General features: G+C 68.4%; 55 protein-coding genes (2 of these 55 cut by a window edge). 39 read left to right on the top strand and 16 right to left on the bottom strand.

Translation table 11 applies throughout. From position 1 onward, the window contains the following. The 6 genes from WS64_RS31940 to WS64_RS31915 form a co-directional block, all read left to right on the top strand. On the top strand, positions 1-313 hold the end of the coding sequence (locus tag WS64_RS31940; RefSeq protein ID WP_060968930.1) for a branched-chain amino acid ABC transporter substrate-binding protein. The gene continues 809 nt to the left of window position 1, outside the view; the window shows 313 of its 1,122 coding nt (coding positions 810-1,122); its start codon lies beyond the left edge, outside the window; it ends in the stop codon at positions 311-313. Between the two features lie 58 nt (positions 314-371). Then, a complete protein-coding gene (gene lhpH / locus WS64_RS31935; protein WP_059639453.1) occupies positions 372-1,379 on the top strand; it encodes a trans-3-hydroxy-L-proline dehydratase in 1,008 nt (335 codons plus the stop codon). 197 nt (positions 1,380-1,576) lie between these two features. After that, the gene (locus WS64_RS31930) at positions 1,577-4,168 is read left to right on the top strand and encodes a penicillin-binding protein 1A (RefSeq protein ID WP_060968929.1); all 2,592 of its coding nucleotides are present in this window, start codon (positions 1,577-1,579) and stop codon (positions 4,166-4,168) included. A 79-nt stretch (positions 4,169-4,247) separates the two neighbouring features. Then, entirely contained in the window at positions 4,248-5,126 is an 879-nt protein-coding gene (locus tag WS64_RS31925; protein ID WP_060968928.1) for a PilZ domain-containing protein, read from the top strand. A 213-nt stretch (positions 5,127-5,339) separates the two neighbouring features. Further along, on the top strand, positions 5,340-5,669 hold the full coding sequence (locus tag WS64_RS31920; RefSeq protein WP_027783001.1) for a DUF4148 domain-containing protein: 330 nt from the start codon (positions 5,340-5,342) through the stop codon (positions 5,667-5,669). A 363-nt stretch (positions 5,670-6,032) separates the two neighbouring features. After that, positions 6,033-6,437, top strand: coding sequence for a lysozyme inhibitor LprI family protein (locus tag WS64_RS31915; RefSeq protein ID WP_059639457.1), 405 nt, complete (start codon positions 6,033-6,035; stop codon positions 6,435-6,437). 53 nt (positions 6,438-6,490) lie between these two features. Here WS64_RS31915 and WS64_RS31910 read toward each other — a convergent pair whose 3' ends face one another. Continuing rightward, positions 6,491-7,138: a response regulator gene (locus tag WS64_RS31910; protein ID WP_006483707.1), complete on the bottom strand. Its 648-nt coding sequence runs from the start codon at positions 7,136-7,138 to the stop codon at positions 6,491-6,493. Then, positions 7,135-9,237 carry a PAS domain S-box protein gene (locus tag WS64_RS31905; RefSeq protein ID WP_060968927.1) on the bottom strand — a complete coding sequence of 701 codons (2,103 nt, stop codon included), beginning with the start codon at positions 9,235-9,237 and terminating at the stop codon, positions 7,135-7,137. Before WS64_RS31905 ends, WS64_RS31910 begins: the two co-directional genes overlap by 4 nt. A 318-nt stretch (positions 9,238-9,555) precedes the next feature. Here WS64_RS31905 and WS64_RS31900 point away from each other — a divergent pair, with 318 nt between their 5' ends. The 5 genes from WS64_RS31900 to WS64_RS31880 all read left to right on the top strand — a co-directional run bounded on the left by WS64_RS31900 (position 9,556) and on the right by WS64_RS31880 (position 15,031). Continuing rightward, positions 9,556-10,026, top strand: a complete 471-nt coding sequence (locus WS64_RS31900) for a universal stress protein (RefSeq protein WP_060968926.1) — start codon at positions 9,556-9,558, stop codon at positions 10,024-10,026. Between the two features lie 306 nt (positions 10,027-10,332). After that, the gene (locus WS64_RS31895) at positions 10,333-10,839 is read left to right on the top strand and encodes a cupin domain-containing protein (RefSeq protein ID WP_060968925.1); all 507 of its coding nucleotides are present in this window, start codon (positions 10,333-10,335) and stop codon (positions 10,837-10,839) included. A gap of 185 nt (positions 10,840-11,024) precedes the next feature. Continuing rightward, entirely contained in the window at positions 11,025-12,050 is a 1,026-nt protein-coding gene (locus WS64_RS31890) for a DedA family protein/thiosulfate sulfurtransferase GlpE (RefSeq protein ID WP_060968924.1), read from the top strand. Between the two features lie 439 nt (positions 12,051-12,489). Continuing rightward, the gene (locus WS64_RS31885; protein ID WP_060968923.1) at positions 12,490-13,872 is read left to right on the top strand and encodes an amino acid permease; all 1,383 of its coding nucleotides are present in this window, start codon (positions 12,490-12,492) and stop codon (positions 13,870-13,872) included. Positions 13,873-14,095: 223 nt separating this feature from the next. Beyond that, a complete protein-coding gene (locus WS64_RS31880; RefSeq protein WP_060310965.1) occupies positions 14,096-15,031 on the top strand; it encodes a universal stress protein in 936 nt (311 codons plus the stop codon). Between the two features lie 510 nt (positions 15,032-15,541). Here the strand turns inward: WS64_RS31880 and WS64_RS31875 are convergent. After that, a complete protein-coding gene (locus tag WS64_RS31875; protein WP_060968922.1) occupies positions 15,542-15,976 on the bottom strand; it encodes a hypothetical protein in 435 nt (144 codons plus the stop codon). Positions 15,977-16,518: 542 nt separating this feature from the next. Here WS64_RS31875 and WS64_RS31870 point away from each other — a divergent pair. Beyond that, on the top strand, positions 16,519-16,773 hold the full coding sequence (locus tag WS64_RS31870; RefSeq protein ID WP_059574414.1) for a DUF3562 domain-containing protein: 255 nt from the start codon (positions 16,519-16,521) through the stop codon (positions 16,771-16,773). Positions 16,774-16,956: 183 nt separating this feature from the next. Further along, positions 16,957-18,756, top strand: coding sequence for a methyl-accepting chemotaxis protein (locus WS64_RS31865; protein WP_059639466.1), 1,800 nt, complete (start codon positions 16,957-16,959; stop codon positions 18,754-18,756). 51 nt (positions 18,757-18,807) lie between these two features. On the opposite strand, the gene WS64_RS31860 is transcribed toward WS64_RS31865, so the two are convergent. Together WS64_RS31860 and WS64_RS34795 are read right to left on the bottom strand one after the other, a co-directional pair. After that, positions 18,808-19,785, bottom strand: coding sequence for a sigma-54 interaction domain-containing protein (locus WS64_RS31860; RefSeq protein WP_060968921.1), 978 nt, complete (start codon positions 19,783-19,785; stop codon positions 18,808-18,810). A 6-nt stretch (positions 19,786-19,791) separates the two neighbouring features. Beyond that, the gene (locus tag WS64_RS34795; RefSeq protein ID WP_155720524.1) at positions 19,792-20,091 is read right to left on the bottom strand and encodes a hypothetical protein; all 300 of its coding nucleotides are present in this window, start codon (positions 20,089-20,091) and stop codon (positions 19,792-19,794) included. Between the two features lie 149 nt (positions 20,092-20,240). Between WS64_RS34795 and WS64_RS31855 the strand changes: the two genes are divergently transcribed. From WS64_RS31855 to WS64_RS31840, 4 genes are all read left to right on the top strand, one after another. Beyond that, the gene (locus WS64_RS31855) at positions 20,241-22,223 is read left to right on the top strand and encodes a hybrid sensor histidine kinase/response regulator (RefSeq protein WP_060968920.1); all 1,983 of its coding nucleotides are present in this window, start codon (positions 20,241-20,243) and stop codon (positions 22,221-22,223) included. A gap of 68 nt (positions 22,224-22,291) precedes the next feature. Continuing rightward, positions 22,292-22,702 (top strand): BON domain-containing protein, encoded by a 411-nt coding sequence (locus WS64_RS31850; RefSeq protein ID WP_059639469.1) that lies wholly within the window; start codon positions 22,292-22,294, stop codon positions 22,700-22,702. An 80-nt stretch (positions 22,703-22,782) separates the two neighbouring features. Continuing rightward, positions 22,783-23,328: a hypothetical protein gene (locus WS64_RS31845; protein WP_060968919.1), complete on the top strand. Its 546-nt coding sequence runs from the start codon at positions 22,783-22,785 to the stop codon at positions 23,326-23,328. Positions 23,329-23,379: 51 nt separating this feature from the next. Then, the gene (locus WS64_RS31840; RefSeq protein ID WP_060968918.1) at positions 23,380-24,006 is read left to right on the top strand and encodes a DUF4142 domain-containing protein; all 627 of its coding nucleotides are present in this window, start codon (positions 23,380-23,382) and stop codon (positions 24,004-24,006) included. 22 nt (positions 24,007-24,028) lie between these two features. Here the strand turns inward: WS64_RS31840 and WS64_RS31835 are convergent, their stop codons facing one another. From WS64_RS31835 to WS64_RS31825, 3 genes are all read right to left on the bottom strand, one after another. Further along, complete coding sequence (locus WS64_RS31835) at positions 24,029-24,532, bottom strand: PRC-barrel domain-containing protein (protein WP_060968917.1); 504 nt, start codon at positions 24,530-24,532, stop codon at positions 24,029-24,031. Positions 24,533-24,632: 100 nt separating this feature from the next. After that, complete coding sequence (locus WS64_RS31830; RefSeq protein WP_059574406.1) at positions 24,633-25,064, bottom strand: CBS domain-containing protein; 432 nt, start codon at positions 25,062-25,064, stop codon at positions 24,633-24,635. A 346-nt stretch (positions 25,065-25,410) separates the two neighbouring features. After that, positions 25,411-25,659, bottom strand: a complete 249-nt coding sequence (locus WS64_RS31825) for a hypothetical protein (RefSeq protein ID WP_059574405.1) — start codon at positions 25,657-25,659, stop codon at positions 25,411-25,413. Between the two features lie 121 nt (positions 25,660-25,780). On the opposite strand from WS64_RS31825, the gene WS64_RS31820 reads away from it, so the two are divergent. The 6 genes from WS64_RS31820 to WS64_RS31795 all read left to right on the top strand — a co-directional run bounded on the left by WS64_RS31820 (position 25,781) and on the right by WS64_RS31795 (position 31,856). Beyond that, a complete protein-coding gene (locus WS64_RS31820; RefSeq protein WP_060968916.1) occupies positions 25,781-26,080 on the top strand; it encodes a hypothetical protein in 300 nt (99 codons plus the stop codon). Positions 26,081-26,161: 81 nt separating this feature from the next. Then, a complete protein-coding gene (locus tag WS64_RS31815) occupies positions 26,162-26,359 on the top strand; it encodes a hypothetical protein (protein WP_059639473.1) in 198 nt (65 codons plus the stop codon). Positions 26,360-26,373: 14 nt separating this feature from the next. Beyond that, a complete protein-coding gene (locus tag WS64_RS31810) occupies positions 26,374-26,685 on the top strand; it encodes an ATP-binding protein (RefSeq protein ID WP_060011367.1) in 312 nt (103 codons plus the stop codon). A 182-nt stretch (positions 26,686-26,867) separates the two neighbouring features. After that, positions 26,868-27,770 carry a MipA/OmpV family protein gene (locus WS64_RS31805; RefSeq protein ID WP_208606885.1) on the top strand — a complete coding sequence of 301 codons (903 nt, stop codon included), beginning with the start codon at positions 26,868-26,870 and terminating at the stop codon, positions 27,768-27,770. 97 nt (positions 27,771-27,867) lie between these two features. Further along, complete coding sequence (locus tag WS64_RS31800) at positions 27,868-29,562, top strand: VRR-NUC domain-containing protein (protein ID WP_060968915.1); 1,695 nt, start codon at positions 27,868-27,870, stop codon at positions 29,560-29,562. After that, positions 29,559-31,856, top strand: a complete 2,298-nt coding sequence (locus tag WS64_RS31795; protein WP_060968914.1) for an ATP-dependent DNA helicase — start codon at positions 29,559-29,561, stop codon at positions 31,854-31,856. The genes WS64_RS31800 and WS64_RS31795 overlap by 4 nt, the downstream gene beginning before the upstream one ends. Before the next feature lie 15 nt (positions 31,857-31,871). Here WS64_RS31795 and WS64_RS31790 read toward each other — a convergent pair whose 3' ends face one another. After that, entirely contained in the window at positions 31,872-32,645 is a 774-nt protein-coding gene (locus WS64_RS31790; protein ID WP_059574399.1) for an IclR family transcriptional regulator domain-containing protein, read from the bottom strand. A 158-nt stretch (positions 32,646-32,803) separates the two neighbouring features. Here WS64_RS31790 and WS64_RS31785 point away from each other — a divergent pair, with 158 nt between their 5' ends. Together WS64_RS31785 and WS64_RS31780 are read left to right on the top strand one after the other, a co-directional pair. After that, complete coding sequence (locus WS64_RS31785; RefSeq protein ID WP_027808267.1) at positions 32,804-33,037, top strand: AbrB/MazE/SpoVT family DNA-binding domain-containing protein; 234 nt, start codon at positions 32,804-32,806, stop codon at positions 33,035-33,037. Continuing rightward, positions 33,024-33,437, top strand: coding sequence for a PIN domain-containing protein (locus WS64_RS31780; RefSeq protein ID WP_060968913.1), 414 nt, complete (start codon positions 33,024-33,026; stop codon positions 33,435-33,437). The genes WS64_RS31785 and WS64_RS31780 overlap by 14 nt, the downstream gene beginning before the upstream one ends. A gap of 70 nt (positions 33,438-33,507) precedes the next feature. Here WS64_RS31780 and WS64_RS31775 read toward each other — a convergent pair whose 3' ends face one another. Further along, positions 33,508-34,809 (bottom strand): UDP-N-acetylglucosamine 1-carboxyvinyltransferase, encoded by a 1,302-nt coding sequence (locus tag WS64_RS31775; RefSeq protein ID WP_060310952.1) that lies wholly within the window; start codon positions 34,807-34,809, stop codon positions 33,508-33,510. Positions 34,810-35,025: 216 nt separating this feature from the next. After that, a complete protein-coding gene (shiA, locus tag WS64_RS31770) occupies positions 35,026-36,333 on the bottom strand; it encodes a shikimate transporter (protein WP_059639479.1) in 1,308 nt (435 codons plus the stop codon). Between the two features lie 356 nt (positions 36,334-36,689). On the opposite strand from shiA, the gene WS64_RS31765 reads away from it, so the two are divergent. Continuing rightward, positions 36,690-37,817 carry a 4-hydroxyphenylpyruvate dioxygenase family protein gene (locus tag WS64_RS31765; protein WP_059574395.1) on the top strand — a complete coding sequence of 376 codons (1,128 nt, stop codon included), beginning with the start codon at positions 36,690-36,692 and terminating at the stop codon, positions 37,815-37,817. A gap of 157 nt (positions 37,818-37,974) precedes the next feature. On the opposite strand, the gene WS64_RS31760 is transcribed toward WS64_RS31765, so the two are convergent. The 3 genes from WS64_RS31760 to WS64_RS31750 form a co-directional block, all read right to left on the bottom strand. Then, positions 37,975-39,315, bottom strand: coding sequence for a type II toxin-antitoxin system HipA family toxin (locus WS64_RS31760; RefSeq protein WP_060968912.1), 1,341 nt, complete (start codon positions 39,313-39,315; stop codon positions 37,975-37,977). Between the two features lie 2 nt (positions 39,316-39,317). Beyond that, positions 39,318-39,725: a helix-turn-helix transcriptional regulator gene (locus WS64_RS31755; protein ID WP_060968911.1), complete on the bottom strand. Its 408-nt coding sequence runs from the start codon at positions 39,723-39,725 to the stop codon at positions 39,318-39,320. Positions 39,726-39,902: 177 nt separating this feature from the next. Then, a complete protein-coding gene (locus WS64_RS31750; protein WP_060968910.1) occupies positions 39,903-40,568 on the bottom strand; it encodes a cation diffusion facilitator family transporter in 666 nt (221 codons plus the stop codon). A 240-nt stretch (positions 40,569-40,808) separates the two neighbouring features. Between WS64_RS31750 and WS64_RS31745 the strand changes: the two genes are divergently transcribed. From WS64_RS31745 to WS64_RS31710, 8 genes are all read left to right on the top strand, one after another. Beyond that, on the top strand, positions 40,809-41,828 hold the full coding sequence (locus WS64_RS31745; protein WP_060968909.1) for a DNA-binding protein: 1,020 nt from the start codon (positions 40,809-40,811) through the stop codon (positions 41,826-41,828). A 170-nt stretch (positions 41,829-41,998) separates the two neighbouring features. Beyond that, positions 41,999-42,619, top strand: a complete 621-nt coding sequence (locus WS64_RS31740; protein WP_059574390.1) for a TetR/AcrR family transcriptional regulator — start codon at positions 41,999-42,001, stop codon at positions 42,617-42,619. Between the two features lie 233 nt (positions 42,620-42,852). After that, positions 42,853-43,911, top strand: coding sequence for an NADP-dependent oxidoreductase (locus WS64_RS31735; RefSeq protein ID WP_060968908.1), 1,059 nt, complete (start codon positions 42,853-42,855; stop codon positions 43,909-43,911). Positions 43,912-44,001: 90 nt separating this feature from the next. After that, complete coding sequence (locus tag WS64_RS31730; protein ID WP_060310945.1) at positions 44,002-44,301, top strand: putative quinol monooxygenase; 300 nt, start codon at positions 44,002-44,004, stop codon at positions 44,299-44,301. A 149-nt stretch (positions 44,302-44,450) separates the two neighbouring features. Continuing rightward, positions 44,451-44,906 carry a (2Fe-2S)-binding protein gene (locus tag WS64_RS31725; RefSeq protein WP_059574387.1) on the top strand — a complete coding sequence of 152 codons (456 nt, stop codon included), beginning with the start codon at positions 44,451-44,453 and terminating at the stop codon, positions 44,904-44,906. 1 nt (position 44,907) lies between these two features. Next, positions 44,908-47,127, top strand: coding sequence for a xanthine dehydrogenase family protein molybdopterin-binding subunit (locus WS64_RS31720; RefSeq protein ID WP_060968907.1), 2,220 nt, complete (start codon positions 44,908-44,910; stop codon positions 47,125-47,127). 14 nt (positions 47,128-47,141) lie between these two features. After that, complete coding sequence (locus WS64_RS31715; RefSeq protein WP_060968906.1) at positions 47,142-48,446, top strand: c-type cytochrome; 1,305 nt, start codon at positions 47,142-47,144, stop codon at positions 48,444-48,446. 153 nt (positions 48,447-48,599) lie between these two features. Further along, the gene (locus WS64_RS31710; RefSeq protein WP_060968905.1) at positions 48,600-50,045 is read left to right on the top strand and encodes an NAD-dependent succinate-semialdehyde dehydrogenase; all 1,446 of its coding nucleotides are present in this window, start codon (positions 48,600-48,602) and stop codon (positions 50,043-50,045) included. A gap of 238 nt (positions 50,046-50,283) precedes the next feature. Here the strand turns inward: WS64_RS31710 and WS64_RS31705 are convergent, their stop codons facing one another. Next, positions 50,284-50,682, bottom strand: a complete 399-nt coding sequence (locus WS64_RS31705) for a RidA family protein (protein WP_059574380.1) — start codon at positions 50,680-50,682, stop codon at positions 50,284-50,286. Positions 50,683-50,792: 110 nt separating this feature from the next. On the opposite strand from WS64_RS31705, the gene WS64_RS31700 reads away from it, so the two are divergent. The 5 genes from WS64_RS31700 to WS64_RS35050 all read left to right on the top strand — a co-directional run bounded on the left by WS64_RS31700 (position 50,793) and on the right by WS64_RS35050 (position 54,516). Then, a complete protein-coding gene (locus WS64_RS31700; protein ID WP_060968904.1) occupies positions 50,793-51,752 on the top strand; it encodes a LysR substrate-binding domain-containing protein in 960 nt (319 codons plus the stop codon). Between the two features lie 351 nt (positions 51,753-52,103). Further along, positions 52,104-53,315: a porin gene (locus tag WS64_RS31695; protein WP_081103991.1), complete on the top strand. Its 1,212-nt coding sequence runs from the start codon at positions 52,104-52,106 to the stop codon at positions 53,313-53,315. Positions 53,316-53,391: 76 nt separating this feature from the next. Then, on the top strand, positions 53,392-53,736 hold the full coding sequence (locus WS64_RS34075) for a hypothetical protein (protein ID WP_244166692.1): 345 nt from the start codon (positions 53,392-53,394) through the stop codon (positions 53,734-53,736). Next, positions 53,733-54,224, top strand: coding sequence for a peptidoglycan-associated lipoprotein Pal (gene pal / locus WS64_RS31690; protein WP_059574377.1), 492 nt, complete (start codon positions 53,733-53,735; stop codon positions 54,222-54,224). Before WS64_RS34075 ends, pal begins: the two co-directional genes overlap by 4 nt. 133 nt (positions 54,225-54,357) lie before the next feature. After that, on the top strand, positions 54,358-54,516 hold the full coding sequence (locus tag WS64_RS35050; RefSeq protein ID WP_167351655.1) for a hypothetical protein: 159 nt from the start codon (positions 54,358-54,360) through the stop codon (positions 54,514-54,516). Positions 54,517-54,608: 92 nt separating this feature from the next. Here WS64_RS35050 and WS64_RS31685 read toward each other — a convergent pair whose 3' ends face one another. Next, positions 54,609-55,133, bottom strand: partial view of a cytochrome c gene (locus tag WS64_RS31685; protein WP_060968902.1) — the 3' portion only. It continues 738 nt past the right edge of the window; the window shows 525 of its 1,263 coding nt (coding positions 739-1,263); the start codon falls outside the window, past its right edge — the gene reads right to left on this strand; it ends in the stop codon at positions 54,609-54,611.

Here is a 55,133-nt window from a genome sequence, read left to right as displayed (position 1 = left end):
CTGCGCGCAGGGCGGCGTCGCGCTCGAGAAGACGCCGGCCGGGCGCGCATTCCTGAAGAAGTACCACGACACCTATCACACCGATACGCAGGTCTACGGCGTCAACTACTACGACGGCGTGAAGCTTCTTGCCGACGCGATGGTCAAGGCCGGCACGACCACCGACAAGGCGAAGCTGACCGCGCAGCTCGCGAAGTCGAACTACGCGGGCGTCGCCGGCACCTATTCGTTCGACGCGAACGGCGACCTGAAAGGCGCGCCGACCACCGTCTACGTGATCCGCAACGGCCTGCCGGAACCGTACGCGAAGTAATCCCGTCACCGGACGGCGGCCCGGCCGCCGTCCTTCGTTTCAACGCATCCAATTCGTCATGAAGATTTCCCGATCCCTTTCCACCGTCGAAGTGCATACCGGCGGCGAAGCGTTTCGCATCGTCACGAGCGGGCTGCCTAGGCTGCCCGGCGCGACGATCGTCCAGCGCCGCGCATGGCTCAAGGCGCATGCCGACGAAATCCGCCGCGCGCTGATGTTCGAACCGCGCGGCCATGCCGACATGTACGGCGGCTATCTGACCGAGCCCGTTTCGCCGAATGCCGATTTCGGCGTGATCTTCGTGCACAACGAGGGTTACAGCGACCATTGCGGACACGGCGTGATCGCACTGTCGACGGCGGCCGTCGAGCTTGGCTGGGTGCAGCGCACGGTGCCGGAGACGCGGGTCGGCATCGACGCGCCGTGCGGCTTCATCGAGGCGTTCGTCCAGTGGGACGGCGAGCATGCGGGGCCCGTGCGCTTCGTCAACGTGCCGTCGTTCATCTGGCAACGCGACGTGTCGGTTCAGACGCCGTCGTTCGGCACCGTGACCGGCGATATCGCGTATGGCGGCGCGTTTTATTTCTATGTCGACGGCGCGCCGTTCGACCTGCCGGTGCGCGAGTCGGCCGTCGAAAAGCTGATTCGCTTCGGCGCGGAAGTGAAGGCGGCCGCGAACGCGAAGTATCCGGTCGTGCATCCGGAGATCCCGGAAATCAACCATATCTACGGCACGATCATCGCGAACGCGCCGCGCCACGCGGGTTCGACGCAGGCGAACTGCTGCGTGTTCGCGGATCGTGAAGTCGACCGCTCGCCGACCGGCTCCGGCACCGGCGGGCGCGTCGCGCAGCTCTACCAGCGCGGGCTGCTCGCGGCGGGCGACACGCTCGTCAACGAATCGATCGTCGGCACGGTTTTCAAGGGGCGCGTGCTGCGCGAAACGACGGTCGGCGGCCTCCCGGCCGTGATCCCGGAAGTGGAAGGCAGCGCGCATATCTGCGGGTTCGCGAACTGGATCGTCGACGAGCGCGATCCGCTCACGTACGGATTTCTCGTGCGCTGAGCCGGGGCGCCGGTCGCCCCCCGTTGCGTGTCCCCGTTACGCCCCCTTCGCGCGGCGTTCCGTTCGTCGTACCAGGTTTGGCGCGTCGTTCCGGTTGCCGGGCACGCGCCTTTCTTGCGTGAGCGCCGCCGCGACACCGCGGCGCGTGTGCCGGCGCAAGGCCGCCGCGGGGCGGCCGGCCGCGCGAGTTTGGTACGATGCAGCCTTTTCAGCAGAGCTCCACCCGCGTGAATCGCCGAAACGTGTCGTCAGTGCGTGCCTTGTGCGCCAGATGGGTCGCGCGCGCCCAACCCGTCGCAGCGGCCGCCGTCGCGCGCGTCAAGCCTCTCGCCACCACCGCGTGGCGCCATGTCCGCCACCCGACGCGCCGTGGCGTGCTGCTCTCGGCCGCCGCCGTGCCGGCGCTGTTCGCGCTGTACGTGGTCGCGCTCGTCCCGTTCACGCCGGGCATCGGCGACATCCGCAAGGCGCGCGTCGACCAGCCCGCGCAGGTGCTGTCCGCCGACGGCAAGCTGCTGGCCGAATTCAAGCCGTCGAACCGCGAATGGGTGCCGCTCAAGCAGATCTCGCCGCGCATGGTCGACGCGCTGATCGCGACCGAGGATCACCGCTTCTACGAACACCACGGACTCGACTGGAAGCGCACGGCGTCGGCCGCCCTCCATACGTTCTCGGGCAGCCGCCAGGGCGGCTCGACGATCACCCAGCAGCTCGCGCGCAACCTCTATCCGGACGAGATCGGCCGCGCGCCCACGCTCACGCGCAAGGTGAAGGAGGCGATCACCGCGCTGAAGATCGAGGCCGTCTACAGCAAGGACCAGATCCTCGAGACCTACCTGAACACGGTGCCGTTCCTGTACAACGCGTACGGCGTCGAGATGGCCGCGCGCACCTATTTCGACAAGTCGGCCGACGAGCTCGACGTGCTCGACAGCGCGACGCTCGTCGGGATGCTGAAAGGCAATAGCTACTACAACCCGGTGCTGAACCCCGAGCGCGCGCTGCAACGGCGCAACACGGTGCTCGGCCAGATGGTGAAGTACGGCAAGCTGTCGCCCGCGCAGTTCGCACAGTTGCAGCGCCGGCCGCTGCGCATCGACTTCGAGCGCCAGAAGGAGCCGCCGGGGCCGGCGCCGCATTTCACGCAGCAGTTGCGCAAATGGCTGATCGCGTGGGCCGACCGCAACGACTACAACATCTACTCGGACGGGCTGATCGTCCGTACGACGATCGACTCGCGGCTCCAGCAGATGGCGACGCAGGCGCTCACGCTGCAGGGCAATCAACTGCAGGGTATCGCGAACAACGCATGGAGCGGCCGCGACGGCTGCGGCACCGACAACGAGGTGTTCCGCACCTTCATGCGCGAATCGGCCGAGTACAAGGCCGCGCAGGACGCCGGCAAGGACGACGCGGCGGCGATGAAGCTGCTCGCGTCCGACCGCGGCTTCCTGCACGCGCTGTGCAAGGCGAAGACCGACGTGCAGGCCGGCTTCCTCGCGATCGACCCGCGTGACGGGCAGATTCGCGCGTGGGTCGGCAGCCGGGACTTCACCCGCGAGCCGTTCGACCACGTCGCGCAGGCGCGGCGTCAGCCGGGCTCGACGTTCAAGCCGTTCGTCTACGGCGCCGCGTTCGCGAGCGGGATGAAGCCGGACGATACGTTCATCGACCAGCCGGTCGAGATCCCGTTGAAGGGCGGCGAGATCTGGCGGCCGAACGACGACGTGCCGCCGTCGGGCAAGCCGATGACGCTGCGCGACGCGGTTGCGCTGTCGCGCAACCGGATCACCGCGCAGGTGATGGAGAAGGTCGGGCCGGGCGCCGTCGCGCGGCTGGCGCGCGACATGGGCGTGCGCGAAAGCCCGCTCGAACGCGTGCCGTCGCTCGCGCTCGGCACGAGCCCCGTCACGCTGAAGGAAATGGTCGCGTCGTACGCGACGATCGCGAACGGCGGGCTGTACGTCGAGCCGCAGATGGTCACGCGCATCGAGAACCGCCAGGGCGACGTGCTCGCCGAGTACGCACCGGCGCCGCCCGAGCGCGCGCTCGACGCCGAAACCGACAAGATGCTGCTCGACGTGATGCGCGACGTCGTGACGCGCGGCACGGGCGGCAGCATCCGCACGCGCTTCGGGGTGCGCGGCGACGTGGCCGGCAAGACCGGCACGACGCAGGACAATGCGGACGGCTGGTTCATCCTGATGCAGCCGGGCCTCGTCGCCGGCGCGTGGGTCGGGTTCGACGACGGCCGCGTGACGCTGCGCAGCGATTACTGGGGGCAGGGCGCGCACAGCGCGCTGCCGATCGTCGGCGATTTCTTCCAGCGCGCGCAGCGCGCCCGGATCGTCGATACGAAGACGAAATTCGATACCGAGCCGTCGCCGGGCTGGTTCGGCTCGCTGCGCGAGCGCGTGACCGACCTGTTCGACACGTGGTTCCCGCCCGAGCCGAAGAAGGCTTCCGCGCCGGTCAGGACGCCGCGCATCGAACGCCCGGCCGAGACCGACGAAGGGGCGGCGTCGGAAGCGTCGGCCGCGTCGGCGCCGGATGCCGCGTCCGGCGGCATCGTCGAGGAGTGGGTGCCGGCGTCGGAAGTAGCCGCGTCGGCCGCGGCGCTGTCGTCGGGCGCATCGCAGCCGCCGCAGCCTGCGCAGCCGCCGGCGGACGCGAGTACGACGAGCGGAAGCGGTGCCGGTGTCGGCGCCGCCCCTTCGGCCGTGCCGGCCCCATCGCCGATGCCGGAGCCGGCGCCCGCCGCGCCTGACTCGGCCGGCGCTTCGCAGTGACGAAGCCATTCAGATTCCGCGCGATGCTGCCGTAATCAAGTCGTCACGATAGCTCGCGCGGTCGCCCCGCGCTTCTCCGATGCGACTTTCCACTGACTATGTCGCGCTCGCGCGCGACGACCTTTCCGTGGGCGTCCCGCTCGGCTTCGACCTCTACGACGCCGACGGCGCCGCGCTGCTGCCGGCCGGCACGACGCTGGCCGACCCGGCGCAGCACGCTTTCCTGTTCGACCATTTCCGCCCCGTGCGCCGACGCGACGCCGCCGACACCGATCCATGCGCGTCCGCGGCGACGGGCGCCCCCGCCACGTGCATGGGCTTGTCGGCGGGCGCCGCGATCGGCATCCGCCGGCGGGTCGGCACGACGCGCGCGCTGCAGCGGTGCCGGCTGATCGGCGTCGGCGCGTCGGGGGCGCTGTTCGTCGAGCCGCAGCCCGCCACCGCGCTCGAGTTCGCGCGCGGCGACGACGTCGAAGCGGTGGCGGTCGGCCGCGCCGCGGTGTCCCGTTTCGGCGCGACGGTCGAATCGGTGCAGGCGTCGGGCGCGGCGCCATTCATGATCCTGTCGCCGCCCGGTTTCGTCGATCGGCTGCGCACGCGCGCCGAGCCGCGCGTGCCGGTGCGCATCGCGGCCTGCTGCCACGGCGCGGCGGACGAAGCGGAAAGCATCGGGGTGGTGCACGACCTCAGCCTGAGCGGTCTGTCGATCGCCGTCGGCCGGGCGATCGCGGCACCCGGCGAGCCGTTGTGCGTGATGCTGCCGTACGAAACCGGCGGCCGTGTCGAGCGGCTGGCGCTCGCTGGCACGGTGCGGGCCGTGCATGCCGACCCGGCGGTGCCGGCGCTGACGCTGCACCATGCGGCGTTCGACGACATCGACGCCGCCGACCTGATTCGCCTCAAGGCACTGCTGTTCGACACGCAGATGGCGTCGGCGGATATCGACCGCCTGCGCTGACGCCCGGCCGTCACCGTATCGCGGTATTCGGTGCACGAACGTCGATAATCGTCTGATGAATTAACCTATTCCCGTGCGATTGTACGGTTTCGGTCAACAGTGAATTTGCGATTTAAGTATTTACCCTGATAGTCGAGCCTCCTAGACTTTCACTCATGCGCAACGACTCCGAGTCCGAAGCGCCTGACAAAACAATCCTGGAGGTAACGCATCATGAAATCGCTGATCAAGGCAGTTGCACTGGCCGCCCTGGTGGCCGCACCGGTCGTCTCGTTCGCCCAATCGAACCAGCAGCCGCTGACGCGCGCGCAAGTGCGCGCCGAACTGGTCCAGCTCGAAAAGGCCGGCTACAACCCGAACGACTGGATCAACTATCCGGAAAACATCCAGGCCGCCCAGGCCAAGATCGCGGCCGCGCAGAACGCCGGCGCGCAAGCCGACGCAACCGGCTATGGTTCGAACCCGGTCGCGACCTCGCAGTCGGGCCAGCGCGCGGTCGTGCCGGCCGTGAGCGACCGCTCGTCGGTGTACTTCGGTCACTGAGCCGGCTGTTGTCTCGCGGCCCCGAAGGCCGAGGCCGAAGCCGTATCGGAAAAGCCCGCACACGTATCGTGTGCGGGCTTTTTGCATCTCTTCCATCGAGTACGGCAACGCACGAATTGCCGTCGGCCGAACCGGTCGCAAATAGCCTGCGGCTTGCATGAGCGACACGCCGGCCACCGATCGGCGCTGATTCAGCAATACCTTGCCGTGAACGGGTCACGCCTCTTGCCGGGCCGACCCGCTGACAATCCGCCGCGCGTGCGCTAGCATCGCGGTCGATGTCGGCGCGGTGGCGCGGCCCATGCACACGGGGCGCGACAAGGCACCGGGTTCCACACTTCAACGAACAACAAAGGAGCATCCATGCGTGTCTTGACTGGTCTGCTGGGCTCGCTGGCGCTGGTGGCGGGCGTCGCCCATGCGCAGGCGAATTGCGCGGACGCGACGGATCAGGCGACGATGACGGCGTGTGCCGATCGCGCGTACAAGAAATCCGACGGGGAACTGAACCGGACTTACCAGGCCGTCACCGCGCGCCTGCGCGATGCGCAGCCGCTTGCCGACAAGCTCGTGAGCGCGCAGCGCGCGTGGATCGCGTACCGCGATGCGGAGTGCCGTTTCTCGAGCGCGAATGTCGAGGGCGGCAGTGCATACCCGATGGTCGTATCGACCTGCCTCGACGATCTGACGAAAGCGCGCACCGAAACGTTGAAGGGCTATCTCGCCTGCGAGGAGGGCGACCTCGCGTGCCCGGTGCCGGCGAAGTAACCGCCATGCGCGGGCCCGCCGAGGCCCGCGCCGCGCCGGCTACACGTCGTCCGTTACACGTCGTCCGTTTCGTCGAGCAGCTTGTGCCGCATCGCGTAACGCACGAGCGCCGCTTCATGCGGCATCTGCATCTTTTCGAGGATCCGGGTTTTGTAGGTGCTGACCGTCTTCGCGCTCACGCACAGCGCATTCGCGATCTCGGTCAGCGTCTGGCCCGCGGCGATTCGCCGGAACACGTCGAATTCGCGATCGGACAGCCGCTGATGCGGCAGCGTTTCGGCCGGCTCGTTCAGGCTCTGCGCGAACTGCTCGGCCATCGCCAGGCTCACGTAGACGCCGCCCGACGCCACTTTCGTGACCGCGCCGACCAGCTCCGCGCTCGCGCTTTCCTTCGTCAGATAGCCGGACGCGCCCGCGCGGAACGCGCGCACCGCGTACTGCTGCTCCGCGTGCATCGTCAGCACGAGCACGCGCAGCGCGGGCTTCTCGTCCTTGATCTGCTTGATCAGCTCGACACCGTTGCGACCGGGCATCGACAGGTCGAGCACGAGCACCTGCGCGGGCGTCGCACGCACCAGCGCGATCGTCGACGGGCCGTCGCAGGCCTCGCCGGCCACCTCGAATCCGGTGGCGTTCTGGAGGATGTGCCGCAGACCGTCGCGTACGAGCGTATGGTCGTCGGCGATGAGCACCTTGATCATGTGATGAGCGTGTCCTGTTGAACGGTGGCGAGCGGAAACGCGACGGTGATCGAGAAGCCACGCGCAAGCGCGGTGTCGATCGTCACGGTGCCGCCCAGCATATGTGCGCGTTCGCGAATGCCGATCAGGCCGAACGACTTGTCTTCGTGGGCCGCACCGCCGGGCGCCGCGCCGCGGCCGTTGTCCGCGACGCGCAGCACGCAAAAGTCTTCCTCGATGTCGAGCCGCAACGCCACGCGCGTCGCATCCGCATGGCGCGCGACGTTCGTCAGCGCTTCCTGGACGATGCGGAACAGCGTGGTCGCGCCCGCGCTGGTGAACGTGAGGCCGCCCGTCTCGATGTGGCGCTCGACATCGATCCCGTAGCGGTTCGTGAAATCGTTCGCGAGCCATTCGATCGCGGGCACGAGGCCGAGATCGTCGAGCATCACCGGCCGCAGGTCGGCCGCGATGCGCCGCACCGACGCGACCGTCGCGTCGATCAGCCGCCGCATGCCTTGCAGATGGGTCTGCACGCCATCGTCGGGGTGCGCGCGGCCGGGCATGCGCAGTTGCTGCTCGACGACCGACAGGTCCATCTTCAGCGCGGTGAGCTGCTGCCCGAGGTCGTCGTGCAGCTCGCGCGCGATGCGCGTCTTCTCCTCTTCGCGCACGTTCTGCAGGTTCGCCGACAGTTCGCGCAATTCCTCGCGCGATCGCTTCAGCGCGTTCTCGGCCCGCAGCCGCTCGGTGATGTCGCGCAGCATCACCGTATAAAGCTTGCCCGACGCGTCGCGGATCTGCGAGATCGACGCTTCGATCGGGAATTCCTCGCCGTTGGCCCGCAGCCCGAACAGTACGCGCTGGCGGCCCATCTGCCGCTCGGATACGCCCGTCACGCCGAACTGGTCGACGTGTTTCGCGTGCGCGGCGCGGAACCGCTCGGGAATGAAGCGCGACAGCGGCGCACCGATCGCCTCCATCGCGGACACGCCGAACACCTGCTCGGCCATCGGATTGAAGATCACGACCGTCTGCTTCTCGTCGATCGTGATGATCGCTTCCATCGACGAGCGGATGATGCCCATCATCCGTGCCTCGTTGAGGAGGCCGCGGCTGCTCGCGCCGGCATCGGCGCGGCTGCGCAGCAGCGCATGGACGAGCGCCGCGAACCCGAACGACGCGATCAGCCCGGCGGCGAGCACGGTGCCGGCAGCACGCTGCGCGCCGGTCGCGCTCGGCCGGCCGTCCGCGGAATAGGCGAGCGTCAGCGCGGTGCCGCCGAAATTCAGCACGTCGGTGCGCCGCATCAGGTCGGGCGACGCCGACGCTTCGTCGGTCGTCGTCTCGACGCTGGCGATCGCGCGCGGATCGCCGCCGGCACTCATCCACAGGTCGATCCCGCGTTCAGTATCGAGCGCGCGCTCGATCAGGCGCCGCGGGCTCAACGCCGCGAACAGCACGCCGTCGGCGGCGGTTTCGCGCGCGCCGGACGGTCTGGACGCCGCAAGCGGCGAGGCCGTCGCGGGCAGGAACAGCGTCAACGTGCGGGCGTCGCGGGACGTATCGTCGTCGGCCGAATGAACGCCGAGCGCGATATCGCCGGTCCGCAGCGCATGCGCGAGCGGCGCCGCGTCGGACGCGCCGAAGCGCTCGACCGGCGCATTCGACGCGGGGGCGCTGAGCGTCGCTGCCGCGAGCGGGCCGGCCGCCGGCGGTTTCGTGCCGGCGAGGGCGCTGCGCGCCGCGAGCGTCAGCGGCGCATAACCGATCTGCCGGACCGGCGAGCGGGCGCTGTCGAGATCGAGCGTCTCCGCATAGCGACGCCATTGCTCGGGCGTCATGGTCGGGACGAGGCCGAACGCGCCGCGCGCGCCTTCGAGCACCGCGACGCCGGTCTGCAGCTCGTGGCGCAGCATCGCGGTCACGTGCGCCGTGCGGCGTTCGAAACGCGTATGAACGGCGGCTTGCCACTGCTCGCGCACCAGCAGCGCGACGCCGAGCGACAACACCGCGCCCGCGCACAGCGCAACGACGCCGGCCGCGAGCGGCTGGCGTAACATGATCTGCAGGGGCGCGGGCCCTCGGGCGCCACGCGTCGGGGTTCCACTGGCGGTCATTCGATGGCCATTCTGTTGTTCGGGCTACCCAGGGCGCTCGGGCAGGGCGGCAAAATCGGAAAACCTCGCACCGGCTGCGTGCAACGACTATTTTGAAGATGAAATTGTGCGCGTTTTACACGTTTTTTGTAATGGGGTCGGTTGAAATCGCGGCAAACGGCGTGAAGCAGCGGCGCGCCGGCCGCGCTTGATGCGCGTCAACGCGCGTGTCGGCACGTGGGGCAGACTGTTCGGCAGGCAAGCCAGCGCTGGGCCGGCTTGCGGCAACGGCCCGTGGTCGCGCAACGCGCGATGCGTGCCCGGTCGGAGGGACGGACCATGTACAAGCGGATTTTCGTCGGGCTCGACGGCAGCCCGAGCGCGCGTCTCGCGCTGAACGAGGCGATCCGGATCGCGGCGGCGTCCGGCGGCGAAGTGACCTGTGCGTATGTCGTCGAACATCGGCCGCAGCTCGTCGACGTCGACGCAGGCTTCGCCGCCGAGCGCGACGGCGATATCGCGGCGACCGACGCCGCGACGCCGGTGCTCGACGACGCGAAAGCGGCGCTCGCGCAGCAGCATGTGCGGGGCACGGTGCGCGCGCTCGACGCGTATGGCGAGGACATCGCGGCGGTGCTGATGCGCACGGCGGCCGAAACCGACGCCGACCTGATCGTGATGGGCACGAGCGGCCGGCACGGCCTGCGCAGGCTGTTGCTCGGCAGCGTGGCGGAATCGCTGCTGCGCGCGGCCGACCGGCCCGTGCTGCTGGTGCGGCACGGCGAGGCGCGGGCGTCGGCGACCGCGTAATCGACGGCGGTACGGTTGGCGATGCCGCCCGTGCATCTGCGGGCAGCGGGCTGCCTCGCGCGCCTGGCCGGATATCGGCGCGATCCGCGTGCCGGGGCGGGCCGCCGGGAGTCTTGGCGGTGAGCGATTGAGCGTCGACGGTTGCGTCCCGGCACGCAGTTCTGGCAGCATCGGCCGGTGTCCGCTTGTTCGCCGCGCGCATGGCCGCGGCGATCGACGCACGGACATCCGGCGGCACCGGTCGCCTGAATCGGGACCGGACGGGCCGCCGAATGCCGGTTTCCAACCTTACCGACGTCATCCGCCATGCCGATTTCCGCGACCGACCTGATTCGCCAGTTCGACCTGCAGCCGCATCCCGAAGGCGGCTATTTCCGTGAAACCTACCGCGCGACCGATTCGGTCGTGCGCCCGGCCGATGGCGCGCGACGCGCCGCATCGACCGCGATCTACTATCTGCTGTGCGACGGCGCGTATTCGTCGTGGCATCGCATCCGCTCCGACGAGGTCTGGCATTTCTATGCGGGCGACCCGATCGAAGTGTGGGTACTCGACGCGCGCGACGGGCTGACGATCCACCGGCTCGGCAACCCGCTCACGCATCCCGGCACCGTGTTCCAGGCGGTCGTGCCGGCCGGAAGCTGGTTCGGCGCGCGCTGTGCATCGCCCGAGCATGTCGCGCTCGTCGGCTGCACGGTGGCGCCGGGGTTCGAATTCGCGGAATTCGAGCTCGCGGATGCGGCCGCGCTGGCGGCCGCGTTTCCCGACTACGCGGAACACGTCGCGCAGCTCGCGCCGCGCTCGGACGTGTGACTGTCACGGCCGCGTCACGCCGGGCGCGAAGCCCGTGCCGATGGTCGGTGTTCCGCGCGAGCGCGGCCAAACCCGTTTAGAATGCGCAGGATGCACCGGTCGGTCGCGGACATGCCGCGGCGGCCGTTGCGCCGCCGTACCGACGGCCCTGTCGCGCGGCCCGCATGTCTTCCAGGAGCGCCGCCGTGTGGCACTTTCCGATTGCTATTCCATCGTCGCTCGGCCCGTGGGCCGTCTTCGCGAGCGTGTTGATCACGCAGCTCGGCGTGCCGGTGCCGGCCGTGCCGATGCTGATTCTCGGCGGCACGATGGCGGCGATGGGGCAGGCGTCCTGGGCCAGCATGTTCGCGGCGGCGATCGGGGCGACGATGCTGGCCGATTCGCTGTGGTTCTTCATGGGCCGCACGCGCGGCCGGCGCCTGCTGAATGGCCTCGTGCGCTTCTCGCTGTCGCTCGACACGACGCTGCGCTTCGCCCGTAACGTATTCGAAAGGTACGGCGCGCCGTTGCTCGTGCTGTCGAAATTCCTGCCGGGTCTCGGCCTCGTGTCGGCGCCGCTGCTCGGCACGACCGCGATCGGCATTGGCGTGTTCCTGTTCTGGGATCTGGCCGGCGCGTCGCTGTGGGCGGCGTTCTGGCTGATCGGCGGCGCGGCCATTCACGACCAGATCGTCCAGTTCGTGCTGTGGGTACGCGCGAGCGGCGGCACGATCCTCGACGCGTTCCTCGCGATCTTCATCACGTTCCTGCTGTACCGCTGGGTGCGCCGCGTGCAGTTCCGCCGCTATCTCGCGCAGGTACGCATCTCGCCACCGCAGCTCGTCGAGATGATGACGTCCGACGAACCGCCGCTGATCTTCGATGCGCGGCCGAAAGCGATTCGCGAACGCGAGCCGTACCGGATTGCCGGCGCGCTGCCGGTCGATCTCGATTCCCCTGACCTGCTCGACCCGGAACTGCTGAAGCGGCCGATCGTCGTCTATTGCGTGTGCCCGAACGAGGCCACGGCCAAGCGTCTGATCGCGAAGATGCAGCGCAAGAAGATGATCCACAACATCCGGGCGCTGAAGGGCGGCCTCGATGCGTGGGAAAAGCACGGTTATCCGGTCGAGCCGCTGCCGGCCGATCTGGATTCGTCGCGGTACTTCGTGCGGCCCGATCACGGCGGGCTGGAAGGCGAATATACGGTGCGGGCGACGTTGTCGAAATAAACACGTGCGCCGCGCCGCGCGCATTCGAATTCTCCACTGCTTTCACCTACGGTGATTTTCTCAAAATCGCCTGGCGTGAAACTGCCGATCCTCCCTATAATCCCGCCTGCATATTCCGTGCGCGAGATTGCGCACATTCGACGCGCGTTCGTTCGCGCCGAAAACGATGCCCCCCGTTTGCCGCTCGTCACGCGCACAGCCGCGTCAGGCGGTCGACCCCGGGTGTATTCCGTGAAAGGCTATCCGTATTTCCAGATTGCTCCGGCAAATTCGGATAATCCGCAGCAATTCCAACCGAATTGACACGGCGTCCACGTCGTTTCTCATTCAGAAATCGACACCAGGGATTATTTCGTTTTCGGCTCAAAAATCGGCATGACCGGGCGCGCATTGCCATCGACACAATGACGGCGCCCCTCGTGGCTGCCAGGAGACGAATTTGAAACAACCAGAAGACCAACTGCACCGCGGGCTGGAAGAACGGCACATCAACCTGATGGCGCTCGGTGCGACGATCGGCGTCGGCCTGTTCCTCGGCTCGGCCACCGCGATCCGCACGGCCGGCCCGGCCATCCTGCTGACCTACCTGCTCGGCGGCCTCGCGATCTTCCTGATCATGCGCGCGCTCGGCGAAATGGCGATCACCAACCCGGTCGCCGGCGCCTTCAGCCGCTATGCGCGCGACTACCTCGGCCCGTTTGCCGGTTACCTGACGGGCTGGACCTACTGGTTCGTGTGGATCGTCACCTGCATGGCGGAAATCACGGCGGTCGGCGTCTACATGCACATGTGGGTCCCCGGCGTGCCGAACTGGATCTGGGCGCTCGCGGCGTTGCTGGCGATGGGCTCGGTGAACTTCATCGCGGTGAAACTGTATGGCGAATTCGAATTCTGGTTCGCGCTGATCAAGATCGTCACGATCGTGCTGATGATCGTCGGCGGCGGCTTGATGATCGCGTTCGGTATCGGCAACGGCGGTATCGCGACCGGCATCTCGAATCTGTGGTCGCACGGCGGATTCATGCCGAATGGAATCCATGGCGTGATCGCCGCGCTGCCGATCGTGATGTTCGCGTATCTCGGCGTGGAGATGCTCGGCCTCACGGCCGGCGAGGCGCGCAACCCGGAGAAGTCGCTGACGAAAGCCGTGAATTCGGTGTTCTGGCGCGTGCTGATTTTCTACATCGGCGCGCTGTTCGTGATCATGTCGCTCTATCCGTGGGACCAGATCGGCACGCAGGGCAGCCCGTTCGTGATGACGTTCTCGCGGCTCGGCATTCCCGCCGCCGCCGGCATCATCAACTTCGTCGTGCTGACCGCGGCGCTGTCGTCGTGCAACAGCGGCCTGTTCAGCACCGCGCGGATGCTCTATAACCTCGCGCAGCAGGGCCAGGCGCCGGCCGCGCTCGGTCGCGTGAACCGCAGCGGCGTGCCCGTGTACGGCGTGGCCGTGTCGGTCGCGCTGCTGCTGATCGGCGTGTTGCTCAACTATCTCGCGCCGCAGCACGTGTTCACATGGCTCACGTCGGTGTCGACGTTCGGCGCGATCTGGACGTGGTGCGTGATCCTGATCGCGCAGATGCGTTTTCGTCGCACGCTGTCGGCCGACAGGATCGCGCGCCTGCCGATCCGCGTGCCGTTCTATCCGCTCGGTTCGTTCGTCGCGCTCGGCTTTCTCGCGCTGGTCGTCGTGCTGATGGCGCTCACGCCCGACACGCGCGTCGCGCTCGTGATCGGGCCGGTGTGGATCGCGCTGCTCGGCATCGCGTACGCGCTGTTCCATGCGAACCGTCCGGCCGAGTCGATGCCGACGAAGTCGTAAGCCGCGCGGGGAAGATGCCGCGCGACCGTTCGCGATCATTGATCGCGGTCATGCACGCGCGGGCCGGACGGCCTATGCTGAACGAACGCATTGCTTGTCCGCGCTTCGCGTGGCACCGCGCCGGTCCCCGCGACCGCGGCGGCAGTCCGGCCGCCGCGTGCCGCTACCGCGCGAAGCGCCCGTCGTCGTTCAGCGACGACGTGCACGCACGGAGGCCTTCGCCATGCAGCCTGCCCAGCCCATCCCGACGCTCGCGCGGATCGCGCTGGCCGTCGATTCGACGCCCGAATCGTTGACCGCCGCGCGTTACGTGCGCACGCTGCTGCGTCCCGGCATGCGATTGCGCATCATTTGCGCGGTCGACAATCCGCGTCTCGTGCTGCCCGACATTCCGCGCATCGACGCGCTACTGACGTCCGCGCGCGAGGACATGATGCGCGAAGCGCAGGCTACCGGCGAGCGGATCGCGGCGCTGTTCGACGACAGCGACATCGAAGTCGAACTGGCGGTCATCGATACGTCGGTCACGGGCGGCTCGGTAGCGGACGCGCTGGTGAACGATACGTCGACGTGGCATGCGGACGTGCTGGTGATCGGCGCGAATCCGCATCACGGGCTGTTGCGGCTCGTCGAAGGCGCGATGTCGGACATGCTGACGAAACGCGCGCGCTGCGCGCTGCTGATCGTGCCGGGCACCTATGGACGGCCGTCGGACGGCACGCTGCAGCGGCTGATGTTCGCGGTCGACGGCAGCGAGCCGTCGCTGCACGCGGTGCGCGTCGGCCTCGGCTTCGCGGCGCCGACGACGTTGCTGTATGCGGCGTATGTGATCGATCGCGCGGTTCGTCTGACGGATGTCGTGCCGGTACGCGCGCTCGAGGATGCATACCGCGCGGAAGGCGAGGATGCGCTCGCGAAGGTCGGCCCGCTGTTCCATGCGACGGGCAATCCGACCAAGCGCGCCATCGTCGAAACGCGTCCGACCAGCGACGACGTGGCCCATGCGCTGATGCGCGATGCCGTGCACTGGCGGGCGGAGCTGCTGGTGGTCGGCACGCATGGCCGTCGCGGCATCGCCGCCTGGCTGATCGGCAGCGTCGCGCGGCGGGTCGCGCATCTCGCGGAAGTGCCCGTGCTGCTGGTGCGCGGCGCGGACTGAGTCGCGCATCGTGACGGTGGAAGCGGTTCTGGATTGACCTGCATCAGAAACGCCGCGCATATCGCGTGAGACAGTGATGGAACATCCTGCGACGCGGCCGGTCTGCCGTGCAGGCGCGTTCCTCGCCGCGCCTGCATGCGAGTGGCGATCACGGTCGCACGCGCCGCCGTCACATGTCACATCGTTTCAGGAATCGCGCCACGTATTTGTCCGGCGCGTCGTCCGACCGGGAACTCTCTGGCACGAGGGTAGGCAACCGACGGTTGCCTTGGAGGACGGGCGGGGTGGAAGTCACCCCGTCCGCTTTCCGCGTGGCCCCGTCGAATTCACCTCCCCGAACGAATGATTTGGAACGCGGCTGCGTCGAGCGGCGCGTCGTCGCGCGCGGTCACCTCGATACGGATCGCGTCGAGCATGGCGGATGCACGGCGCGACGCCGGCGTGGCGGCCGGGTCGTGACGCGCGCAACCATTGCACGGCCCCGTGCCGCGCATCGGTTACGTGCGCGGATCAGAGGGTACGAAGAATCGATCGCAGGTCGTGCCGGCGGCCCGCGCCGCGTCGTACCCGCGCGTGCGGACGTACGACATGCAGCGGTGCGCATGCGCTACACGTGCGGCTGCGCAAACGATTCGCATGCGGCCAGCCCGGGCGCGCCTTGCGACGCGGCTCCGATGCGGCCGGCACGTCGGCCGCGTTTCGCGCACACAGTGCCGCGGCGAACCGCTGCAATGCGAGGACCGAGCCCGCGACGCTCTGATATTTTTCGCGGCCGATCTGCCCGTCCAGCGTGACGAGCAATCCGGCCTCGCGTGCGAGCGCGAGCAAGGTGTCGAGGTCGTCGGACGGACGGTTGCCGGCCGACGCGGCCCGGGCGGGCAGGGCGCGCGCGTTGCCCGACGTGCGCCGCTGGCCGTCCCGGCCCGGTAAGTTGCGATGTGCCATGGTTGGTCTCCTGCGCGGAACCCCGCGTGCCGGCTCGGTGGCCGGCTGAGCGATGCTCCGGTATGAACGCGTGGTTCATGTGATCAGTATCGTGTGGCGGCGGCGCGCTGCCAAGCGGTGCGTGCTGAAGTCGCTGTCAGGAAATGGCGCGACGCGTATCGGAATCCGCTGACACGCGTGGCGGCCGACCGGCCGGTTCGGCGCGTTCGTTCGACGAATGGACGGTACGCGCGCGGCGCTGCTTGACGCATGATTTCGGCCGGTCTAAGTTCGCGTCTGCACCGGCGCCGCACGGCGTTTCGCCCGCCGTCGTCGCCAGTGCCGCGCCCCGGGTGGCGTGGCAGGGTTTCCAGTGTCGTTCGCAGGCCATGTGCCTCGCGAACTTCGCGGGGCCGGTCCGGAAACGGATCGGCGCGGCGGCACGCAACGTGCCGTTGATCGCGCGCAAACACGCGTCGGCGCATCGTACGCCGCGCGTCCATCTAGTCTTAAGCTTCCAGTACCGTCATCCGTTTCGTTCCTCGACCGCCAGGAGTCCGTCGATGTCCAAGGACAATTTGCTCGATTCACTGAAGGAAGCCGCCGAGCGGCGCGCGATCGGCGCGGATCAGCTGCGTGCGATGCTCGACGACGAAGTGCGCGCGCTGTCGTCCGGCGCACGCGTGCACGACTACATCCACGTATTCGCGATCCGCCATCTGCGCGAGCGGATGCGCCAGAAGGACGACCTCGACCGCGACACGCGCGCCGATGCGGCGCCCGCGGATACCGATCCGCGGCCGAGCCGTCGGCTGTAGCGGATGGCGGCCGGATGGGGACCCGTCGCGCCAGCCATCCTGACGGTCCGCCGACAGTCGCCGGCGCCTTTCGTCATATGTTTCACTGAATCGTCACAACGACCTCAAGAAAGTGGTGCGATTTGCCGTTTACCCGGTGAATTCGTCCACCGGGCGTTCGCCCGCTCTTACCGAGTCGTTGCCATGTTTTCGTCCATTCGCGCCCGCATTCTCGCCGCGTGCGTCTCCATCGTCGTATTCGCGCTCGTCGCCACGACCCTGATCAACTATTTCATCGCACGCTCGTACAACGACGACGCGATCGACCGCAACCTGGTCTCGGTCGCGAGCGGCCACGTGGTGGGGATCGCCGACTGGGTCGCGACCCGCAGCCGGATGATCGCGTCGCTGCAGGATGCCGCGCTGACGCCCGATCCGCTGCCGGTGTTCAAGCAGATGGCCGCGGCCGGTGGCTTCACGAACGTCTATGCCGGTTATGCGGACAAGGCGTTCCACTTCTCCGACCCGACCGGCATCCCGCCCGACTACGACCCGACCGGCCGCCCGTGGTACAAGCAGGCCGCGCAGGCCGGCAAGCCGGTCGTGACGCCGCCGTACGTCGATGCCGGCACCGGCAACCTCGTCGTCACGTTCGCGGTGCCTATCCTGCGCGACGGCGCGCTGAAGGGCGTGGTCGCCGCGGACCTGTCGATGGACAGCGTGATCGCCAACGTCAAGTCGATCCGCCCGACGCCGGCGAGCTTCGGGATGCTGATCGACAGCAGCGGCCACGTCGTCGCGCACCCGGATGCGAAGCTCACGCTGAAGCCGGTCGCCGACGTATCGCCCGAACTCGGTTCGCTCGGCGTCGCATCGATCGCGGCGGCGAACGCGCCGGTCGAGGTCGGCGTCGGCGGCGACGCGAAGCTGGTGCGCGCGAAGCCCGTGCCCGGCACCGACTGGTACGCGCTGGTGCTGCTCGACAAGGCCGAAGCGACGGCCGGCATGCGTTCGCTGCTGACCGCGTCGCTGATTACGCTGATCGTGATCGTCGGCGTGGCGTCGCTGATCATCGGCGCGATCACCACGACGGCATTCCGCCGCCTGTCGCAGGTGCGCCAGGCGATGGCCGCGATCGGCTCGGGCGCCGGCGACCTGACGCAGCGCCTGCCGGCCGCCGGCCGAGACGAAGTGGCCGACATCGCGCGCTCGTTCAACAGCTTCGTCGACAAGTTGAACGACGTGATGCGCCAGATCCGCGACGCGAGCGAATCGGTGCGCACGGCCGCGAACGAGATCGCGGCCGGCAACCAGGACCTGTCGTCGCGTACCGAATCGGCGGCGGCGAGCCTCGAGCAAACCGCGGCGTCGATGGAAGAGATCACCGCGACCGTCGGTCAGTCGGCCGCCGCCGCCAGCCAGGCCGACGAACGCGCGGCGGCCGCGTCGCGGATCGCGTCGCACGGCGGCGTGGTCGTGTCGGACGTCGTCGCGACGATGGGGAAGATCGAGGAAGCGTCGGGCCGGATCGGCGACATCATCGGCGTGATCGACGGGATCGCGTTCCAGACCAACATCCTCGCGCTGAACGCGGCCGTCGAAGCGGCGCGGGCGGGCGAGCAGGGCCGCGGCTTCGCGGTCGTCGCGCAGGAAGTGCGCAGCCTCGCGCAACGCAGCGCGCAGGCAGCGCGCGAAGTGAAGGTGCTGGTGGAATCGACGGTCGCGAGCGTGTCGGCGGGGTCCGGGCAGGTGCGCCAGGCCGGCGACACGATGCGCGAGATCGTGTCCAACGTGGCGAACGTGACGACCATCATCTCCGAGATCACGCACGCGGCGAACGAGCAGACGCGCGGCATCCAGGAAGTGAACCGCGCGGTCAGCCAGCTCGACGAAATGGTGCAGCAGAACGCGGCGCTCGTCGAACAGTCGACGGCGGCGGCCACCGCGCTGCAGTCGCAGGCGAATGCGCTGGCGACGACGGTCGGGCAGTTCAAGGTCGCCTGACGCGCCCCGTGGCCGGGTGGCTCGCGGCCCGCGCCATGCGGGCCGCGCCGCTCACGAGCCGCCCTGGTCGCGCATCAGCGCGAGCCGGTTGTAGAGCGTCTTCAGGCTGATGCCGAGCGCCTTGGCCGCCCGCGGCTTGTTGCCGTCGAAGTGACGCAACGTCTCCGCGATGAAGCGTTGCTGCACATGGTGCAGCGTCGCGCCGAGCGGCAGCGCCATCGCGCCTTCCGACGTGCTGGCGGCCGCCGGCAGCGGCTGCTTCGGCAGCGCGACGTCGATACCTTCGTCCGACAGGATGTATGCACGCTCGATCGTGTTGTGCAGTTCGCGCACGTTGCCGGGCCACGAATACGCGCGCAACGCGGCGATCGCCGCGTCGGTCAGCCGCTTGTGCGCGCGATGCCGCGCGTTCAGCGTGTCGACGAACTCCTGCGCGATCGTCTCGACGTCGCCGTCGCGCTGGCGCAGCGGCGGCACGTAGATCGCGAACGCGGCGAGCCGGTAGAACAGGTCCTCGCGCAACCGGCCGTCGCGCACGGCGTCGGCCGGATTGTGACGGGTGGCCGAAACGAACCGCACGTCGAGCGGAATCGATTCGGTGCCGCCCACGCGCACGATCGTGTTCGACTCGATCGCCCGCAGCAGCTTCACCTGCAGCGCCGCGGGCATTTCCGCGACCTCGTCGAGCAGCAGCGTGCCGCCGCGCGCGGCTTCGAAGAAGCCTTCACGCTGCGTGATCGCACCGGTAAAGCTGCCTTTCTCGTGCCCGAACAGATGCGCCTCGGCCAGGTCGGGCGGAATCGCGCCGCAGTTCATCGGCACGAACGGACCGTCGCGTCGCGCGCTCAGATCGTGCAACCGCCGCGCGACGATATCCTTGCCGACCCCGCTTTCGCCGGCAATCATCACGCTCGCGCGGGTCGGCGCGATTTTCTCGATACGGGCGAGCAGCGTGCGCATCGCGGCGGACCGGCCGGACAGCCGGCGACCGTCTGCGCGCTGCTTCGTCCGGTTGGCGGATTCACCCATAGGCGTTCACGGGCCGTTTTGAAAAACGGCATCGCACGTTCCGTTGATTGCAATATTTATCATCGACAGCGAAACGACCGCGAAGGTGCCGCCGAATAGAAAATTCCAATGCACGCGGCGTGAGTGAAAGCAACAGGCCATCGGTTTTGTCGCCGGCCCCGGCGTGATGACGCGTTCGGTCAGGACCAGCGCTTTTTTACAGAAACCCGATGAAAAAAGCGGCCGGCGACATATCGCGGCGGCGCGCCCGGCGAACCCGCCCGCCACCGGCCCGGTCGCACCGGGCGCCGGCGCGGGGCCGGCCATCGGCTGCCGCGGGCCGCGAATGCGCCGCCACCCGGGTACGTTCTTTGCTGACGCCCTCAAGCTCGCCCCGGCGCGTTCGACGGCATGCCGGATGGCCGAAAGGCGGCATTCCCCCCGCACGACGGGAGCCGGCGCGATGCAAGGATGCAATGAGGACTCTGACCCGTGAGCTGTTCCGGCAGGGTGCATGGGTCGTACTGGCCGTCGGGCTCGCGTCCGCGCTGCAGGCGTGGGCGATCCGGGCTGTCGGCGAGCACGCGCCATTTGCGCCGCTGCCTTTTTATGCCGGCGTGGCGGCTGCCGCATGGCTGACGTCGTTCGGCGGCGGTCTGGTCGCGACCGTCGCCAGCATCGGCGTGATCGCCGCATGGTGGTGGCGCGCCGCGCCGCTGGCGACGCTGCTCGCGCAAGCCGGCACGTTCGTCGCGATCGGCTTCGTCGAATGCGTGCTGGTGGCGGCCGTGAAGCCGCTGGTCGCGAACGATCGTCCGCGCGCGTTCGACGCCGCCCGCGGCGAGCCGCACCCGCCGCACCGCGAGCCTTCCGCCGGCGCGGGCGTGCGCGACGACGGGCTGCTGCGTCAGGTGGTCGATGCGTCGCCCGATGCGATCGTCGGGATCGACGCCGCGCGCCGCATCACCAGCTGGAATCCGGCCGCGGCACGAATCTTCGGCATCGATGCGGCGCAGGCGAGCGGACGCGACATCGTCACGATGATCGCGCCGCGCTGGCTGCGCCGGCATGCGGTGCCGGCGTCGTTCGCGGACCTGCGCGCGCCGGTCGGGCCGCTCGACGTACTCTGCGTGCGCCACGACGGCGGCCGGTTTCGCGCCACCTTCGCCGCTTCGCCGATCGTCGATGCAGAGGGCCGTTGCACGGGCCTGTCGCTGATGCTGCGCGAAGCGGGCGAACGCCGCCGCAGCGAGCGCCGCGACCTGCGTTCGCTGCGTGGCGCTCGCGACGCGCGCGTGCAGGCCGATGCGTCGAACCGGCTGAAGGACGAGCTGCTGGCCACGGTCTCGCACGAACTGCGCACGCCGCTGAACGTGATCTACGGCTGGGTCGAGGTACTGCGCAACGCCGACGGGCAGGGCTTCGCGCAACAGGCGGTCGATGCGATCGACCGCAGCGCGCGGTCGCTGTCGCACATGGTCGCCGATCTGCTCGACGCGTCGTCCCTCGCGACCGGCCGGCTGCGCCTCGAACGCGTGCCGGTCGATCTCGTGCGGATCGTGCGCGATGCGGCGCGCGAACTCGACGCGACGGCGCAGGCAAACGGGCTCGTGCTGTCGACCGAGTACGCGATGCCGGCCTGCGTGATTCCGGCGGACGGCGAACGCCTGCGCCAGGTCCTGTCGAACCTGCTGTCGAACGCGATCAAGTTCACGCCGCCGGGCGGCCGCATCAACGTGTCGCTGACGCGCGCGGGCGAACGCGTACGGTTGTCGGTCGCCGACACCGGGCAAGGTATCGCGCCGGAACGCCTGCCGCATCTGTTCGAGACGTTCAGCCGGCCGGAAGGCGCGTTCACGTCGCCGAAGCGCGGCCTCGGGCTCGGCTTGTCGATCGTGCGCCACATCGCGCAGCTGCACGGCGGCGACGTCGTCGCGACGAGCGCGGGCGCGGGGCGCGGAACGACCGTCACGGTGACGCTGCCGGCCGGCTGGGATGCCGACGATCCGGTGGAGCGGCCGGCGCGCGCGAAGGGCATGGCCAATACGGTCGCACTCGACGGTCAGCGCGTGCTGGTGGTCGACGACGACGCGACGTCGCGCACCAGCCTCGCGGCCGCGCTCGAAACGATGGGCGCGCAGGTATCGACCGCGCGTTCGGGGCACGACGCGCTCGAAGCGGTGGCGCGGCAGCCGCCGAGCGTGGTGCTGTCGGATCTCGCGATGCCGGACGGCGATGGCTACTGGCTGCTGGACCGGATCCGGCGCCTGCCCAACGGCGGCGGGCATCTGCCGGTCGTCGCGGTGACCGCGCACGCCGGCAAGACCGACCGGCGCCGCGTGATGGCCGCCGGGTTCGATGCGTATCTGTGCAAGCCGGTCGACATGCCCACGCTCGCGAGCGTGATCGTCGATGTCGCCCCGGACGACGCGGGCGACCCGAAGCCGCGCGAGCGGTGACGGCCAATACACGGGCGCGGCTATCCGGCCGCCTGACCGCCCCGGCCGCATACGAAAAAGGAGGCACGATGGACGCAACGGAAAGCACGCGGCGCGACGGCACGGGCGGCAAACCGGCACGCACGCGACGCAGGACGCCGATCGGGCGGATCGCGAGCATACTGATGTTGTCGTGTGCATGGATCGCGACGCCCCGCTACGCATCCGCCGAGGAGGGCACGCGTGCGAAGCTGGCGAGCCAGGCGTCGGCCGTCGGGGGCCAGATCCGCGACGCGACGCTCGCGTCCCGCGTCAGGGCCGCGCTCGTCGCCGAACGCGGCCTCGCTTCCGGCGACATCGACGTGCAGGTCCATGACCGCGTGGTCGAATTGACGGGCAACGTGCCCGACGAGCGGCAACGCGCGGCCGCGGTCCGCGTCGCGCACGACGTCAGCGGCGTGAGCGGCGTGCGCGACAAGCTGCAGATCCGCCGGAAGTAATGTGATGCGCGGGCCAGCGCCGGGCCGACCGGGCATCGCGCGCCCGCGACCCTGCGCGTCACCGGGCAGGAGGGTTCGACATGGACACCATCATCGCGGGCCGTTTCTCGCGGCTCGAGCAGGCGGAACGCTGCGCGGAGCAACTGCGCGGCCACGCCATCCATCGGGACGACGTGAAGGTCTTCTTTCTCAATCCGCCCGGGCAGCACGCGCTGTTCTGGCTCGGCGGCGACGTCTATGCGGACTCCGCCGCGCGGCCGGGCGGCCTCGGCGCGCTGGAAGGCGTGGCCATCGGCGCGATCGTCGGGCTCGCCGGGGCCGCGGTGCTCCATCTGGGCGGGCTTCATTCCGCGCTCGCGTGGATCGGCGTGCCGCTCGTCGGCGCCTATGTCGGCGCGTTGTGCGGCGCGCTCGGCCGGATGCGCGGCGATGCACCCGAGGGACATGGCGCACTGAAGCAATGCGAAAACGGCGTCGTGCTGGCCGCGCACGTGACGCGGCGCACGATCGCGTTCGCGGAGCGGACGATGCTCGCCGCCGGCGCGCTGTCGGTGGAGCGCACCGAGGGCGCATGGCACAACGGCGCGTGGACCGATTTCTTCACGTCGGCCCATCGTCCCGCGTGAAGGGAAGGCGTGCGGCCGGCCCCGCTTCGTCGCCCGACATCGGAGGCCCGGATGAATAAAACGAACCGGATGAAACAACGCGGGCGTGGGCCGGCAGTCATCATGCTGATGGCCGCCGCCGGTGTCGGGACGTTCGCGCTATCGCACGCGCAGGCGCCGCCCGCTTCGTCCGCGCACGTCGCGCCGGGCGTCATCCGGCCGGGCTCGACCGCCGACGAGGCCGGTATGACGCAGCGGCCGGCCGGCCTCGACGCCGAGTTCGTCGACAAGGCCGGCATGATCGGCAAGGTACAACGACAGGCCGGCCAGCTCGCGCTCGATCGATCATCGAACGCGGACGTGAAAGCCTTCGCCCGCCGGATGGTCGACGATCACGCGCGTATTGCAGACGAATTGCGGCATCTCGGCGCGCAGAAGGGCGTGCCGGTCCAGACGCGGATGCTCGTGGATCCGGAGGTGACAGCATTGCGAGCGAAGGACGGGCACGCATTCGATACGGCGTACGTGGCGCTGGCCGGGCCCCGCGCGCACGAAGCGGCGGTCCGGCTCTACGAAACCGAGGCGAAAGACGGTCGCGACCCGCAGCTTCGCGCGTTCGCGGCCCGCACGCTGCCGACGCTGAACGCGCACCTGGGCGCCGCGCGGCAACTCGCGAAGACGGTGGCCACCGCGCAGTGACCCGCATTGCGGCGGGTGCGCTTCAGTGCTGCCGCGTGCCGTCTTCGGGGCCGCCGGGGGATGCCTCGTACGGCGGCGAATCGAGCGCCGTTTCGCCTTCCTCGATCAGCCAGTAAGGCGAGCTGCCGTAGTACGCATGCAGCGCCTCGGCCCATTCGGGGTCGGCCATCGCGGGCCACCGGCTCTTGTCGAAGCCGGGCGCCTCGCGCACGCGCGCGGTGTCGACCGGCAGCACGAAGCATTGGCGCTCGGCGTCGAGAACGAGCGCGTTCCACGGCACCGCGAGCAGCTTGTCGCCAATCCCGAGCAAGCCGCCCGACGACACGACCGCGTACGCGATCCGTCCAGCGCGTACGTCGAGCATGATGTGGCTCACCTTGCCGATGTCGTCGCCGTCCATCGTCAGCACGCGATCGTCTTCGAGCGTGCGCGCGGCCATCACGTCGGGCCCCGGCCCGCCGGCGGCCGTGCGCGGGTTCGCGCCGACGATGCGCGCGGCGTCGCGCGACGGTTCGTCCGTTGTCATCGAAACCTCCTGGTCGAAGCGGCGCCGCGGTCCGCGCGCAAATTCATCGCGCGGGTACGGCGCCGGGGGGCGGGCCACGCAGAACAATGAGAGATGCCGGTCAGCGGCGGCGCGGCAGCGATACGTCCTCGAGCGTATTGGCCAGCTCGTCGCGCGCCGGGCCGCCCGCGCGCGTCGCGATGTCGCCGAGCGACACCATGCCGACCAGCTTCCGGCTGCGATCGAGCACCGGCAGCCGGTGCAACTGCACGTCGGCCATCCGCTGCTGAATGTCGCCGACGCCGTCGTCTTCCACGCACCACTGCACGGGTCTGGACGCCACCGCGTGCACCGGCGTATCGGGCGAATGACCGTGCGACAGCGCCCGCACCGCCAGATCGCGGTCGGTCACGATCGCGACGAGCTCGGTGCCCTCGCACACGGGCAGCACGCCGATGTCGAAGCGCTGCATCAATTCGGCCGCACGGCGAATCGTGTCGGTCGGTGCGACGCATACTACGTCGCGCGACATGATCTCGTTGACGCGATACATGAACGCCTCCTTCGTGATCGAATCCAGACGGGAGCAGGCCGCGTGCCGCGCGCGATGCGCGCACGCAGGGCCCGGACGGCCGGAGGACGGAGAAATTTGCCAGCCGGCTTGTACATCTTCCACGGCGGCCGCCGCCTCGCGGCAGCGGTATCAACGTGGGACGTCAGTGGCCAATCCCCGTCATCGTGACGATCGCCAGCACCACCGCGCTTTCGATCGCGGCCAATGCCGCGACGCCGGCCGCGCCACTGATTTCATGCCATCTGCGTTCAAGGACTTTCATCGAATCGCTCCTGATTTCGCCGGCCCGCGCATGCGCTGCCGCACCGCGGGCCGGGTGCCGCCGTCAGCCGTGATCGGGGGGCGGTGAAGGGACGTGCGGCGCGCGACGTTCGTGCTCGCCGGACGGCTTGGCGGGGTCGATACGGGTCGCACCGCCGACGGCGGGCGGATCGCTGGCCGGGAACGTCTCCTCGAGCCCTTCGTCGATGCGCTCCTCCGTCTTGTCTTCGGACGGCGGGCGCGACGTGGCGAGGCGGAGCACTCCGGCAACCGGTGACACGGCGTCGCGGCGGCCGGTGGCGTGAACGATCATGGTCGGACCTCCTTGTCGATGAGCAGCCGCAAGCGACGTACCCGCGGCGCGCGCGGCACGGCGCTTGCAAGCCGGCCAGAACGGCCGGGCACGCGTCCGGTCTGGACGAGAGGACATCGTGATGAATGCAGCCAGGGAAAGGATACGTTACGACGCGAACGTATGCGGCGGCGATTTCGGCCACGTGCGCGAGCGATTCGATACGTGGAAGCGCGAGTCGCGGGTCTACCGCCCGGAGCGGCGCATGTTCGACGGCAAGGACGAGGTGCGCGAGTTGAACGACGTCGTCTACGACAGCCCGGAGCGGGCCCAGCAGGCGCTGGTCGCGCAATGCGAGCCGTCCGACCCGTTCGCGCTCGCCGTGCAACTGACCGCCGAGGGGCGCACGATGTGGCTCGTCATGGCCGCTTACGACGATTGAACGGAATGGCGCGAAAGCGGGCACGGCGCTTGCGGGGCTCGCCTCGCCATCGAGATGCGCGCGCCGTCGCGCAGGAGTGACATGAAGACGCCATCCATGCTGCACCGCCCCGAACCGACGACACCCGACGTCGAACCGGATCCGCCGCCGCCCGGGCACGACGACCCGGTCGACCCGCCCGTGCCCGACGGGCTGCCGCAGGGCGACCCGCCGTCGAATCCGCCGCCGATGCGGATGCCGGCCGGGGCAGTGCGCCACCACCGGCCGCGCGAACACTGAAAAGGAGGACCGTCATGGACATTCACGTGCAATCGCCAGACAAGCGCGCGATCGCTCAGGTACTGGGCCGCTATTTCGAATCGCGTTCGCTGCACTATCACATCGAGGAATTGCCGGGCGGCGTGCTGCAGATCGGCTTTCGCGCGAGCGGCCGCCCGGTCGCCGTGACCGTTTCGTTCGACGATGCCGCGTACGACACCTTTACGCACTGGGACGCCAGCCAGAAGCAGTTGGCGCTCGGCCGGCTCGCCGACGGTTTCTCCCGGATGATGTCGACGCGCAGTCCGGCCGCGCTCGCCGGCGACTATCACGTCGAGCGTTTCTGATTCCGCAATCATCCGCCGGCTCATGCCGGCTTCCGGCAAAGTGCCCGCATACAGCGGGCGCTTTGCGTCTGTGCGCGCGTCGCGTAGGATGTCCATTAATTCAGCGCATGCTACGTTCGCGCCGCAGGCTGCGTGCCGTTGCAGCCGACGAAGCGCGACGCGCTTTCCCTCAGGTTCCTTTCATGCAACCGACGGAGACCGCCTTGACCCCTGTTGCTCGCCTGTTGCTGTCCCCCGGCGCACGCCGGTTCGTATCCAGCCTGTCGGCATTCGCGGCGCTCGCCGCCGCCGGCGCCCGCGACGCGTCGGCCCAGACGCCTTCGCCGCTCGGGGAATGGCAATACACGGCGGGCGTGCCGCTGCGCAAACTCTTCGATCCGAATATCCCGACCTGGCAGGTCAGCGTCGGCGCCGCGATGACGCTGCAGCCGCGCTATGCGGGCTCCGACCGCTATCGCGTGATGGGCGGCCCGAATTTCGATATCCGCTATCGCGACCTGTTCTTCCTGTCGACCGGCGAGGGGCTCGGCGCGAACGTGCTGCGCGGGCCGAACTGGCGCGTGAGTTTGTCGGTCGGCTATGACCTCGGGCGCCGTTCGGCCGATGATCTCGGCCATCTGAACGGTCTCGACAACATCAATGCGGCGCCCGTGATGAAGCTCGCGGCCGACTACGTGGTCTCGAAGGATTTCCCGCTCGTGCTGCGCGCGGACGTGCGGCGCAGCATCGGCGGGTCGAACGGCTGGACCGGCGATTTTTCCGCGTACATGCCGATGCCCGGCAGCAACGAACGCTTCTTCTGGTTCGCGGGGCCCACCGTGTCATTCGCCGATTCCCGCTACATGAACAGCTGGTTCGGCGTGAACCAGGGGGCGGCGGCGCGCTCGGGGCTGCCGGCCTATTCGTCCGGGGCCGGGATCAAGTCGGCCGGCGTGGGCGTGACGATGGTGTGGTTCGTGAACAAGCACTGGTTCGTCACGATGGACGGCGCGCTCGAGCAGCTCGTCGGCCGCGCGGCGCGCAGCCCGATCACGCAGCAGTCGACCAACGGCGTGTTCGACATGTCGGTGAATTACCAGTTCTGACCGAAGCCGGGGCAGCGGAACGGCAATGCCGCGTGCGGCATTGGCCGCCACATTTGATATGATTGCGACCTGTACAAATGTACAGTGATCGATCCCCGTGACGCCTGCTTCGCCGACGCCTCCGGCGTTTTACTACCTGACCAATTTCGAACGCGCGCTGGCCTGGCTCGGCGAGCGTTACGACGACCTGTTCGACGCGCACGAGCATGCGTTCGTCCGGCAGTTCGCGGCGCTGCCGCAGGCGTCGCGCGCGCTGCTCGTGCGGATGCTGATGCGCAACGGGTGCGACTTCCGCGCGAGCAAGCTCGTGTACGACGAGATCGGCTGCACGCTCGACGCCGCCGCGCCGCTCGTCGCGCTCGGCTGGGTCGATCCGGCGCCCGCGCTCACGCTCGACGAGCTGTTCGCGCTGTCGACCAAGGCCGATCTGCTGCGCATCTTTCCGTCGCTCGCCGCGCATGCTGGCGAGCGCAAGGCCGACTGGCTCGAACGGCTGAGGCCCGCGCACGACGTCGCGCAACCGCTCGACGCGTGGTGCGCGCAGGCCGACGACCGCGCGCTGCGCGTGACGGTCGGCCCGCTGTGCGATCGGCTGCGGCTGATGTTCTTCGGCAATCTGCATCAAGACTGGAGCGAGTTCGTGCTCGCCGATCTCGGCGTGTTCCAGTACGAAAGCGTGCCGATCGCGCCGTCGTCGCGCGCGTTCCAGCAGCGTGGCGACGTCGATGCATATCTCGCGCTGCAGATGTGCCGCGACGCGCTCGACGCATGGCCCGACGATCTGCCGTTCGACGATCTGATCCGCGCGCTGGACGCGGTCGACTGTGCGCAGCCGTGGCTCGCGACGCGCCGCGCGAAGCTGCTGTTCGCGCTGGGCCAGGCATGCGAACGCCGTGCCGACTGGTGCGCCGCGCTCGACGCGTACACACGCAGCGCATGGCCCGGCAGCCGCCATCGGCGCATCCGCGTACTCGAACGCTGCGGGCGCGACGGCGACGCGCTCGCGCTGGCGCTCGACGCGCGCGGCGGCTTCGAGAGCGACGAGGAGCGCCAGCGCGTCGAGCGCATGCTGCCGCGCCTGCAGCGCCGCGCCGGCCAGCGGGTCGAACGCGCGGCCGCCGCCGCGGCGGTCCCGCGCGAGACGCTCGTGCTCGCGCGTCCCGACGCATCCGTCAGCGTCGAATTCGCGGTGCGCGACCATCTCGCGCAGCCGGCGTCGCCGGTCCACTACGTCGAAAACACGCTGATCAATTCGCTGTTCGGGCTGCTGTGCTGGGAACCTGTGTTCGCGGCGGTGCCCGGCGCGTTCTTTCACCCGTTCCAGCGCGGCCCGGCCGACCTGCACGCGCCCGATTTCGCCGCGCGTCGCGCGGCGGCCTTCGACGCGTGCTTCGCGCAGCTCGATTCGGGCGCGTACCGCGACACGATCCGTCGGCATTTCGCGACGAAGGCCGGCGTGCAGTCGCCGTTCGTGTTCTGGGGCGTGCTGACCGACGCGTTGCTCGACGAAGCGCTCGCGTGCCTGCCGCCCGAGCACCTGCGGCTGTGGTTCACGCGCCTGCTCGCGGATATCCGCGGCAACCGGTCCGGCTTGCCCGATCTCGTGCGCTTCTGGCCCGACGAACGCCGCTACGAGCTGATCGAGGTGAAGGGCCCCGGCGACCGGCTGCAGGACAACCAGACGCGCTGGCTCGCCTACTGCCTCGCGCACCGCATGCCGGTACGCGTCGTCGACGTCGAGTGGGCCGGCGAGGGCGTCGCGCACGCCGAGGCGGCGGGGTTGTCCGCATGAGCTACGTCGTCGCGGTGCGGGCGATGTGCGAGTTCACCGCGCGGCGCGGCGATCTCGACCTGCGCTTCACGCCCGCACCGACCGCGCTCGAAGGCATCGCCGGCCACGGCGCGGTCACGTCGAAGCGCGGCGCGCGCTACGAAACCGAGATCGCGCTGACGGGCACGTGGGGCATGCTCACCGTGCGCGGCCGCGCGGACGGCTACGATCCGGTGGCGAACCGGCTCGAGGAAATCAAGACCTACCGCGGCAGCCTCGATGCGATGCCGGCCAACCACCGCGCGCTGCATTGGGCGCAGGCGAAGGTCTATGCGCACCTGATGTGCGCTGCGCGCGATCTGAATGAAATCGACGTCGCGCTCGTGTATTTCGACATCGTGTCCGAGCGCGAGACCGTGCTGACGGAAACGCTCGATGCCGGCGCGCTCGCGACGTTCTTCGCCGAGCAGTGCGCGTGCTTCGTCGGCTGGGCCGAACGCGAGACGGCCCATCGCGCCGCGCGCGACGCGGCGCTGCGCGCGCTCGCGTTTCCGCATGGGCAGTTCCGCAGCGGCCAGCGCGAGCTGGCGGTGGCCGTCTATCGCGCGGCACGCGACGAACGCTGCCTGATGGCGCAGGCGCCGACCGGCATCGGCAAGACGCTCGGCACCGTGTTCCCGTTGCTGAAGGCCTGCGGCGAGGGCGAACTCGATCACGTATTTTTCCTGACCGCGAAAACACCCGGCCGCGCGCTCGCGCTCGAAGCGGCGACGACGCTCGGCGCCGGCACGCCCGCTTTGCCGCTGCGTGTGCTGGAACTCGTCGCGCGCGACAAGGCGTGCGAGCATCCGGACAACGCGTGCCACGGCGAATCGTGCCCGCTCGCGAAGGGCTTCTACGACCGGCTGCCGGCCGCGCGCGATGCGGCGATCGAGGCCGGGCTCCTCGATCGCGAGACCGTGCGCGCCGCCGCGCTCGCGCACGACGTCTGCCCGTACTACCTGGCGCAGGAGCTCGCGCGCTGGTCGGACATGATGATCGGCGACTACAACTACTACTACGACGGCAGCGCGATGCTGCATACGCTCGCGCAGCAGAACCAGTGGCGCGTCGGCGTGCTCGTGGACGAAGCGCACAACCTGCTCGACCGCGCCCGCAAGATGTACAGCGCGTCGCTCGATCCATTCGCGTTCGCGGCCGCGCGCGAAGCCGCGCCCGCCGCGCTGCGCAAGGCATTCGACCGGCTCGCCCGCGCGTGGGGGACGCTCAATCGCGCGCAGGCGGAGCGCTATGCCGCCTATCCCGAGGTGCCGGGCCCGATCGTGTCGGCCGTGCAGAACCTCGTCGCGGCGATCGGCGAACACCTGACCGACGCGCCTCGCGCGAACGACGACGCGCTGCTGCGTTTCCATTTCGAGGCGATCCAGTTCGGCGTGCTGGCCGAGGCGTTCGACAGCGCGTCGATCTTCGACGCGACGCTGCATGGCGAACCGATGCCGCGCCAGCCGGCGCTCGACGGCGTCGCGACGGCCGGCCGCCGGCGCCGTGTCCAGTCGACGCTGTGCGTGCGCAACGTGATCCCGGCCGGGTTCCTCGCGCCGCGCTACGAAGCCGCGCGCGCGACCGTGCTGTTCTCGGGCACGCTGAGCCCGTTCCATTTCTATCGCGACACGCTCGGGCTGCCGGGCGATACCGGCTGGCTCGACGTCGACGGGCCGTTCCGCGCCGAACAACTGACGGTGCGCGTCGCGAGCCACGTGTCGACGCGCTGGCGCGACCGCGATCGTTCGCTCGAGCCGATCGCCGACCTGATCGCCGCGCAATACGCGGCACGGCCCGGCAACTATCTCGGCTTCCTGAGCAGCTTCGACTACCTCGGGCGTGTGGTCGCGCTGATGCAGACGCGCCATCCGGACGTCCCCGTGTGGGCGCAGGCGCCCGGCATGGCCGAAAGCGAGCGCGACGCGTTTCTCGCGCGCTTCGACGCGGGCGGACGCGGCGTCGGCTTCGCGGTGCTGGGCGGCGCCTTCTCGGAAGGCGTCGACCTGGTCGGCGAGCGGTTGATCGGCGCGTTCATCGCGACGCTCGGACTGCCGCAGGTCAACGACATCAACGAGCAGATGCGGCGCGCGATGGACGCGCGCTTCGGCAACGGTTACGACTACATGTACCTGTATCCGGGGCTGCAGAAGGTCGTGCAGGCGGCCGGGCGCGTGATCCGCACCGAGCACGACGAGGGCGTCGTGCATCTCGACGACCGTTACCGGCGGCGCGAAGTGCGCAATTTGCTGCCGCGGTGGTGGCGGATCGGGTAACGGCGGCGCCGGCTGCTACAGCACGTTGAGCATCGCGAGCGCGGCTTCCTGCAGATGCGGCAGCACGCGCCGCACGGCCGCGTCGGTCGTCTCCGCGCCGATCGGCATGTTCGTGCTCAGCGCGGCGACGACTTCGCCGTGACGGTTCTTCAGCGGCACCGCGATCCCGCGTACGCCGACCTGCAATTGCTGCTCGATCGCCGCGTAGCCGGCTTCGCGCGCCCGGTCGACCTGTTCGAGCAGCCGCGCCTTGTTGGTGATCGTGTGCGGCGTGAACGGCGCCAACTCGGTCTCGTCGAGCCACGCGCGCACGGCTTCTCGATCGGGATGATGGGCGAGCAGGACGACACCGGGCGACGTCAGCGGCGCCGGCACGCGCGCGCCGAGCACGAAGCCCGTCGTCATCACGCGCGACACGCCGTTGCGCGCGATGAACACGAGCTCCCAGCCGTCGAGCACGCTGACGTACGCCGATTCGTTCAGCGACGCGCTCAACTGCTGCAGATAAGGCTGGACCGTGCGCGGCAGGCGCGCCGAATCGAAATACGACCAGCCGACCCGCAGCACGCGCGGCGTGAGGCCATACAGCTTGCCGTCGGTGTACACGTAGCCGAGCGATTCCAGCGTCAGCAGGTAACGCCGCGCGGCCGTGCGCGTGAGGCCGGTGCGCGCGGCGGCTTGCGTGGGCGTCATGCGCGCGTGCTGGCTGTCGAACGCCTCCAGGATCATCAGGCCTTTTTCGAGGCCGGCAATCCAGTCGCGTCGGTCGAGGTCGGGCTTTTTCGTCATCACGGGTGAGCGGTGGCGCGCGGTGTTCGCGCGGAAGTGGGCGATTATCGCGCGAGTTGTGGGAGCGGGACGCGCGAGGCGCCGAATTGTCCGTTCAGCCGACTTGCGGATTTGCAGTAAAGATATACAATCCATTCCGTATATCCATGGAGACTCATATGCAGGTTGCAAAGTGGGGCAATAGCCTGGCGGTTCGCCTTCCGGCCAGTGTGGTCGACGCACTGGAACTCCGCGAAGGCGACGATATCGAGATTGTGGTCGACAGTCCCCGGGTGTTCGCGGTAAGCCGCAAGCCGAGGCCCGACGAGCTTCTGGAACGGCTGCGGCGTTTCAGGGGCAAGTTGCCCGCCGATTTCAAGTTCAGCCGGGACGATGCGAATGAGCAGGATTGAGGCGGAGAAATCATTCGTCGACAGCAATGTCGTGCTTTATCTGCTGTCCGAGGACGCAATCAAGGCAAATCGAGCGGAGGCGCTGTTCCTTCGGCGGCCAACCATCAGCGTCCAGGTATTGAATGAGGTCGCCAGTGTCTGCAACCGCAAACTGCGGATGCCGTGGCGCGAGGTAGGGGAGTTTCTGGAGCCGATCAGGAGTTTGTGCCATGTCGTGCCGCTCACCGTCAATGCGCATGACCTCGCGCGGCGGCTGGCGGAGTGGCATCGCTTGTCTTTCTACGACGCCTGCATCGTGGCAACTGCTTCGATCGAGGGGTGTGAATACCTGTACACCGAGGACATGCACGACGGCTTGCAAGTGGATGGCGGTCCGGTCTTGCGAAATCCGTTTGCCTGAAGACCGGCGAACGGGAAAAGCAGCAACCGGATGCGACGCGGCCGTTGCGCGCGCCGCATCCGTCATGACCTTACTCGCTGCTCGTCCACTCGACGTTCGCACCGACCGAACGCAGGTTCTCGACGAAATGCGGATGCGCGCGGCGAATCGGCAGCGCGTTCATGATTTCCGAGCGGCCTTCGATGCTCGCGGCCACCATCAGCAGCGCGATCGCGACGCGAATGATGTACGGGCTCTCGACGCGCGCCGGCGTCAGTTGCAGCCCGCCGAACGTGATCAGCCGGTGCGGATCGGACAGCAGCACGTGCGCGCCGAACTTCGACAGTTCGCCGGACCAGCCGAGCGCGCCGTCGTAGACCTTGTTCCAGAACATCGCGCTGCCTTCCGCGCGCACGCCGAGCGCGATGAAGATCGGCAGCAGGTCGACCGGCAGGTACGGCCACGGCGCGGCCTCGACCTTGGTCAGGATGTTCTGCGTGAACGGCCGGCGCACGCGCAGCGGGCCGTCGCGCTCCGCGCGCGACCAGCCGTCGCGGTGCGTGACGGTGACGCCGAACTTCGCGAACGTGCGGTCGATCAGCGGGAAATGCTCGGGCGACGAGTTGCGCACCGTGATGTCGCCGCCCGTGATCGCGCCGAGCGCGAGGAACGTCGCGATCTCGTGGAAATCCTCGGCGAAGCGGAACTCGCCGCCGCCGAGCTTGCCGCCGCCCGTCACGCACAGCCGCGACGTGCCGATCCCCTCGATCGCGACGCCGATCATCGCGAGGAACTGGCAAAACTCCTGCACGTGCGGCTCGGATGCCGCGTTCATCAGCGTCGACGTGCCGTTCGCGGCCGTCGCGCACAGCGCGAAGTTCTCGGTGGTCGTCACCGACGCGTAGTCGAGCCAGTGATCGTTGGCCGTCAGCGGGCCGTCGGTACGGACGATCAGCGAATCGGGCGTGCGTTCGATGTGCGCGCCGAACCGCTCGAACACCTCGACGTGCGGATCGATCTCGCGCACGCCGAGCGTGCAGCCTTTCACGTCGTTCTCGAGGCGCGCGACGCCGAAGCGCGCGAGCAGCGGCGGAATCAGCATGATCGACGAACGCATCGCCTCGGGCAGCCGATGGACGGCCGGATCGAACGTCGTGTTGCGATGGTGAAGCTCGAGCAGACCCGTCGTGAAATCGACCGACACGTCGCTGCCGAGCGTGCGGAAGATGTCGAGGATCTTGCGCACGTCGGTGATGTCGGGCACGCCGACGAGGCGCAGCGGCTGATCGGTTAACAGGGTGGCGCACAGAATCGGCAGGACGGCGTTCTTGTTCGCGGACGGCTTGATGTCCCCGCGCAGCGGAGTGCCGCCGTGGACGATGAGATTCGACATGATATGGGGGCGTATCGGTGACTGACGTAGGCCCATATGATGCCATTGGTCGGCACGCGGCGTGGAATGTTCGCAGGGGAAAAGGGGAATCGGCGCACGTAACTGACAGTGTTTGACGTCGCGCCCGTGATGCAGCAGGTCGAATGCCGGCCGGCATGGCCGAATGACCAGCCGCGTGGCCGACCGCGGAGGGCGACCGGCCACGCGCTCATCGCGTCATTGCGCCGCCCGCATCCGCGCGGCGACCACCAGCGAGATCAGGCAGCCGGCCGCCAGATAGCCGGCGACGAGGTGCCACGAACCGCCGGCCACGCTGACGAGGCCGACCGCGATGAACGGCGTGAACCCGCCGCCGACGACGCTCGCGAACTGGTAGCCGACGCCCGCGCCGCTGTAGCGGTACTCGGCGCCGAACAGCTCGGTGAACAGCGGTTGCTGGACGCTCACGACCATGTCGTGCGCGGCGTTCGCCAGCAGGATCGAGAAGATCACGATCCACGCGATCGACCGCGCTTCCAGTGCGAGGAAGAACGGCACCGCGGACGCAACGCCGATCAGCGCGCCGATCAGATAGATGCGGCGCAGGCCGTAGCGATCGGCCAGCCACGCGAAGCAGGGGATCGTCACGCAGCTCACCGCGCCCACCAGCAGGCCGATGTTCAGGAACAGGTCGCGCGACATGCCGAGGTTCGTCGTCGAATAACTGAGCGCGAACGCGGTGACGATGTACATCGTGAACAGTTCGGCGAGCCGCAGCGCGACGATCAGCAGGAACGCCTTCGGGTGGCGCGTCAGCGCTTCCAGCACCGGCAGGCGCAGCTTGCGGTTGCCGTGCTCGACCTTCTCGACGAATTCCTGCGATTCGTCCATGTTCTTGCGCACCCACAGCCCGATCAGCACCAGCACGATGCTGAACACGAACGGCAGGCGCCAGCCCCACGACTTGAACGCGGCCTCGCCTAGCGTATGGCTCAGGATCGATACGATGCCCGTGGCCAGCACGAGCCCGACGCCGTAGCCGACCTGCACGCCGCTGCTGTAGAACGCCTTCTTCTGCTTCGGCGCGCTCTCGACGGCCATCAGCGCCGCGCCGCCCCATTCGCCGCCGACCGCGAAACCCTGGATCGCGCGCATCAGCACCAGCAGCACGGGCGCCCACCAGCCGATCGTCGAGAACGTCGGCAGCAGGCCGATCGCGACGGTCGACAGCCCCATCAGCATCACGGTCAGCACGAGCATCCGCTTGCGGCCGAGCCGGTCGCCGTAATGGCCGAACACGATGCCGCCGAGCGGCCGGAACAGGAAGCCGACGCCGAAGGTGGCGAACGCCGCGAGCGTGCCCATCGTCGGGCTGACTTTCGGGAAGAACTCCGAATTGAACACCAGCGCGGCGACGATCCCGTACAGCAGGAAGTCGTACCAGTCGACGACGGCGCCGACGAAGCTGCCGATCGCGGCCTTGCGGGCCTGGTTGCGCGCACGGGCGCCGGCGGCGGCGTCGAGCGTGTCGAAGGTGGGGGTCATGGCGATGTCTCCTGGCACGGCGCATCGTGGAATCGTGGCGGCGCCGCGTCCGATGCTGCATTGAAGTCGATGAGTGAACGGAGAATAGGGCGCGCGCCGCACGGCGGCAATCGGCCAATCGGATAAATTGCGCGGTTATCGTTCAAGTCCGTGCGATTATCGAACGATTTTCGGGTTTGCACTAGGCGGCGCGACGATATCCCGTTCGGCCGGGGTGTGCCGCCGTGAACGATCTGGTTAAAATCTGCAGCATCGACAACTCGCCCGTCCGGGCGCACGTGCGGCCGCCACCTCGGCCGCGCCTGCCGCGCGCGACAGGCACGCTACCCCATCGACGCATGTCCCCGGAGACTGGAATGCCCGGCAATTCCCACCCCCTGTCCAGCGATACGCCGCCCGTCGCCGATCCGGCCGCCAATCCGCTCGGGATGGCCGGCCTCGAATTCGTCGAATTCGCGGCGCCCGTGCCAGACGCACTCGCGCAACGCTTCGAGCAGCTCGGATTCAAGGCGATCGCGCGCCACGTCAGCAAGAACGTCACGCTGTATCGGCAGGGGCAGATGCATTTCCTCATCAACGCCGAGCCCGATTCGTTCGCCGCGCGCTATGCGGAGGAATACGGGATGGGCGTCTGCGCGATCGGGTTGCGCGTGGCGAACGCCCGGCGCGCGTTCGAGCGCGCGATCCAGCTCGGTGCCTGGGCGTTCGAGGGCGAAAAGGTCGGCGTCGGCGAACTCAAGATTCCGGCGATCCAGGGCATCGGCGATTCGCACCTGTATTTCGTCGACCGCTGGCGCGGGCGGGACGGCCAGCGCGGCGGCGTCGGCGACATCTCGATCTTCGACATCGATTTCCGGCCGATCGACATCGCGACCGCCCATACCGACCTCGATTGCGCCGGCGTCGGCCTGCAGCAGGTCGACCACTTCACGCAAACCGTCGGCGCGGGCCGCATGCAGGAGTGGCTCGATTTCTACCACGACCTGCTGCATTTTCGCGAGATCCACCAGATCGACGCGCATTGGCATGTGTCGGAGGAATCGCGCGTGATGGTGTCGCCGTGCGGCGCGGTGCGGATTCCCGTGTACGAGGAAGGCACGCGGCGCACCGAGCTGATGCATGCGTACCTGCCCGACCATCCGGGCGAGGGCGTCCAGCACGTCGCACTGGCGACCGACGACATCCTGTCGTGCGTCGATGCGCTGCGTGCGAACGGCGTCGAGTTCATCGAGCCGCCCGCACGCTATTACGACGACGTCGATGCGCGGCTGCCCGGGCACGGCGTCGATCTCGATGCGCTGCGCCGCCGCGCGGTGCTGGTCGACGGCGAGATCGGCCGCGACGGCGTGCCGAGGCTGTTCTTCCAGACCTTCGTCAAGCGCCGGCCCGGCGAGATCTTCTTCGAGATCGTGCAGCGCAAGGGGCATCACGGGTTCGGCGAGGGCAACCTCGCGGCACTCGCCCGCGCGCGCGACGCGGGCTGAACGATCAAGCGCCGGCGGCCGGCGCGCGGTTCGGCGCGGGGCGCTCGATGCCGTATCGCCGACGGCGTCACGGCTTCGGTTCCGTCGGGGCTGCCCGTCGATCCAGGGCTGACGTGTTGACGCGAAGGCCGACAGCCCGTCGCGGCCCGTCGGTTCGTCACGCAGAATCGGCCGTTGCGAGCTTGCGGCTGTGCCGACGCATGCCGGCGAAAATCGCATCCGCGACGTCCGCCGGAAAATCCGCCGGGATCTGCGCGGCGGCTTCGGCAATCGCGGGTTCCGTGCGGGCGGCGACGGCCGCCATCGCGGCGCGCACGTCGTCTTCGGTCAGGCCGACGCGCCGGCCCTGCGCGATCCAGTGGCGCGGCTGGACTTCACCGATCACGTAATGCCGGTTCTTCCCGCAGACGGCCATCGCGAGGCGTGCGCGGCGCGGCGGAATCTGGTTGCGGCGCGTACCGATGATCGGATGCGCGGACAGCACGTCGTACAGCGGCGTGCTGCGATACGCATTGCCGGCCAGGTGCGCGATGCTGAAGTTCTTCGCGTGGCCGTCGATCGCGGCCAGCACCCAGAACACGAGCTGGGCGACGAAGAAATTCATCCGGTCGCGGGCCGCATCGGCCGAATTCGCGAGGATGCCCATGATCGTCTCGATGCCGGGGCCGCCGTCCGATTCGTATTTCGCCCCCGACGGCGTGCCGGTCGCCTGGCACATGTCCTCCTGCGGCAGTCGCAGGATCCACGAGCCGTCGCGCGACGGACGCCGGTCGAAGCGCTCGACGATCAGCGCCTTCTGGTCGTCGAACCGGCCGATCTCGCACGGCGCGACCGACAGGCCGTACGCGGCGACGAGCTTCGAACACAGCCATTCGTTTTCGACGGAGGTGCGCATGTCGGCCTGCATGTTGCCGACGCGCCCGAGCGGCAGCTTGAAGATATGGGTCGTCGGCGTGCTGCCCGACGGACGCAGCCAGCGGTTTCCCTGACGCAGCAGCGCGGTTTTTTCCTGCGCGCCGGCAATCGACAGGCGCAGGTCGCTTTCCGGCTCCGCGTGGCCGGGCAGCGGCGCGGCGGTCGCGTGGCGCAGCACGTCGGCAACGGCTGCATCGTCGAGCGTCGCGCCTTCGATCGCCTCGAGATCGGCGGGCGTCTCGCCGGGCGGCAGCATCTGGATCGCGCCGACGCAATCGCGGCCGATCGATGCGAGCAACTCGAACGGCGCCGTCGATCCGAGCCGATAACGCTGCGCGATGCGGCGGCGGATCGGCTCGCTGTCGGGCAGCAGGTTGTCGAAGTAGTCGGCCACGATCGCGCCCTGGTGCGGCTGGTTGCCGGGCGTAAAGGGCAGCGACAGCGACAGTGGCCGGCCCTGGGGATCGTCGAGCCAGTCCGGCAGGTACACGAGACGCTCGACCCCGCGCCGGATTTCCCAATAGCCGACTGGAATGCCGTTCATCCACAGGTCGAGCCGATCATGGCGGGCGCGTGCGGCCATCGTCACCAGTCCTCCCGCTTCGACACGCGTGGCCTGGCCCGAGTCGTCGCTGCCGGGCGCTTCCGCGCCGCGTCGGCCGCGGCCCCGGCCGGGGATTGCGCGGCCGTGGTGCCGCGCTTGCTCGCGGCCGGCTTGCGGCGCGCCGGCGGCTCGGCATCGGAAGCCGGATCGGCCGCTTCCGCCCGCGCATTCCGTTCGTCCAGGCTGAGCATCATGCGAACGCCGAGCGCGTTCAACACCTTCAAAAGCCGTTCGATACTGGCCGCCGACGGGTTGGCTTCGAGGTGCGCATAGGATTGCTGGGTGATGCCGAGGCGCGCGGCCAGTTGCGCCTGCGTGAGCCCCGCGGATTTGCGGAAGCCGACGAGTATCGGACGCAACTGGGTCAAGGTCTGGACAGGAAAGGCCATCGGGCGCTCCGCGAGATGACAGGCGATCGTTTGTAATCGGAAAATACAGTCTATGGCATGTATTGCAAAAATACAAATGATAGCCTGTATTGACAAAAAACAAACGATAGCCTGTTAAAGGCAGCCCGATCGGGCAGGCAACGGCACGAATCGGCCGTCAGGCGATACCTGCGGCGTTCACGATCCGCGCGTCGAGCGATTCGCCCAATCGGCCCCTGCCGGCCACTGCGTCCAGCCGCGCCGGATGAATCCGGCGCCCGTGCGGATCACGAGCGCGCCGATCGCGAGCGCGGCCAGATCGTCGAGCCGGCCGAAGCCGACCAGCGCCGCACTCATCGCGAGCGCCGCGAGCAACGACGACAGCGCATCGGTTCGCACGTGCCAGCCGCTCGCCTCGAGCAGCGCGGAGCCGGTCTCGCGCGCCTTGCGCAGCATCCAGTACGACAGCACGGCCTTGCCGGCGAGCATGACGACAACCAGCGCGAATGCGGTCGCGCCCGGCTGCACGACGGGCGGCGTATCGAACCCGGTCAGTGCATGCCAGATCATCCGCCCGCCGGTCGCGGCCAGCAACGCGCCAAGGCCCGCGAGCGCGAGCGGCTCGTAGGTCGGGCGGCGCGCCGGCGGCAGGCGCGCGTCGAGCCGGCAGGCGACGAGGATCAGCGCATCGGCCGCGAGATCGATCGCCGCATGCACGACGTCCGCGAGCAAACCCGACGAATGCGCGGACCATGCCGCCGCCGTCTCGACGGCGAGCAGCAGGAGGTTGATCGCGAGGCTGACGGCGAGGGCGCGGGACGTGGCCGCGTAGACGTGGGGCGTGGCGCGCGACGGGCGCTGCATGGCGGATCGCTTGTCGGAATCGGGGACGGCTTCGAACGTTACCGGCCTGCGGTGGCACGCCGATGACACGCTGAACGAAGGCGCCGCGAGAGGAATCCGGCCTTCCCGACGCGCCAGATGAATCACCTGGATTCATGTGGTCTCGACATTATAGAAATAATGTCAAATTACATCGTTTGATTAATTGGATATTTAACGGTTTACGTTATATTATTGACGAAATTCTCGACCAAACCCGCCATGTCCGATCTCGCTGCCGACGAACCCCGCCTGACCGCCGAAATCGAGCGGCTCAAGGCCGCCTTCCCGAAAACGCGCGAGTTGTACCGCGAAGTGTGTGCGCTGCTGTTCTTTCGCTTCGGTATCACGCCGACGGCGAACCGCCTGTATCAACTCGTTCGCAAGGGCAGCATGAGCACGCCGACGGCCGTCCTCGGCGAGTTCTGGGCCGAGTTGCGGGAAAAGAGCCGCGTGCGCATCGAGCATCCCGACCTGCCGGCCGACTTGCAGGCGGCGGCAGGCGAACTCGTCGCGGCGTTGTGGAATCGATCGAGTACCGACGCGGCCGCCGCGCTCGATGCGCTGCGCGCGGAAGTCGAAGCCCAGCGGGCCGCGGCGCAAACGGAAGTCGCGACGGTGCGGGCCGACCTGGCCCGCACCGAAACCGCGCTGGAGCAACGCACGGCAGCCTTGCTGGCCGCGCAGGTTCGCATTCAGGAGCTCGAGCAGGCGAGGGCGGCGGACGATGCATCGCGGCAAGCGCTGCAAGCGGATATCGAGCGCCTGAAAGCCGACAACGCGGCGGGCGACCGCGCGCTCGCGCAGGCCCGCGCGGATTTCACCGCCCAGCTCGACAGGTTGCGCGACGATGCCGGCCGCGCCGAAGAGCGGCTGCGCGCGTCGGAGAAGCGGGCGCTTCAGGAAATCGATCGCGAGCGGCTCGCGGCCGCGCGATTGCAAAAGGAACTCGACGCAGCGACATCGCGCGCGGAACAACGCGACTCGCAGCAGCGAAAGGAAATGGCGGCGCTACAGGCCCAACTCGGCGATGCGCTGCATCGCTGCGGCGTGCTTCAGGGGCAACTCGACGGCGCACTGGCGACCGGCGCGGCGCGCAGCCACGAACTCGACGCGCTGAGGCGCGAGATGGCAGCGCTCGTGCGCCGGCCGCCGTTGCGCGGCGTCAAGACCGTCCCGGCCGCCGAGCGCAGCGAGCGGCGGGCGCGCACCAGAAAGCGCGCCGACGAAGCGCCGCGCTAACATCGAAACCGGGTCGCCGATATGACGCGCCGCACGCAGACGGCACGGACAAGCGAGGAGAACGCCGGCCGGGGCATTGGGCGCCCGACGGGGATCGGGTAAAGTGCCGCTCAACATGCCGGCTCGACGTTACTAGACGACCGGTCTAATCGTTGCTACCATACGCCATCATGAATGCATCTTCAGGCGCCGAAGTCCGCCAGCACATCCTGAACATCGCGAAGCCGATCATGCTCCACAAGGGCTTTTCGGCGGTCGGTCTGAACGAGATTCTCGCCGCGGCGGGCATCCCGAAGGGCTCGTTCTACCATTACTTCGGCTCGAAAGAGGCATTCGGCGAAGCGTTGCTCGAATCGTATTTCGAAGGCTATCTCGCGCATCTCGACAAGCTGTTCAAGCAGCAGGCCGGCACGGGCGCCGAGCGCCTGATGACGTACTGGGGCAACTGGCTGCACACGCAGTGCGCGGACGATCCGGAAGGCAAGTGCCTCGCGGTCAAGCTCGGCGCCGAAGTGTCGGACCTGTCGGAAGCGATGCGCGCGGTACTGCGGCGCGGCACCAGTCAGATCATCGAGCGGCTCGCGGGCGGCATCGAGGCCGGGCTGGCCGACGGTTCGCTGAGCGGCGTCGACGATCCGTCGCACGCGGCCGCGATCCTGTACGAGCTGTGGCTGGGCGCGACACTGCTGGAAAAGATTCACCGCAACCGCAAACCGCTCGAGAGGGCGATGATCGAAACGCGGCGCATGCTGAATCTGCCGCCGGCCGCGTCCGACGGCGCGCAGTCGTAATTCCGGCGCGCATGGCGCGCCTTGTTTTTGCCTTGATTATAGACGACTGGTCTACTCAATCATTCATGACGAACGCTACACGCCGCGTTACGCTGTCCCGATCTTTCCCACCGCTTGCCTGCGACCGCCCCGGCCACACCGCCGATGCCGTCGGGGGCGCGCACTTCCTGCTGGTCCATCCCTGATCCGATCGTGCCCACGACGCACGTTCATTCCTGTTGACGGAGGCTCACATGCCGCAAAGCAAGACCGCAAACCGCCAGATCGTCCTGAATTCGCGCCCGGTCGGCGCACCGACACCGGACAACTTCCGCGTCGAAACCGGCGACGTGCCGGTGCCCGGCGCCGGCCAGGTGCTGCTGCGCACCGTCTGGCTGTCGCTCGACCCGTACATGCGCGGCCGGATGAGCGACGCGCCGTCCTACGCACCGCCGGCCGAACTCGGCCAGCCGATGGTCGGCGGCACGGTCAGCCGCGTGGTGTCGTCGAATCTGCCGGCGTTTCGCGAAGGCGATCTCGTCGTCGCCGGCGCCGGCTGGCAGGACTATGCGCTGTCCGACGGGCGCGACCTGATCCCGCTCGGCCGCGACTTCGCGCACCCGTCGTACGCGCTCGGCGTGCTCGGCATGCCGGGCTTCACCGCCTACACGGGCCTGTTGAAGATCGGCGAGCCGAAGGCCGGCGAAACCGTGGTCGTCGCGGCCGCGAGCGGCGCGGTCGGCGCGGTGGTCGGCCAGATCGCGAAGCTGAAGGGCTGCCGCGTGGTCGGCGTCGCAGGCGGCGCCGACAAGTGCGCGTACGTGACCGGTACGCTCGGCTTCGACGCATGCGTCGACCACCACGATCCGGCGTTTGCCGCGAAGCTGAAGGACGCGTGCCCGAACGGCATCGACATCTATTTCGAGAACGTCGGCGGCGCCGTGTTCGACGCGGTGTGGCCGCTGCTGAACGACCATGCGCGCGTGCCCGTCTGCGGAATCATCGCGCATTACAACGACGCGGCCTACGACGACAAGGCCGTGTCGACCGGCCGTGACCGCGTGCCGGCGCTGATGGGCGCGATCCTGCGCAAGCGCATCCGCGTGCAGGGCTTCATCATCCTCGATCACTATGCGACCGGCTATGCGCCGTTCCTGAAGGACATGACCGAATGGGTCGCGCAGGGCAAGGTGAAGACGCGCGAGGACGTCGTTCCCGATCTCGCCGACGCGCCGCAAGCACTGATCGGCCTGCTCGCCGGCAAGAATTTCGGCAAGGTGGTCGTGCGCGTCGGCCCGGACGAGCTGGCCTGATCCCGCCGCACGGCGACATACCCGCTGCACGCTGGCGCCGCGAGACGCCGGCTTGTGGCATGCTCGTTTCCGTTTTCAAAGGAGTGAAAAATGGCGCTTCACGTGATCGCTTCGCTGTTCCTGAAACCCGAACACGCGCAGGCCGCCGAGGCCGAACTGCGCAGCATGGTCGCGAAGACGCGCACCGAGCCGGGCAATCGCCGCTACGACCTGTTCCGCGAGCAGGACGGATCGCCGAACCTGCATCTGTACGAGATCTACGACGACCAGGCGGCATTCGACGCGCACCTCGCGAGCCCGTATTTCGGCGAATTCCGCACGAAGTCGGCCGAGTGGTTCACCGCACCTCCGGTGATCAAGGTGCTGTCGGCCATCGACGTGGCCGACTAACGACGCAAGCAAGCAACACCGCCGCGGCTCGCCCGCACCCGGGCCGCGGGGCACCCGTTGCGCACGACGCAACGGCGATGACGACGACCCTGCGGCGCAGCGCGCCTCGTTCGCGCCGCTTCCCCAAATACAACGGCCCCGGAGGCTGAATGATCACCCTCAACATCAACGGCGAAACCCGCTCGGTCGACGCCCCCGACGACATGCCCTTGCTCTGGGTGCTGCGCGACGTCGTCGGCCTCACCGGCACCAAGTTCGGCTGCGGCATCGCGCAATGCGGCGCGTGCACCGTGCATCTCGACGGTGTGGCCGCACGTTCGTGCGTGCTGCCGGTCGCGGCCGTCGCCGGCCGCAAGATCACGACGATCGAGGCCGTCGGCGCGACGCCGGCCGGCCACAAGGTCCAGCAGGCGTGGCGCGAGCTCGACGTCGTCCAGTGCGGCTACTGCCAGTCGGGGCAGGTGATGGCCGCCACCGCGCTGATCGCATCGAACCCGAACCCGAGCGATGCGGATATCGACGCGGCCATGGCCGGCAACATCTGCCGCTGCGGCACGTACCACCGGATTCGCGCGGCCGTCAAACAAGCCGCAAAAGGAGCCTGACATGTCACGCGGACTGATCGAAGCAGGTCGGGCCGGCGCGGGCGTGTCGCGCCGGTCGTTTCTGAAACTTGGCATGTCGCTCGGCGCCGCCGCCGGCGGCGGCTTGCTGCTCGGCTTCAGCCTGCCGGCGGCCGGTGACGATACACGTCGCTCGGTAATCGGCGGCGACGCCGCCGAACCCGCGCCGCCGGGCGTGTTCGCGCCGAACGCGTTCGTGCAGATCGACCGCGCCGGCAAGGTCACGCTGGTGATGCCGAAGGTCGAGATGGGGCAGGGTGTCTATACGGCGCTGCCGATGCTGATCGCGGAAGAGCTCGAAGTGCCGCTGTCGAGCGTGACGCTCGATCATGCGCCGCCCAACGAGAAACTGTTCCTCGACCCGCTGCTCGGCGGCCAGCTCACCGGCGGCTCGACGTCGGTGCGCTACGCGTGGGAGCCGCTGCGCCGCGCGGGCGCCACCGCGCGCACGCTGCTGGTCTCGGCGGCCGCGAAGCAGTGGAGCGTCGATCCGGCGAGCTGCCGCGCGGCGAACGGCGAAGTGCAGCATCCGCCGAGCGGGCGGCGCGCATCGTACGGCCAGTTGGCCGACGCGGCGGCGAAGCTGCCGGTGCCGAAGGACGTCGCGCTGAAGCAGCCGGCGGATTTCAAGCTGATCGGCACGCCCGCGAAGCGCCTCGATTCGCCGGAGAAGGTCGACGGCACCGCGCAGTTCGGGCTGGACGTGCGCCTGCCCGGGATGCTGTACGCGGTGATCGTAAACAGCCCGGTGTTCGGCGGCACGGTCGCGAGCGTTGACGACACGGCCGCGAAGAAGATCCCCGGCGTGCGCCAGGTCGTGCGCGTCGACAACGCGGTCGCGGTGGTCGGCGATCACACGTGGGCCGCGAAACGCGGCGCATCGGCGCTCGTCGTGAAGTGGAACGAAGGGGCGGGCGCGAAGGTGTCGACGAAGGATCTGTTCGCGGATCTCGCGCAGGCGGCGGCGAACGGCAAGGGCGCGGTCGCGCGCAAGGAGGGCGACGTCGGCAAGGCGTTCGCGAACGCGAAGACGCGCGTCGATGCCGTCTACGAACAGCCGCTGCTCGCCCACGCGACGATGGAGCCGGTGAACTGCACGGTGCACGTGCGCGGCGACGGCTGCGACATCTGGGTCGGCACGCAAGTGCCGACCCGCGCACGCGACACGGCGCAACAGTTGACCGGGCTGTCGCCCGACAAGATCGTCGTGCACAACCATCTGCTCGGCGGCGGATTCGGCCGACGGCTCGAAACCGACATGATCGGCCAGGCCGTGAAGGTCGGCAAACAGGTCAATGCCCCGGTGAAGGTGATCTGGACGCGCGAGGAGGACGTTCAGCACGACATGTACCGGCCGTGCTACTACGACAAGATCTCCGCCGGCCTCGACGCGAACGGCAAGCCGGTTGCGTGGCAGCACCGGATCGTCGGCTCGTCGATCCTCGCGCGCTTCGCGCCGCCCGCGGTCAAGGACGGCGTCGATCCCGACGCGGTCGAGGTTGCGGCCGAACTGCCGTACGACCTGCCGAACCAGCTCGTTGACTACGTGCGCCAGGAGCCGCGCCACGTGCCGACCGCGTTCTGGCGCGGCGTCGGGCCGACGCGCAGCACGTTCGTCGTCGAAAGCTTCATCGACGAACTCGCCGCGCAGACCAAGACCGACCCGGTGCAGTACCGCCGCGCGCTGCTCGACAAGTCGCCGCGCGCCCGCAACGTGCTCGACGTCGCGACGAAGGCGGCCGGCTGGGGCGCGTCGCTGCCGAAGGGGCAGGGGCGCGGCGTATCGGTGATGCATGCGTTCGGCAGCTTCTTCTCGATCGTCATCGACGTCGCGGTGGACGGCGGCGAGGTGCAGGTCAAGCGCGCCGTGTGCGCGGTCGATTGCGGGATGGTCGTGAATCCGAACACGATCGAGGCGCAGGTGCAGGGCGGCATCATCTTCGGGATCACGGGCGCGCTGTACGGCGAGATCACGATCGAGGACGGCCGCGTCGTGCAGAGCAACTTCACCGACTACCGGATGATGCGAATCAACGAGGTGCCGCCGATCGAAGTCCATCTGGTGAAGAGCGGCGAGGCGCCGGGCGGGATCGGCGAGCCGGGCACGGCCGCGACCGCGGCGGCGCTGTCGAACGCGATCTTCGCGGCCACCGGCACGCGGCTGCGCAAGCTGCCGGTCGGCAACCAGCTGAAAACGGCCTGAGGGGAGGGACGACCATGCGACATCTCACCTTGAACCTGAAGGCGCTGCGCGCGTCGCTGCTCGCACTGTCCGCACTGCTGGCCGGCACGGCCGCGCATGCCGCGCAAACGGCGCCCGCCGACAGCGCGCTCGTCGCCCGCGGCGCGTATCTCGCGAAAGCCGGCGACTGCGTCGCGTGCCATACCGCGCCGCGCGGCACGCCGTTCGCGGGCGGCCTGAAGATGGTCACGCCGATGGGCGCGATCTACACGACCAACATCACGCCCGATCCGGATACGGGCATCGGCGGCTATACCGAGGCCGATTTCGCCAGCGCGTTGCGCAAGGGCGTCGCGAAGGACGGCCACAACCTGTATCCGGCGATGCCTTATCCGTCGTACGCGAAGCTGAAGGACGACGACGTGAAGGCGCTGTATGCGTACTTCATGCACGGCGTCGAACCGGTGAAGCAGGCGAACCGGCCGTCCGACATCCCGTGGCCGCTCAACATGCGTTGGCCGCTCGCGTTGTGGAACATGGTGTTCCTCGATTCCACACCGTACGCGGACAAGCCGGCGAAGGATGCGGTGTGGAACCGCGGCGCGTATCTCGTGCAGGGGCTCGGGCACTGCGGGTCGTGCCACACGCCGCGCGGCGTCGGCTTCCAGGAGAAGGCGCTCGACGAAAGCGGCGCGGCGTTCCTGTCGGGCGCGTCGATCGACAACTGGTTCGCGTCGAACCTGACCGGCGAGCACAACACCGGGCTTGGCCGCTGGAACGAGGCGGACGTCGCGCAGTTCCTGAAGACCGGCGCGAATCAGCACGCGACCGCGTTCGGCTCGATGGTGAGCGTGATCAACCACAGCACGCAGGAACTGACTGACGACGATCTGGCCGCGATCTCGCGCTATCTCAAATCGCTGCCGGCGGCAGGCGGCACGGGCGCGCCGCCGTACCGCTATGATCCGAAGGCGACGCAGGTCGCGCTGGGCCGGCCGGCAGCCGATCCGGGCGCGAAGGTGTATAACGCTTACTGCCTGCATTGCCACGGGGTGGACGGGCGCGGCTATGCACCGTTGCTCGCGCCGCTCGCCGGCAATCCGAACGTGCTGGAGGCGGACGCATCGTCGCTGATCAACGTGACGTTGAACGGCAGCGACACGCTCGTGATCGGTGGCGTGCCGTCCGCGTATCCGATGCCGGCGTTCTCGAACCAGTTGAACGACCAGCAGATCGCCGACGTGCTGACGTTCATGCGCGCCGGCTGGAACAACGGCGCGCCGGCCGTGCAGGCGGCGGACGTCGCGAAACTCCGCAAGGCGACGGCGGCCGCGCACTGAGCGCGGGGCGCCGCGAAACGAGGGCGGGCCGGCGTGCCTGCCGCCCATGCCGCCGGGTGCGTGCCTGCCCTGGCGGCATGGCTTTTTCTGTCAACCGGCGCGCGGCCGTTCGCGGCGGCGCGCGTTTTATCGACGCAATGTAGGGGTGTCTGGATGGCTAACGTGACTTATACGGATACGCAACTGCTGATCGACGGCGAGTGGGTCGACGCCGCGAGCGGCAGGACGATCGACGTCGTGAACCCGGCGACCGGCAAGCCGATCGGCAAGGTGGCCCACGCGGGCATCGCCGATCTCGACCGCGCGCTCGCCGCCGCCCAGCGCGGCTTCGAAGCATGGCGCAAGGTGCCCGCGCACGAGCGCGCGGCGACGATGCGCAAGGCGGCCGCGCTGGTGCGCGAGCGCGCGGACACGATCGCGCAGCTGATGACGCAGGAGCAGGGCAAGCCGCTCACCGAAGCGCGCGTCGAAGTACTGTCGGCGGCCGACATCATCGAATGGTTCGCGGACGAGGGCCGCCGCGTGTACGGCCGGATCGTGCCGCCGCGCAACCTCGGCGCGCAGCAGACGGTCGTGAAGGAGCCGGTCGGCCCGGTCGCGGCGTTCACGCCGTGGAATTTCCCGGTCAACCAGGTCGTGCGCAAGCTGAGCGCCGCGCTCGCGACCGGCTGCTCGTTCCTCGTGAAGGCGCCGGAGGAGACCCCGGCGTCGCCGGCCGCGCTGCTGCGCGCGTTCGTCGATGCGGGTGTGCCGGCGGGCGTGATCGGCCTCGTGTACGGCGATCCGGCTGAAATCTCGTCGTACCTGATTCCGCACCCGGTGATCCGCAAGGTCACGTTCACGGGTTCGACGCCAGTCGGCAAGCAACTGGCCGCGCTCGCGGGCCAGCACATGAAGCGCGCGACGATGGAACTGGGCGGCCACGCACCGGTGATTGTCGCTGAGGATGCGGACGTCGCGCTCGCCGTGAAGGCCGCCGGCGGTGCGAAATTCCGCAACGCGGGGCAGGTCTGCATTTCGCCGACGCGCTTTCTCGTGCACAACAGCCTCCGCGACGAATTCACGCGCGCGCTGGTCAAGCATGCGGAAGGACTGAAGGTGGGCAACGGCCTCGACGAAGGCACGACGCTCGGCGCGCTCGCGAACCCGCGGCGCCTGAGCGCGATGGCGTCGGTCGTCGACAACGCGCGCAAGGTCGGCGCGAGCATCGAAACCGGCGGCGAGCGGATCGGTGCGGAAGGCAACTTCTTCGCACCGACCGTGATCGCGAACGTGCCGCTCGAAGCGGACGTGTTCAACAACGAGCCGTTCGGCCCGGTCGCGGCGATCCGCGGTTTCGACAAGCTCGAGGATGCGATCGCCGAGGCGAACCGTTTGCCGTTCGGGCTGGCCGGCTACGCGTTCACGCGTTCGTTCGCGAACGTGCATCTGCTGACGCAGCGCCTCGAAGTCGGGATGCTGTGGATCAACCAGCCGGCGACGCCGTGGCCGGAAATGCCGTTCGGCGGCGTGAAGGATTCGGGCTATGGGTCGGAAGGCGGGCCGGAAGCGCTGGAGCCGTATCTCGTTACGAAGTCGGTGACGGTGATGGCTGTTTGATGGCCGGGTGAATGCGGGCGCGCCGTTGTGGGTGCGGCGCGCCTGTTTTGCGGATTCCTCGACTCACGTCGGGATTGCAGAATCCGCGCGATGGAGGGCGTTCATGTCTATTCCTTATTTGACATAACGCGAATTATCGATAGTTCACGTTGTAGTAGCTTTGCTTCTAGCTAAGTTCAGATGTCCGCTTTTCGGCCTATCGTAAGCTGTCCAGCCGCCGCGCGTACGGCCACCGTTTCTACGACGTCGCTTCCGATACGACCGCGATCGCTTCGACCTCGATCAATGCGTCCGGCGAATACAGGGCCGAGACTTCGACGAGACTTTCCGCCGGATACGGCGCGGAAAACCATTCCCGACGCACGTCGACCATTCTGTCGAGGTACGCCATCGACTTCAGGAAGATCGTCGTCTTGACGACCTGGTTCATTCCCGAACCGGCCGCTTTCAACGCACGCTCCAGATTCCCGAACGCGCGCCTCGCCTGACGATCGAAATCGCCGGGACCTTCGATTTCGCCGTCCTCGCCAATGGCAGGCTGCCCGGAAACGAAGACGAAACCGCCCACCCGAATTGCTTGAGATAATGCAAACGGTACATAGGGATCGGGATTCGTGTGCACCTGTTCGATTTTCATGGAAGGCTCTCCGTCGAGTTCCGCGTGATTGTCAAGGATCGGAGTATCGATGGCGCTTTCGAGCGCAGCAAATGGTCAATTCTCACCTTACAGATGAGCTTTTCTAACCCATGCGCAAACTGCCTCCGTTGAGCGCGCTACGTGCATTCGAAGCCGCGGCGCGGCGCGCCGGCTTTAAAGCTGCGGCTGACGAACTCAATGTCACCCCTACCGCCATCAGCCACCAGATACGTCAACTCGAAGAATGGCTCGACGTCAAACTGTTCGAGCGCGAGACACGCGGAGTCCGGTTGACGGAAAACGGCAAGGCGCTGTTTCCGGCGCTCCGTGACGGCTTCGACAGCTTCGAGCGCGCCATCGAGGCAGCGCGAAACATCGACGAAACCAAGGTCGCGACGCTCACGTCCACGGTCGCATTCACCGCAAAATGCCTTGCCGCTCGCGCAGGCGGATTTCGTACCGCCTATCCCGATTGGACCCTTCGGCTCGACGCCACCAATGCCATCGTGGACCTCGATCAGTCCGCGCATGCATCGATTCGTTACGGTTCGGGCTACTATCCCGGGCTCATTTCGGAACCGCTTTTCAGGGACCGTTTTACGCCGGTGTGTCGTCCGCATTTGTCGATCTCCGACGAGAAAGACCTGCAGCGCGCGACGCTGATTCACTTCGATTGGGGGCCCGCCGTTCGCGACGATCAACGCGCGATTACATGGGCGCGCTGGCTGGAGGCGGCCAAAATACGCGGCACCGATCCGAACGACGGCCTCCGGTTCAACGACGAGGTCCATGCGATGCAAGCGACCCTTGCCGGACAGGGAATCGGCCTGATAAGCCTGACCCTGGTCTCCGACGAATTGGCCAACGGCACCTTGGTCCGGCCGTTCGACCTGGCGCTGGACAGCTTCCAGTACGATCTCGTCTATAGCCCTCGCTCCGCGACGAGACACGCAACCGAAATATTGCGCGACTGGGTGCTTCGGGAATTTGCCGGGCATCGATGTGCGGAAACCGCAAAAACAAACGCGAGCCTGCCGCCCGCTCACGCACCGGCCTGGGATACGACGTAAGCGTCATCGAGCGATAGCCCCTGTCGAGCCGACGCCGCCAATGCGACGATCGCCGCCGCCGCCGTCGCGGCCGGTGCCGAACCCCGGCATCTGCCACGCCCTCCCCGCATGTCCGCCACCAGCCGCCAGACAGGCCGACACGCAATCGCGCAAGGGTGCGCGGCACCTCACGCATCGCCCCCGCACGCCCCCTCCCCGACTGCCTCCGTGCAGCCGACGCATCGCAATTCCAAGCGATTCCGCAGAGGACCTTTCCTGTGCAATGTCTTAATCGACGGCCGCACGATCTCCAATAATGGCCGCTCGATCCATCGGCCGTCAGGCCGCTTCAACACAACAACAAAAACACCTATGCATTCCTGCACAATGAACCCGCATGCCGGCGCGCGCATCGCGGGGACCGTCATTGCCGCCTGCCTGACCGGCTTCGTGCCGGATGTCGCGCTTGCCCAGAGCAGCGTGACGCTGTACGGCCTGATCGACACGTCGATCACCTACTCGAGCAACCAGCGCACGCGCGGCGCCGGCTCGCCCGGCGGCGGCAGCGTCGCGATGACGAGCGGCGCGCTGAACGCGTCGCGCTGGGGGCTGCACGGCCGCGAGGATCTCGGCGGCGGGATGGCCGCGGTCTTCACGCTCGAGAACGGCTTCTCCGGCACCACCGGCAAGCTGTCGCAGAAAGGCGTCGACCTGTTCGGCCGCCAGGCGTGGATCGGCGTGGGTTCGGAGACGGCCGGCACGCTGTCCTTCGGCCGCCAGTACGACCTGATCCTCGATTTCGTGACGCCGCTCGGCGCGGCCGGCCCCGGCTGGGGCGGCAACCTCGCGGTCCACCCGTACGACAACGACGATTCGAACCGCAACCTGCGCGTCAACAACGCGGTGAAGTACACGAGCCCGACGGTTCGCGGGTTGAGGTTCGGCGCGATGATCGGTTTCTCGAACACGGCCGGCCAGTTCTCCAACAACGCGGTGTGGAGCACGGGCGTGTCGTATGCGAACGGGCCGCTGAAGCTCGGCGCCGGCTACCTGAAGATCAGCCGCGACCGCAACGCACCGAACCCTGACGGCGCACTGAGCACCGTCGACGGCTCGGCGACGGTCACGGGCGGCAACCAGCAGATCTGGGCGATGGCGGGCCGTTATGCGTTCGGGCCGCACTCGGTCGGCGTCGCGTGGTCGCATTCAGCCACCGACGGCGTGACGGGCGTGCTCCAGGGCGGCAACATCGCCCCGCTGAAAGGCGAATCGCTGGTGTTCGACAATTTTTCGATCGACGGACGCTACTTCGTCACGCGGGCGTTGACCGTCGCCGCCGCGTACACGTACACGATGGGCCGCTTCGATACGCGCACGGGCCAGACGCGCCCGAAATGGAACCAGGTCGTCGCGCAGGCCGACTATGCGCTGTCCAAGCGCACGGATGCGTATCTCGAAGGCACCTATCAGCGCGTGAGCGGCGGCAACGGCAACCCCGCGTTCAACGCGACGGTCTGGACCTTGACGCCTTCCGCGAACAGCAACCAGGCCGTCGTCGCGCTGGGGCTGCGGCACAAGTTTTGACGACGCGGCGTGCACCGCCGCGTCACGCTGCCGACCGACTGCATCGGGCCAGCGCTTCCCGCATCACCCGAGCGCCATGACCGGCACCGACGAGGCCGCGCCCCGTGCGCGGCCGTTTTCGCTGTGGCAGGCGCTGCGCACCGCGCACCGCCGACGGAAGCAAGAATGCCTCCCGGCTGTCGCGTTTGCGCAAAAAATGCGAAGAAACTGGTCGCGTTGTGACATTTTTCCTAATCTGTTTGCAGCGACGCCGCGATCCGGCGTTCCGGTCGCAACATTCTTCCATCTGGCGCACCATCGGCTTACGAACCCGCATCGCGGCAACGAAGCCGGACATTTCGCGCCATGGCGGCCGGACGGCTGCGTGCGAACGGCACGCGCCCCGCTTTCAACGCAGTCAACCGCTGGAGAAGAACGATGAGCAAAATGAACCGAATTGCGGTCCTGGCAACTTTCGTCCTGCTGGCCGGTTGCCACCACGCGGCGAAAACGCCCGAGAATGCCGGCGCGGCGCCGACGCCCTCGAGCGAAGCCGTCGCGACAGTGACGGCCGACGATCTGAACAATCCGAACAGCCCGCTCGCCAAGCGCAGCATCTACTTCGATTTCGACCAGTACTCGGTGAAGCCCGAATTCCAGTCGCTGCTGCAGGCGCATGCCGACTATCTGCGCAGCCATCCCGCGCGGCGCGTGCTGATCCAGGGCAACACCGACGAGCGCGGCACGTCGGAATACAACCTCGCGCTCGGCCAGCGCCGCTCGCAGGCCGTGGCGAGCGCGCTCGAAACGCTCGGCGTGCCGGCGACGCAACTCGAGGCGGTCAGCCTCGGCAAGGAAAAACCGGTCGCGCTCGGCCACGACGAGGAAGCGTGGGCGCAGAACCGCCGCGCCGATCTCGTCTATCGTTGATCCAGGCGCCGCCGCCGCGGCGATACGCGAAAAGCATGGAATAAACGCTTCGCCGAAACGTCTTGTCATCGCGCAGGCGCGCGGTTCCCGTGAACCGCCTTTCCCGTGGCCTGAGCGCTGCAAGGAGATTGCAATGAAATCGGCAACGCTGGCTGCGACGCTGATCGCGGCGCTGGTGCTCGTGCTGTCGGCGGGCTGTACGTCGTCGGGCAGCGGCGTGTCGCAAGGACCGGGCATGAGCCGCTACGGCGGCTCGGGAGGCAGTGGAGGTAGTGGCGGAGGCGGCTACTGACGCGTCGCCGGACTGGCTTGAACGGGGCGTCACGCGCAAACGCGGCCGGCACTCGGCCGTGTCGCGCGCGACGCCCTGTTTCGTCGTCCGATTTATCGCCGCATCGCCTTCACGTCGGCCGGCGTGACGCTCGCGGGCTGGCCGCCCCACGTCGCGCGCAGATAGTTCGCGAGCTGCGCGAGTTCGTCGTCGCTCAGCGTGCGCGCGAAACCCGGCATCGGCTGCAGGTTCTCGAAGCCGGCGAACTTCTGCTCGTCGATGCCGTCGAGCATCGCGACCAGCAGGTTGCGCGGGTCGTCCTGGCGCACCGTCGAGTTGCCGTTCATCGGCACCGCCACGTGCGGCTTGCCTTCGCCGTTGAAGCCGTGACAGCCCGCACAGACCGCGAGATACACCGAGCGGCCGGCGGCAAGCTGCGCAGTATCGGCCGACACCGGCTTCACCGGTTGCGGCGCGGGCGGCGTATCGCCGAGCAGGTACACCGACAGCGCGCGCAAGTCGTCCTTCGTCAGGTACTGCGTGCTCAGGTGCACGACCGGATACATCTCGCCGAATGCCGAGCCTTGCGGCGCGATGCCGACGCCGAAGAACGTCTGCAGGTCGGCGCCCGTCCAGCC

It is taken from the genome of Burkholderia anthina (assembly GCF_001547525.1).
Taxonomy (GTDB): Bacteria; Pseudomonadota; Gammaproteobacteria; order Burkholderiales; family Burkholderiaceae; genus Burkholderia; species Burkholderia semiarida.
This window is presented reverse-complemented; position numbering and strand designations above follow the sequence as displayed.

Excerpts from the sequence above, each read along its gene's own strand:
- lhpH (WP_059639453.1), top strand. The coding sequence starts at position 372 with ATGAAGATTTCCCGATCCCTTTCCACCGTCGAAGTGCATACCGGCGGC.
- WS64_RS31930 (WP_060968929.1), top strand. The coding sequence starts at position 1,577 with ATGCAGCCTTTTCAGCAGAGCTCCACCCGCGTGAATCGCCGAAACGTG.
- WS64_RS31925 (WP_060968928.1), top strand. The coding sequence starts at position 4,248 with ATGCGACTTTCCACTGACTATGTCGCGCTCGCGCGCGACGACCTTTCC.
- WS64_RS31920 (WP_027783001.1), top strand. The coding sequence starts at position 5,340 with ATGAAATCGCTGATCAAGGCAGTTGCACTGGCCGCCCTGGTGGCCGCA.
- WS64_RS31915 (WP_059639457.1), top strand. The coding sequence starts at position 6,033 with ATGCGTGTCTTGACTGGTCTGCTGGGCTCGCTGGCGCTGGTGGCGGGC.
- WS64_RS31910 (WP_006483707.1), bottom strand. The coding sequence starts at position 7,138 with ATGATCAAGGTGCTCATCGCCGACGACCATACGCTCGTACGCGACGGT.
- WS64_RS31905 (WP_060968927.1), bottom strand. The coding sequence starts at position 9,237 with ATGACCGCCAGTGGAACCCCGACGCGTGGCGCCCGAGGGCCCGCGCCC.
- WS64_RS31900 (WP_060968926.1), top strand. The coding sequence starts at position 9,556 with ATGTACAAGCGGATTTTCGTCGGGCTCGACGGCAGCCCGAGCGCGCGT.
- WS64_RS31895 (WP_060968925.1), top strand. The coding sequence starts at position 10,333 with ATGCCGATTTCCGCGACCGACCTGATTCGCCAGTTCGACCTGCAGCCG.
- WS64_RS31880 (WP_060310965.1), top strand. The coding sequence starts at position 14,096 with ATGCAGCCTGCCCAGCCCATCCCGACGCTCGCGCGGATCGCGCTGGCC.
- WS64_RS31875 (WP_060968922.1), bottom strand. The coding sequence starts at position 15,976 with ATGGCACATCGCAACTTACCGGGCCGGGACGGCCAGCGGCGCACGTCG.
- WS64_RS31870 (WP_059574414.1), top strand. The coding sequence starts at position 16,519 with ATGTCCAAGGACAATTTGCTCGATTCACTGAAGGAAGCCGCCGAGCGG.
- WS64_RS31865 (WP_059639466.1), top strand. The coding sequence starts at position 16,957 with ATGTTTTCGTCCATTCGCGCCCGCATTCTCGCCGCGTGCGTCTCCATC.
- WS64_RS31860 (WP_060968921.1), bottom strand. The coding sequence starts at position 19,785 with ATGGGTGAATCCGCCAACCGGACGAAGCAGCGCGCAGACGGTCGCCGG.
- WS64_RS34795 (WP_155720524.1), bottom strand. The coding sequence starts at position 20,091 with ATGGCCGGCCCCGCGCCGGCGCCCGGTGCGACCGGGCCGGTGGCGGGC.
- WS64_RS31855 (WP_060968920.1), top strand. The coding sequence starts at position 20,241 with ATGAGGACTCTGACCCGTGAGCTGTTCCGGCAGGGTGCATGGGTCGTA.
- WS64_RS31850 (WP_059639469.1), top strand. The coding sequence starts at position 22,292 with ATGGACGCAACGGAAAGCACGCGGCGCGACGGCACGGGCGGCAAACCG.
- WS64_RS31845 (WP_060968919.1), top strand. The coding sequence starts at position 22,783 with ATGGACACCATCATCGCGGGCCGTTTCTCGCGGCTCGAGCAGGCGGAA.
- WS64_RS31840 (WP_060968918.1), top strand. The coding sequence starts at position 23,380 with ATGAATAAAACGAACCGGATGAAACAACGCGGGCGTGGGCCGGCAGTC.
- WS64_RS31835 (WP_060968917.1), bottom strand. The coding sequence starts at position 24,532 with ATGACAACGGACGAACCGTCGCGCGACGCCGCGCGCATCGTCGGCGCG.
- WS64_RS31830 (WP_059574406.1), bottom strand. The coding sequence starts at position 25,064 with ATGTATCGCGTCAACGAGATCATGTCGCGCGACGTAGTATGCGTCGCA.
- WS64_RS31825 (WP_059574405.1), bottom strand. The coding sequence starts at position 25,659 with ATGATCGTTCACGCCACCGGCCGCCGCGACGCCGTGTCACCGGTTGCC.
- WS64_RS31820 (WP_060968916.1), top strand. The coding sequence starts at position 25,781 with ATGAATGCAGCCAGGGAAAGGATACGTTACGACGCGAACGTATGCGGC.
- WS64_RS31815 (WP_059639473.1), top strand. The coding sequence starts at position 26,162 with ATGAAGACGCCATCCATGCTGCACCGCCCCGAACCGACGACACCCGAC.
- WS64_RS31810 (WP_060011367.1), top strand. The coding sequence starts at position 26,374 with ATGGACATTCACGTGCAATCGCCAGACAAGCGCGCGATCGCTCAGGTA.
- WS64_RS31805 (WP_208606885.1), top strand. The coding sequence starts at position 26,868 with ATGCAACCGACGGAGACCGCCTTGACCCCTGTTGCTCGCCTGTTGCTG.
- WS64_RS31795 (WP_060968914.1), top strand. The coding sequence starts at position 29,559 with ATGAGCTACGTCGTCGCGGTGCGGGCGATGTGCGAGTTCACCGCGCGG.
- WS64_RS31790 (WP_059574399.1), bottom strand. The coding sequence starts at position 32,645 with ATGACGAAAAAGCCCGACCTCGACCGACGCGACTGGATTGCCGGCCTC.
- WS64_RS31785 (WP_027808267.1), top strand. The coding sequence starts at position 32,804 with ATGCAGGTTGCAAAGTGGGGCAATAGCCTGGCGGTTCGCCTTCCGGCC.
- WS64_RS31780 (WP_060968913.1), top strand. The coding sequence starts at position 33,024 with ATGAGCAGGATTGAGGCGGAGAAATCATTCGTCGACAGCAATGTCGTG.
- WS64_RS31775 (WP_060310952.1), bottom strand. The coding sequence starts at position 34,809 with ATGTCGAATCTCATCGTCCACGGCGGCACTCCGCTGCGCGGGGACATC.
- shiA (WP_059639479.1), bottom strand. The coding sequence starts at position 36,333 with ATGACCCCCACCTTCGACACGCTCGACGCCGCCGCCGGCGCCCGTGCG.
- WS64_RS31765 (WP_059574395.1), top strand. The coding sequence starts at position 36,690 with ATGCCCGGCAATTCCCACCCCCTGTCCAGCGATACGCCGCCCGTCGCC.
- WS64_RS31760 (WP_060968912.1), bottom strand. The coding sequence starts at position 39,315 with ATGGCCGCACGCGCCCGCCATGATCGGCTCGACCTGTGGATGAACGGC.
- WS64_RS31755 (WP_060968911.1), bottom strand. The coding sequence starts at position 39,725 with ATGGCCTTTCCTGTCCAGACCTTGACCCAGTTGCGTCCGATACTCGTC.
- WS64_RS31750 (WP_060968910.1), bottom strand. The coding sequence starts at position 40,568 with ATGCAGCGCCCGTCGCGCGCCACGCCCCACGTCTACGCGGCCACGTCC.
- WS64_RS31745 (WP_060968909.1), top strand. The coding sequence starts at position 40,809 with ATGTCCGATCTCGCTGCCGACGAACCCCGCCTGACCGCCGAAATCGAG.
- WS64_RS31740 (WP_059574390.1), top strand. The coding sequence starts at position 41,999 with ATGAATGCATCTTCAGGCGCCGAAGTCCGCCAGCACATCCTGAACATC.
- WS64_RS31735 (WP_060968908.1), top strand. The coding sequence starts at position 42,853 with ATGCCGCAAAGCAAGACCGCAAACCGCCAGATCGTCCTGAATTCGCGC.
- WS64_RS31730 (WP_060310945.1), top strand. The coding sequence starts at position 44,002 with ATGGCGCTTCACGTGATCGCTTCGCTGTTCCTGAAACCCGAACACGCG.
- WS64_RS31725 (WP_059574387.1), top strand. The coding sequence starts at position 44,451 with ATGATCACCCTCAACATCAACGGCGAAACCCGCTCGGTCGACGCCCCC.
- WS64_RS31720 (WP_060968907.1), top strand. The coding sequence starts at position 44,908 with ATGTCACGCGGACTGATCGAAGCAGGTCGGGCCGGCGCGGGCGTGTCG.
- WS64_RS31715 (WP_060968906.1), top strand. The coding sequence starts at position 47,142 with ATGCGACATCTCACCTTGAACCTGAAGGCGCTGCGCGCGTCGCTGCTC.
- WS64_RS31710 (WP_060968905.1), top strand. The coding sequence starts at position 48,600 with ATGGCTAACGTGACTTATACGGATACGCAACTGCTGATCGACGGCGAG.
- WS64_RS31705 (WP_059574380.1), bottom strand. The coding sequence starts at position 50,682 with ATGAAAATCGAACAGGTGCACACGAATCCCGATCCCTATGTACCGTTT.
- WS64_RS31700 (WP_060968904.1), top strand. The coding sequence starts at position 50,793 with ATGCGCAAACTGCCTCCGTTGAGCGCGCTACGTGCATTCGAAGCCGCG.
- WS64_RS31695 (WP_081103991.1), top strand. The coding sequence starts at position 52,104 with ATGCATTCCTGCACAATGAACCCGCATGCCGGCGCGCGCATCGCGGGG.
- WS64_RS34075 (WP_244166692.1), top strand. The coding sequence starts at position 53,392 with ATGACCGGCACCGACGAGGCCGCGCCCCGTGCGCGGCCGTTTTCGCTG.
- pal (WP_059574377.1), top strand. The coding sequence starts at position 53,733 with ATGAGCAAAATGAACCGAATTGCGGTCCTGGCAACTTTCGTCCTGCTG.
- WS64_RS35050 (WP_167351655.1), top strand. The coding sequence starts at position 54,358 with ATGAAATCGGCAACGCTGGCTGCGACGCTGATCGCGGCGCTGGTGCTC.